This window comes from Rahnella sp. ChDrAdgB13, from assembly GCF_017655185.1.
GTDB lineage: Bacteria > Pseudomonadota > Gammaproteobacteria > Enterobacterales > Enterobacteriaceae > Rahnella > Rahnella contaminans.
The window spans coordinates 172766-230436 of sequence record NZ_JAEMGT010000001.1; the positions used below are offsets into that span (position 1 = coordinate 172766).

A 57671-nucleotide genomic window follows, 5' to 3' on the forward strand; every position below is an offset into this window, starting at 1 on the left:
AGAAGCCTTTACGGCAATAGTTCAGGAAGTTTTCAACCGTGGCTGGCGCTTTGTCAGCGAAAGTTTTAATGACGATGTCGCCGTGGTTGGTGTGGAAAGTGACCATAATTATCATCCTGCTAATGTTGATGTGTGCTCTCTGTAAGAGTCGTTACTATAGCCTTTTCTTATACCATAACTCAAAAGTTGCCGTCAGCAGCGCCTTTGTGACCACTAAAGCCCGTCCGGCGGCCTTATGCCGTTTCGGTGAAATCATTTTCGTTATATTATGGCCGTTAGTGTCGCTTAACTGCGCCAACGTCATTTTCTACGCCCAACACACGGAATAGCCTGATGCTGAAGATTTTTAATACCCTGAGTCGCCAAAAAGAGGAATTCAAGCCAATTCATGCCGGTAAAGTCGGGATGTACGTGTGTGGGATCACTGTTTACGACCTGTGTCATATCGGCCATGGCCGCACCTTTGTGTCTTTCGATGTGGTATCGCGTTACCTGCGTTACCTCGGTTATGACCTGAAATATGTGCGTAACATCACCGATATCGACGACAAAATCATTAAACGTGCCGCTGAAAATGGCGAAACTTTTATGGCATTGACCGACCGTATGATCGCCGAAATGCACGCGGATTTTGCTGCCCTGAATATTCTGCCGCCGGATTCTGAGCCGCGCGCGACCGGACACATTCATGAAATCATCGATATCGTGCAGAAGCTGATCGACCGCGATCACGCTTATGTCGCCTCCAATGGCGACGTGATGTTCTGGGTGGAAAGTGATCCGGATTACGGTGTGTTATCCCGTCAGGATTTGGATCAGTTGCAGGCTGGCGCACGCGTCGAAGTTGAAGCTAACGTGAAGCGTAATCCGATGGATTTCGTGCTGTGGAAAATGTCCAAACCGGGCGAACCGAGCTGGACCTCTCCGTGGGGCGAGGGCCGTCCGGGCTGGCACATCGAATGTTCTGCGATGAACTGCAAGCAGCTGGGCGCGCATTTTGATATTCACGGTGGCGGTTCAGACCTGATGTTCCCGCACCACGAAAACGAAATTGCGCAGTCAAGCTGCGCACACGACGGCCCGTATGTGAACACCTGGATGCACTCCGGCATGGTCATGATTGACCGCGAAAAGATGTCCAAATCACTGGATAACTTCTTTACCGTGCGCGATGTGCTGAAATATTACGATGCGGAAAGCGTGCGTTACTTCCTGATGTCCGGCCACTATCGTAGCCAGCTGAACTACAGCGAAGAGAACCTGAAACTTGCGCGTACCTCGATGGAACGTCTGTACACCTCTCTGCGTGGTACTGACGCCAGCGCAACGCCTGCTGGTGGCGACGCGTTTGTGACGCGTTTTCGTGCGGCAATGGACGACGATTTTAATACGCCGGAAGCCTATTCCGTGCTGTTCGATATGGCGCGCGACATTAACCGTCTGAAAACGGAAGATATGGCGGCGGCAAACGGTCTGGCAGCAGAACTGCGTCAGCTGGCGGGCGTGCTCGGTTTGCTGGAGCAGGATCCGGAGCAGTTCCTGAAATCCGGTGCGCAGGCAGATAATGACGATGAAGTCGCTGAAATCGAAGCGTTAATCAAACAGCGTAACGATGCCCGCGCCAGCAAAGACTGGAGCATGGCGGATAAGGCGCGCGACCGCCTGAATGAAATGGGTATCGTGCTGGAAGATGGGGCAAACGGAACCACCTGGCGCCGTAAATAATCTCCTTCAGACTCCATTTTTTTGGAGATGCAAGATCTCAACAGCCTCCTTTCTGGAGGCTTTTTTATAAGGACTGTCCTGTGACTCAAATGCTTCTGACGTATCAGCCTCCGTATGACTGGCAGTGGATGACCACGTTTCTTGGCGCACGTGCCTTGCAGGGCATCGAGCAGCAGGACGGCGAATTTTATCAGCGCACACTGGCGGTGATGCACAACGGCGTGCGGCTGAGCGGCTGGTTGCGGTTGCGTCCTTTGCCGGACCTTAACAGTGTCGAACTGGAGGTTTCGCCGTCGCTGGCTCCGGTTGCAGAAAATGTAGCGCAGCAGGTGCGGCGGTTACTGGATCTGGATGCGCAGCCATTACTGATCGCTGAAGGTTTAGGTCCGCTGGCCGAAAATGCCGTGGGACTCCGTCTGCCGGGCTGTATAAATCGTTTTGAGCTGACGGTGAGGGCGATACTGGGTCAGCTGGTCAGTGTGAAAATGGCGGCAACGCTGGCGACGCGGCTGACGGAAAAATGGGGCGAACCGCTGAGCACGCCTTTTGCGGCGCTGACGCATCTGTTTCCGTCTCCGGCGGCAATCGCGAAATTAACGGTCGATGATTTACGCGGTATCGGTGTGCAGGCCAAACGCGCGGCGTGCCTGATTAATATTGCACAATCGGTGGAAGAAGGGCGGTTGCCGCTCGATGACATTACCGATGTGCAGGAAGGTGTCAGACAGTTGCTGGCGATGCCGGGCATTGGCAGCTGGACGGCGAGTTATGTGGCGATGCGCGCGTGGTCTGCGCCGGATGTTTTTCTGGGCGGCGATTATCTGATTAAGCAGCGCTTTCCCGGAATGACGCCGGGGAAAATCGCCCGTTACGCCGAGGTCTGGAAGCCGTGGCGCACTTACGCCACGCTGCATTTATGGTTCAACAATGACTGGCAGCCTGATTTGCCCTGATTATTCCGTTCCGTTCTGAGGCGGCGACACGGATTGCGGGGCGTGGGCGGTTGCGGTTTTCTGGTCGGCTTCGTATTTGAAAACCTGCCCGCGGCCGTTACGTTTGGCGGTATAACAGGCCATATCGGCCTGCGCCATAAATTCACTGCCGCTGATGTGCGGATTACAAATTTGCGTCAGCCCTGCGCTGGCGCCGATGCGGTACATTTTCCCTTCCCACATAAAGTGGTACGCGTTGATCTTATCCACCAGTTGCTGAACCATGCCGAGCCCTTGTTCCATCGGACAATCAAACAGAATCAGCGCAAATTCATCACCACCCAGACGCGCGAGACGATCGCTGTTGCGGATATGTTCCTGCATCAGCGTGCTCAGCTGACGCAACAACTCATCGCCCGCTGCGTGGCCCGCACTGTCATTGATCGCTTTGAAACGGTCGAGATCGATAAACGCCAGCGTGTGAACCTGATGACGCGTCGCCGTCAGGTTTAGCGCTTTTTTCAGGCTCGATTCAAAACTGCCGCGGTTAGACAGGCCGGTCAGCAAATCGTGGGACGCGCTGTAGCTGAGTTTGCGCATCAGCTCGCGGGATTTACTGACGTCCTGAAGTACCAGCACGATACCGATCGGCTCATCTTTCAGCGTGCGCAGCGGCGAAACGGCCAGCTGGACATCAAACAAACCGGTGTCGTGGCCGTGCAGCACGAGGGAACGTTCCACGGAAGAGTGCAGGTTTTCGTTGATATCAAATTGCAGCAGGTTGTCGATAAGCGGCCCGTCCGGCCCTTTGCTGATCAACACGATCCGGTTTACCGGCTGCCCCTGCGCCTGCTGCTCTGACCAGCCGGTCATTTTCTCCGCCACCGGATTCATGAACGTAATATTCATATTCCGGTCGGTGGAAATCACGGCTTCATTGATCGAATTCAGGGTGATGTGCAGCAGCTCTTTTTCTTCATGCAGCGCTTCAGACAGCCGTTTGTTGGTCATTTCCGTGTGTTTGAGTTCGTTAATATCCTCAATCTGAGAAATGAAATACAGCGGGTTGTGGTGTTCATCACGCACCAGCGAAACCGCCAGCAAAGCCCAGACGAGTTCACCATTGCGGCATAAATAGCGTTTTTCCATGGTGTAGCTCTGGATTTCATCATCGAGCAACTGCTTGAACAACGTGAGATCTTTGCCTAAGTCTTCCTGATAGGTTATTTCCTGAAACGACAGCGTAGTCAGATACTCTGCTTCATAACCCAAAAGGTTGCACAGCGCCTTGTTGACCTGGAGCAGTTTTCCCTGCGGAGAAACCAGTGTCATTCCGATGGCCGAATATTCCATGGCGTTACGAAAGCGGTTTTCGCTCTGGGTAATGTGTGATTTCTCCATGCGCAAGGAATGCATGGCCATGGCCATTGCATTAGCTGGCATCAGGATCAGCAGCAGCGGCAGGAAAATTAACCCCTGCGGGATTTGCATCACTGTATGGGGCTGAACGTTGATAATCCCGCTGGTGTGCAGCAGGGCAATCATCAGCGTCATCGAAAGGAAAATAATAAAGGCTTCAATACGCGGCAGGCGGATGGCGCACCACAGCAGCGGAATGGTGATAAACGCGAAGGTGTAAGGCAGCCATTTCAGTGCGAGAAAACCGGCGATCAGCGTCAGAATCAGTGTCAGAGCCAGCTCAAAAAAACGCTGAGAAGTGAGATTTTTGCTGAAATATCCGCGCTGATAAATCAGCCCCAGCGGCGTGAGTGCCAGGATCGCCACGGCCTCAGACATAAACCAGGTTGCAAAACGGTTTTGCAATTCGCCTGGTGAATGAATGTGCAGGATGAACAGCATCATGATCACCGAACTGACCAGCGGGCAGAAAACCACGGCAATCAGCAAAAACTTCACCCAGGAACCGAGACCGGAAAGCGGATCCCGCTGTGGCAACATCCGGCGCAACAATACTGCACACAAAGACGCTTCAATCAGGTTGTTGAGCAGATAAGGAAAATAGCGCGGGAACGGCGTGCCCATGACTGCATGGGCGGCGGCAATGCCCAGAGACGCGGCGCAAAGCAACGTCAGCCACTGGCGATAAGGGTGATGAAAAAGGACCGGGATAAGCAACGCAGTGGGCAGCCATAAACCCGCCAGGCTCGACTGTCTCTGAATAACGTTCATGCACGCAAGCGCCAGCAGGCAGATAGCAATACCTAAAAGCAGGGGGGCTTTCCAGTCTGCCCTGTGAACTATGAGAGAAGGTGGTTGGCTTCTTTCCACGATGAAAACCCTTTTCTGACCGGCGGCGAATGACAAACAAATGCGGTAATAGCTGTTGTTCTATTTTTTACTCGTCGCGGCAGTGTGGGGATCGCGCGGCGGCATGTAATCAGTATCGGAAAATCAGAATGAATTATTAATATAAATTCTACATTACGGTGTAATAGATAACGAATATTCCGGCCCGAAAGCCGGAAAGTGTGCGTCAAAGCAAGAAAATAGTGGCAAGGCCCAGGAAGATAAAGAAACCGCCGGTGTCAGTCAGCGCGGTGATCATCACGCTGGAACCCACGGCAGGGTCACGGCCAAGGCGAACCATGGTCAGAGGAATAACCACGCCCATCAGCGCGGCCAGCAGGAGATTCAGCACCATCGCCAGCGTCATCACAGCGCCCATCTGCCAGTCGCTGTACAGCAGCCACGTCACCACGCCCATCAGCCCGCCCCAAACCAGGCCGTTGATCAGCGCTACACCCAACTCCCTGAACATCAGAAATCTTAGGTTACCGAGCTGAACATGGTGTAGCGCCAGCCCGCGGACAATCATCGTGATGGTTTGATTGCCGGTATTACCGCCGATCCCGGCGACAATCGGCATCAGCGCGGCAAGGGCCACAAGTTGTGAAATAGTATGTTCAAACAGGCCGATAACGCGCGAGGCGACAAACGCCGTACACAAATTGATAGCCAGCCAGGCCCAGCGGTTTCGTACGGCCTTTCTGACCGGAGAAAACACATCTTCTTCCGGGCTCAGGCCGCCCATCCGGCGCAGATTGCTGTCGGTGTCGTTATTCACGAAATCAACAATCTCTTCCACCGCCAGACGTCCCATCAGTTTGCCTTTTTTATCCACCACCGGGGCGGTAATCAGGTCATAACGTTCAAACGCGCTGGCCGCGTCTTCGGCCTTATCTTCCGGCTCAAAACTGGTGAAGTCGGTGATCATGACGTCAGAAACCGGCGTATGCGGCGGGTTCAGTAAAATTGTGGTCAGCGGGAGTTCGCCGAGCAGCGTATTTTTCCGGTCGGTAATGAATAACTTATCGGTCGCTTGCGGAATGGTTTTACGCAGACGAAGAAAGCGCTGCACGGTGCCCAGCGTGACATCCGGGCGAACGCTCAGCAGCTCGAAATCCATGATACGGCCCACGCATTCCTTGCTGAACTTCATGACTTCGCGGACTTTATCGCGCTGGCGCGGGTCGAGCGACGTCAGAACCCGGCCAATCAGGTCACGCGGAAGGTATTCGGCGAGATACACCTGATCGTCCACGTCGAGCAGCGACATGGTTTTGAGCAGGTCTTTATCGCTCATCTCTTCAATCAGGCTGTCCCAGACGGTTTCTGAAACTTCGACCAGCGCTTTACCGCGCGCCGACGGCTCAACCAGGCTCCACAACGCCAGACGTTCACGGATAGGTAATGCTTCCAGCACGTCGGCGACGTCCGCCGCATGCAGTTTTTGTACGCGCGCGCTGAGTTCGGCGGTGTTATCCATCAGCGTGGCACGCGTTGCGTCATCCACATCCAGGTCTTCGCCCAGAATGCTCTCAGCCAGATTGTCGGTATTCAGAAGGAGATCGAGGATCCTGCTGCGGCTTTCCGCCAGCTTTTGGCCGTAATTCTTAGGTTTTTCGGCAGACATTCGAGATCCTTATTCCTTGAAGTAACGGCAACTTTTCAGCGTGCCGGTACATGTTTTTTCGGGGGTCTGATCTCGTCGGGTTTCGGTTGGCGTTTCGGACTGTTTTTGGTTCTGATGATGCGTATACGCGCCGATAGCTGAGTAGACGAGACGGCCGAACAAAATAATGAAACTTATCGATAAAACGATTTTCGTCATCTTGATGTTGGATTTTCGAGACATAATTAAGATCGCTTAAGTGGTTCCTGGCTCCGGTAGCGGGAAAGAAAGAGGATAAATAATAATATTTACAATATATAACAGAACTAAACGGGCAACCAGATAATCAAAAAAAGCGCAAAAATGGCGATTTGACCTCCGGTGAAAGCCTCACTGCATAGAATTTTTCTCTTTGTTTCATGATTCTAATCCAAATAAGATTTTTCACTTCGTTCATCGCGTGATTAATTTGTTTTGGATGATTTTTAGTGAAAATCGTAAAGATTCTGTTTAATGATCTGCATCAAAGGATTTAAGATAAGTCGCATTAGAATCCAGCCATAATTTAAATATCTGCGACCAGGCTTTCGTCAGCTGTATTCTTTTCTTCCGCATTTTTTCTGTGAAATGACATTTTTACAATGATAACGGAGAGCGGAGCTGTCGCCACTGCTGCCGGATTGCCTGACGTCCGTGACATCCTAAATCACTCACCGCTGCATGAACCTCATGCGCAAACGTAGATGGACTTGATGCGTAAAAATTTCTCCTGGCATGACCTGCGCCACAAATGGTGGGGACTTCCCGTTATTTGCGCGCTGGTATTGATTCCAGTGACGTCATGGCTTTCGCCGATCATTATGCTGCCGGAAGGCCGGACGTATCTGATCTACATGCCGCTGGCAACGTGCGTTGCCTTATTGATGGTATTTGACTGGGCGGCTTTCCCGGGCATTGTCCTCACGCTTTTCCTGCGTTATTACCTGCGTGTCGGTTTTGACATGAGCGTGCTGATGACGGTGATTTATTTCACGTCACTGTTTCTCGCATGGCTGGGTTATCGCTGGCAGGCCGGGAACCGCTGGTCGGCTCCGTTGGGATTAATGACGCTGGCGAAAGTTCGTGTTGGCTGGCTGCTGATTTTTCTGACGTTCTTTTTTATGATCGTCTTGCAGATTGTCGTGGAAAGCGGGCTTTTACCCGGTTATCTGGGCATGGCGACCGCAGAGTTTGTCACCCTCAGAACGCTGGTCAATTTGCAGGCAATGATTTTAGGGATCTTGCTTAACTCTCACGTTATTTATCTGGTTATCCGCCTGATCCGTCAGCCACGTTATTTCCGCGTGTTGCGCATGATGTTGAGAAAACAGCGTGCGCCGGGCGTGAAACGTCTCGAAGTGCTGCTGTGGTTTGTTGTGCTGACCTTCATGGTGACGTTGCTGTGCATTCCGGGGCTCAGCGAGCCGTTTACCAAGATTTTGCTCAGCGACTATACGCTGACACTGCTTTTCCCGGTGCTGCTGTTCGGCGCGCTGCGTTATGGCTATTACTTCATCAGCATCGTCTGGACGGTTACGCTTACCGTCTTATTCAATAACTATCAGGGTTTTATCTCTGAACACGGGTTTACACATAATCTGGTCTTTGTTTCTGCGCTCATGCTGGTTTATACCGTGACGCTGTTACTCATGTCGGTGCTTTCTTCCCGTCAGCGTCTGCTGATGAAAAAATTCAGCGCCGCGGCGTTGCAGGATCCGGTCTTTGGCCTGCCCAACCTGCGCGCGTTTAACCGTGATCTGGCCCGTCATCCGCGCTCAATGTTGTGCTTCATCCGCGTTTCGGACATGGATGTGCTGAGCCGCAACTACGGCATGCAGTTGCGTATCCAGTTTAAACAGCAACTGGCGCTGGGGCTGAATCCTTATTTGCAGGACGGTGAGCGGGTTTACCACCTGCCGGGATATGATTTGGTTCTGCGTTTAAACTGCGAAGACGCCGATAAAAAGCTTCAGTATTTGCATGATTATCTGGAAGATTTCCGGCTGATCTGGAACGGTCTGCCGCTGCATCCGAACATCGGCTTATCCTATTGCACAGTCTATTCCCCGGTTGAGCATTTGCCGATTTTGCTCGGCGAACTCAGTGGTATTGCGGAAGTTTCCCTGACCACCGGTCAGCCAGAATCCAATAAAAGCGACCACAGTCAGGTTCAGCTGGAGATTAAAGAGAAAGTCGACATGCTGCATAAAATCCAGCGTGCCCTTGATGACGACCGCTTTGTGCTGATGGCGCAGCCGATACTGGGCGTGCGCGGCGACAGTTATCATGAGATTCTGCTGCGCCTGTTTGATGGTGAACAGGAATCACTGGTGACGCCGGATAAATTCCTGCCGGTGGTGCATGAGTTCGGTCTTTCTTATCAGATGGATATGTGGGTTCTGCGGCACACGCTGATGTTTATTCATCAGAACCGCGTGCGTCTTCCCAGCCTGCGTTTTGCCGTGAACTTTACACCATCCACGCTGTGCCGCCCGACGTTTACCCGCGATTTTAAAACGCTGATGCTGGAATTTGAGATCGAACCGTTCCAGATCGTTTTAGAAGTTACGGAATCGCATCTACTTCAAAACATGAAGTATGCGGATTATGCGATGCGTGAACTGCGCTCTTATGGCTGCCGGATTGCGATTGACGACTTCGGCACCGGTTACGCCAGTTATGGCCGCCTCAAGGCGATTCAGGCTGATATTTTGAAGATTGACGGCAGTTTTGTGCGCAACATGCTGACTGATCCGCTGGACGGATACATTGTGCAGTCAATTTGTCAGGTGGCGCGCATGAAACATCTGTCGATTGTGGCGGAATACGTGGAAACCGAAGAGCAGAAAGCGGCACTTCACGCACTGGGCGTGGATTATATGCAGGGGTATCTGGTGGGCAAGCCTCTGCCGCTGGCCTCGCTGCTGGAATTTCAAAAAAACTGATTTATCAGTACGCTGAAAAGTTAAAAGCCCTCTGAGCATAAAATGCCAGAGGGCTTTTTTATTGTCCGGATTTATTTGTCAGAAGGCTCAGCGTCTTCTTCTTCGAGCATCAGTTTCCAGCCCGTGACATCGTTCCAGTAGCTTTGTTCGCGTTCGAAATCGAGCTGAACCAGGTTATTCTGGGCCAGATATCCCGCCGGGAAACGCAGCGTCCAGTGATTATCATCGGTCGATAACCGCAGGGATTCCGGCGTGGTTGTCGACTGGCGCTGGTTGTTGAGCAACGCGCCCAGACGCAGCAGCTGAATCAGCGGAATATAATGCTTCTTCTTAAACAAATTCAGGCGCGGCAGTTCTTCGAGCTTGATGGCTTTGCGGTGAAAACGCACCAGCGTCGCCAGCAGCGTTTGCTGTTCCTGATTAAAGCCCGGCAAGTTGGTATTTTGCAGGATATAAGAAGAATGCTTGTGCATGCCGGTGTGGTTGATGCTCAGGCCGACTTCATGCAGCATGGCGCTGAATTTCAGCAGAGATTCGAGCTGCGGCTGTACCAGTTTGGTATTTTGCGCCAGCCATTGGGCATACAACTGTTCGGTCGTTTCCAGCACGCGGCGCGCCTGTTCCCGGTCGATATTGTAATGCTCGGCCAGGCTTTTCGCCGTGCGGGTGCGGATATCCTGATGACGGAACCGGCCTTCCATTTCATACAACACGCCTTCACGCAGCGCGCCGTCGGAAAGGCGTAATTCTTTCACCGCCAGCGCATCAAACACGCCGCGCAGAATCGCCAGGCCGGGAACGAATACCGACTGACGATCTTCTGATAAGCCCGGCAACTCCAGCGCACTGAAATTCTTAAAGTTCAGCACGGCTTCGGTCAGCATTTCCAGCCGTTCAGGGGTAATCAGACCGTCTTTTTCACCCATTTCGACCAGCACTTCATGGGCGGCTTTGATACTGCCTGAGGCACCCAGCGCATACTGCCAGCCTTGCAGACGATACTGCCACGCCAGTGTTTCGAGTTTCTGTGCGGCGGCGAGTTGTGCGCGTTTGAAATTGCTGCGGCTGATTTCACCGTCGGGGAAAAACATCTGCGCAAAACTGACGCAGCCCATGCGGCGGCTTTCGGCCAGTAGCGGCTCGAAATCTTCGCCGATGACCAGTTCAGTCGAACCGCCGCCAATGTCGACCACCAGCTTGCGGCCTTTTTCAGGTTGCGTGTGTTCAACGCCCATAAAAATCAGACGTGCTTCTTCCTGACCGGAAATAATTTCTATCGGATACGGGATTACTTCGGCGGCGCGCTTGAGGAATTCCTCAGCGTTCACCGCCTGACGCAGCGTATGGGTTCCAACGATAGTGACGTTATTTTCCGGAAAACCCTGCAGGCGTTCAGCAAATAAAGCCAGGCAATCCAGCCCGCGTTGAATGGCTTCTTCACTGAGCACATTTTTATTGTTGAGGCCATCGGCCAGGTGAACGCGCTGTTTCAGGCGTCCCAGCACCTGCAATGCGTCGTTAACGACGCGGGCGATCACCATATGGAAACTGTTCGATCCGAGGTCGATCGCAGCAATTTCCTGTGGCTTGGCATTCAATGGGCTGCTGCTTTTAAGGGGCATAGTTGTGTAACGCTCCAGGGGTTCAGGCTTGCTGACTTTGTTGTTCCAGATCTTTGAGATATTCGTAAATCGCCAGTTGTGCGCGCACTTTGCGACGATTTCCGCGTGGAACATACCGGTTGCTCAGTTCTTTATCAATCACTCTGGCTTTTACCGTGTCGCTGAACAGCAGTTCGAGAATGTCCAGAACGCGCTGTTTCAGGCGCGGATCGAGCAGGGCGACAGCCACTTCAATGCGGTAATCAATATTTCGGGTCATCCAGTCAGCGGAAGACAGGAAGACTTTGGTATCGCCGCCATTTTCAAAGACATAAACGCGATCGTGTTCAAGATAGCGGTCGATGATACTGGTGACCTGAATGTTTTCGCTGAAGCCGGGTAAGTTGGGCACCAGTGAACACATGCCGCGGATCAGCAGGCGGATTTTGACGCCCACATTCGACGCGACGTACAGACGATCAATCAGCCCTTTGTCCACCAGATTGTTGATCTTCAGCGTAATGCCGCCGGTTCCGCCAGCCTGCACGTTGGCGATCTCTTTGTCGATCAGGCGGTAAAGCATGTCGCGCGAGTTTTGCGGCGACACCATCAGATGTTCGAAAGAAACCGGGCGGTAAGGGTTTTCAATAAAGTTGAAGACGCGACGGACTTCGTTGGTGATACGCGCATCAGCGGTCAGCAGCGAATAGTCGGTATAAAGCCGCGCGGTTTTCTCGTTAAAGTTACCGGTCCCAATATGAGCATAGCGGACAATTTCATCGCCTTCGCGGCGCGAGATAAGAAAGAGTTTTGCGTGAATTTTCAGACCCGGCGCAGAGAAAATAACGTGTACACCGGCTTCAGTCAGACGTTTCGCCCAGTGAATGTTAGCTTCTTCATCGAAACGCGCCTGTAACTCAACAACAACCGTCACTTTCTTGCCGTTATGCGCGGCGTGGATCATCGATTCAATAATGCGTGAGTCTTTAGCCACGCGGTAAATATTGATTTTTATCGATAAAACGTTGGGATCAAACGACGCCTGGCGCAACAGTTCGAGAACGTGCTCAAACGTGTGGTACGGGTAATATAGCAACACGTCCTGTTCACGAATGGCGGCAAAGCCGTTACGAAATTTATCGAACCACAAATGACGCAGACGTGGCAGAGGGCGGTTGACCAGATTGGCTTTGCCGACGTTCGGGAAACCAATGAAATCTTTAAAGTTGTGGTAACGGCCACCGGCAATTACAGAATCGTAGTTGGAAATACCGAGCTTGCCGCGCAGCAATTCCACCATTTCATCCGGCATGTCGCGCTGATAGACAAAACGCACCGGCTCAGCGGTCAGACGCTGTTTCAGGCTCGATGACATGAGTTCCAGCAGGCTGGATTCCATTTCTGTGACCAGATCGTATTCGGCGTCGCGGGTCATTTTCATCGAATAGGCATTCAGCGCATCGTAATCGAAGAAGCCTTTGAAAATGTCGTCGAGGCAATAACGCAGAATGTTATCCAGCAGGATCATCGGCTTGCGGCGGCGCGGCGCTTCCGGTGGCAGGTTAACGAAACGCGGAACTTTATCGGACGGGATTTCCAGCAGGGCGTAGTGAATCTCTTCGCCGCGGATAATTTCTACCGCCAGATAGGTGTAATCGTCTTTGAGGAATTGCACCAGATTGGTGTCGTGATTAATGAGGATCGGCGTAATGTGCTGGCGCAGCTGATGTTTGAAATACTGACGCAACCAGGCTTGCTGGTTTTCCGACACCTGACGCTCGTTAATCAGGAAAATTTGATTACGTGCCATTTCCAGCAGTAAATCGTTGTAGAGACTGTCAAATTCCTGATCAATGCGAAGCACTTTTGCCTGAATTTTTTTCAGCAAATGACGGGACGCGCCAAGAAAACCCTGTTCCTCACTGATGAGGATCCGCCGTTTTAAATCAGCAAAGCGGACTTTATAAAACTCATCCAGATTATTGGAGTAAATCCCTAAAAAACGCATCCTTTCGATCAGGGGATTACTTTTGTCTGCCGCTTCCTGCAACACGCGCTCATTGAAGGACAGCCAGCTTAGTTCTTTCTCGATATAAAGCTTTTCCTGACCCATTTTCACTCCGTTCATTTGGCTTACAACCTGGCCCATACAGGCAAATCGCCTGAAAAACACCGCAATTTAGCTCAACGTGATCTTCATGTTACCCGTCTGTTTCAAAGCCGGGCGCAACAGGAAGCCTTTTGTGAGAGGGCCTAGTGTCTACTACCAATATTGCGAAAGATTGACAGGAAAGTCCAACACTACAGGGGATGAATTAAGGAGAGCTTATGCAGGGGGAATAAATGAGGATTAAAAGCGGGAAAAGTCTTACCGGTGAAGGCGTTGTCGCCCTCACCGGTAAGGTATTTATGCGAAATCAGACGTCGCTGGCACCAATAAGAGATTCAGGTTTGACCTGAACAGGCTTAGTTTTATATTTCGCCAGGAACTGAGGCTGGAAAATACACATGCGGATGGCGCTGCGATATTCGCCGTTCACAAAGAATTCCTGCTTCAGTTCGCCTTCAAGTTCAAATCCGAGTTTGCTGTAAATATGAATCGCCTTTTTATTTTCTTTGTCGACGATTAAATACAGCTTATAGAGGTTCAGAACGGAGAAGGCATAATCCATGGCCAGACGGACGGCATCACCGGCAAAGCCTTTACCCTGATGCTGCGGGTCGATGATTATCTGAAATTCCGCGCGGCGGTGAATATGATTAATTTCGACCAGTTCGACTAATCCGACCGGCCCGCCCTGGAATTCAATAATAAAGCGACGCTCGCTTTGGTTATGAATATGTTTGTTATAGAGATCTGTCAGTTCGACGAACGCCTCGTAAGGCTCTTCAAACCAGTAACGCATGATGCTGGCGTTATTATCAAGACGGTGAACAAACGACAGGTCATCCTTTTCCAGTGGACGTAATCTGACGCTGTTATTGCTAAACATGGGGTGTTCCTCAAAAAATCAAAAAGCCGTTTTACCTGAGGTAACCTTCGTGAATATGAGATCTGAAACAACCGTGTTTCAGATGAAGGTCGGCGCACAAACGACGTTTAAACGTGCGCCGGGATGGGCATTATATCGGGTGAAATGTAAACAAGTGTCAAATGACAGAAAATAAAAAACCGGCACGGGGCCGGTTTATAGTGAAATCATCGCGCTTAAGCAGATTAATCCGCCGCGTAACCCTGTTCAGGCAGTGGATTATTATCCAGTAGCGCCTTTCCATTTTGCAAGGACAAACGTCCTTCAACAAACCAGCTGACCACCAGCGGATAAATGCTGTGTTCCTGCGTTTGCACACGCGCCACCAGCTCTTCTTCAGTGTCTTCGGTAAACACCGGGACTTTCGCCTGCAATATGACAGGGCCACCATCGAGCTGCTCAGTGACAAAATGCACCGATGTGCCGTGCTCGGTATCCTGATTTTCAATCGCCTGGCGGTGAGTATGAAGACCCGGATATTTCGGCAACAGGGAAGGGTGGATGTTGATCATCCGTCCGGCAAAGCGCTGAACGAATTCTGCGGTGAGGATACGCATATACCCGGCGAGTACCACCAGATCAGGCCGGAATGTGTCGATGGCATCGGCCAGTGCGACATCAAACGCGGCGCGATCTTCGTAGGCTTTGACATCCAGCGCATGCGCAGGAATGTGGGCAGAACGGGCTCTTTCAAGCCCGTAAGCGGCGGATTTGTTGCTGAAAACAGCGCAGATTTCTGCGTTGATCCTTCCCTGCTGGCAGGCATCGATCAGGGCCTGTAAATTGCTTCCCTCGCCTGATACCAGAACCACAATCCTTTTCATTTCTATACCTGTCTTCAGTGAGTTGAATTACTGGATGACAACACGTTCAGCGGAGTCAGAGGCTTTAATGTAGCCAATTTTCCACGCTTTTTCGCCATTATCGTTCAGTAAAGCAATCGCCTGTTCAGCCAGCTCAGCCGGAAGTGCAACCAGCATGCCAACGCCACAGTTGAAGGTACGGTACATTTCGTGACGGCTGACGTTGCCGGCGGTTTGCAGCCATGTAAAGACATCCGGCCACTGCCAGCTTGATTCATCAATGATGACCTGAGTATTTTCAGGAAGAACGCGCGGAATATTTTCCCAGAAGCCGCCGCCGGTCAGGTGGACGATACCGTGCACCTCGACGTTTTCGATCAGATTCAGGATCGATTTCACGTAAATTTTGGTCGGTGCCAGCAGATGGTCGGCCAGCGATTTGCCTGCCAGAACGGTGGTTTCCGGATTGGTTTTGCTGACTTCCAGAATTTTGCGCACCAGCGAGTAGCCGTTGGAGTGCGGGCCACTCGCGGCCAGGCCGATCAGCACGTCGCCGTCAGCCACTTTGCTGCCGTCGATAATTTCTGATTTTTCCACCACGCCGACGCAGAAGCCCGCGACGTCGTAATCTTCGCCGTGGTACATCCCCGGCATTTCAGCGGTTTCGCCGCCAACTAACGCACAGCCGGACTGTTTACAGCCTTCTGCAATACCGGTGATCACGCTGGCGGCAGTGTCGACATCCAGTTTGCCGGTGGCGTAGTAATCGAGGAAGAACAGCGGTTCAGCGCCCTGAACGATCAAATCGTTGACGCACATCGCGACCAGGTCGATACCGATGGTATCGTGGCGTTTTAAATCCATCGCCAGACGCAGCTTGGTGCCAACGCCGTCGGTACCCGAAACCAGCACGGGTTCACGATATTTTTGCGGCAGCGCGCAGAGAGCACCAAAACCGCCCAATCCACCCATAACTTCCGGGCGACGGGTCTGTTTTACTACACCTTTAATGCGGTCTACCAATGCGTTACCGGCATCGATATCTACGCCTGCGTCTTTATAGCTGAGAGAGGTTTTGTCGGTCACTGCGAAGTCCCCACGGCGGTTTGGGTTGGTGGTTGAAAAATAATGCGCGGCAATTCTAACAGTGGAAGCAAACGTTTGCGAGCGCCTTATTGACTGTGTCTATCTATACTGATTTTAGAAGCCAATTAGAGAGCTTATCCAAAGTCACTCTGATTGCAGCAAGGCGGCAAACGCACGAATCCCGATGAGCTGACATGAGTCAGTGATTCGGGTGAGAAAGTGCAGCCAACACCGCAGCAGTTAGACTGACGAAGGATATGTTGATCCGGATCAGGCAATTGGCAGTGGCGTTCAAAAAAAATGGCGTTATAATCTCGCGATTTTTTTTTGCAGCCCAACCACCTTAGGAGAATAAACAATGAAGATCGTCGAGGTGAAACACCCGCTGGTGAAACACAAGCTGGGCCTGATGCGTGAAAATGACATCAGCACGAAACGTTTTCGCGAACTGGCTTCTGAGGTGGGTAGTCTTCTGACGTATGAAGCGACTGCCGATTTAGAAACTGAAAAAGTGACTATCGAAGGCTGGTGTGGTCCGGTTGAAATCGACCAGATCAAGGGCAAGAAAATTACCGTTGTGCCAATTCTGCGTGCCGGTCTGGGCATGATGGAAGGCGTACTGGAACACGTCCCGAGCGCGCGTATCAGCGTGGTGGGTGTGTACCGTGATGAAGAAACCCTGAAGCCTGTGCCGTATTTCCAGAAGCTGGTTTCTAACATCGAAGAACGTCTGGCGCTGGTGGTTGACCCGATGCTGGCAACCGGCGGTTCCATGATCGCAACCATCGACCTGCTGAAAAAAGCGGGCTGCCAGAGCATTAAAGTTCTGGTGCTGGTGGCGGCACCGGAAGGGATCGCCGCTCTCGAAGCTGCGCACCCGGACGTCGAGCTCTACACGGCCTCGGTGGATCAGGGACTCAACGAAAAGGGCTACATCATGCCGGGGCTCGGCGATGCGGGCGACAAGATATTTGGTACGAAGTAAGCGTTAAGCCGACTCATGAGTCGGCTTTTTTTTGGTTTTTAAAACACATAACACAACACCACACTTTAAGAGGATCACATCCATGACCCGTCGTGTCATCGGGGTAAGTGAGCGTCCGCCTTTACTGCAGACAATCCCCCTGAGTTTCCAGCATCTGTTTGCCATGTTTGGTGCCACCGTTCTGGTTCCCATTCTGTTCAAAATTAACCCGGCAACGGTGCTGCTGTTCAATGGCATAGGGACTTTGCTGTATTTATTTGTCTGTAAAGGGAAAATACCGGCGTATCTGGGTTCAAGCTTCGCGTTCATTTCACCGGTGCTGTTGCTGTTGCCGATGGGGTATGAAGTGGCGCTGGGCGGATTTATTGCCTGCGGTTTACTGTTCTGCCTGGTGGCGCTGATTGTTAAGAGAGCCGGGATTGGCTGGATTAACGTGATGTTCCCGCCCGCAGCGATGGGCGCAATCGTTGCCGTCATCGGGCTGGAGCTGGCCGGTGTGGCTGCCAATATGGCCGGTTTGCTGCCGGCTGACGGCGTACCGGTGGATTCCAAAACGATCATCATCTCTCTGGTGACGCTGTCGGTGACGATCCTTGGTTCCGTGCTCTTTCGCGGTTTCCTGGCGATTATCCCGATCCTCATCGGCGTGCTGGTAGGTTATGCGCTGTCCTTCTTTATGGGCGTTGTGGATGTTTCTGCGATTGAAAACGCGCACTGGTTTGCTCTGCCAACTTTCTATACACCGCGTTTCGAATGGGTAGCGATCCTGACCATTTTGCCTGCGGCGCTGGTGGTTATTGCCGAGCATGTCGGGCATTTAGTCGTGACGGCGAACATCGTGAAAAAAGATTTGCTGCGTGATCCGGGCCTGCACCGTTCGATGCTGGCTAACGGCCTTTCTACCGTGTTGTCCGGTTTCTTCGGTTCTACTCCCAATACCACATACGGCGAAAATATCGGCGTGATGGCGATCACCAAGGTTTACAGCACCTGGGTGATTGGTGGTGCGGCGATTCTGGCGATCCTGCTTTCCTGCATCGGGAAACTGGCGGCGGCAATTCAGGCCGTTCCGGTTCCGGTAATGGGCGGCGTTTCCTTGCTGTTGTATGGCGTGATTGGCGCATCCGGTATCCGCGTACTGATTGAATCTAAAGTCGATTACAACAAGGCACAGAACCTGATCCTGACTGCGGTGATCCTCATCATCGGCGTCAGCGGCGCGAAGATCCACATCGGTGCGGCGGAGCTGAAAGGCATGGCGCTGGCCACGATCGTGGGTATCTTCCTGAGTCTGTTGTTCAAAGTGATCGAGATTTTCCGCGGCGAAGAACAGATCATTGATATCGATGACGAGAGGGAAAATCCGCCAGTCTGAGGGGGATCATTTCTGACCGGTTTGCCAGCGCGCAACCGGTCAGGTGCTCGGATCGCAAGCGGTTGCACCGGGCACAGTTCATTTCACCGCGGATCCTTGCTAGAATTCGGCAGTTCCTTTTATTGACGTGACAACATCTGCGGTCTTCATACCGCTTTGGTTGAGGTGCTTCTGAATACGCCGGCACAGCTTTCCCTGCCACTTTATCTGCCCGATGATGAGACTTTTGCCAGTTTTCATCCGGGGGAAAACTCTTCTCTGCTTTCTGCGATTCAGACCGCATTGCATCAGGAACACGGCACGTATATCTATTTTTGGTCCCGCGAAGGCGGTGGCCGCAGCCATCTTTTACACGCAGCCTGCGCCGAATTATCGCAACGCGGTGAAGCCGTGGGTTATGTGCCTTTAGACAAGCGCGCTTATTTCGTCCCTGAAGTGCTGGACGGCATGGAGCATCTGGCGCTGGTTTGTATTGATAACATCGAAGGGATTGCCGGAGATGATGAATGGGAAGCGGCCGTTTTCCATCTTTATAACCGCATTCTCGAAACCGGTCGCACGCGCCTGTTTATTACCGGCGATCGTCCTCCGCGTCAGCTGAATCTCAGCCTGCCGGATCTCGCTTCCCGTCTCGACTGGGGGCAAATCTACAAACTCCAGCCGCTTTCCGATGATGAAAAACTTCAGGCATTACAGTTGCGCGCCAAGCTGCGCGGTTTTGAATTGCCGGAAGACGTGGGGCGTTTCCTGTTAAAACGCCTGGATCGCGAAATGCGGACATTGTTCATGACGTTGGATCAGCTCGATCGCGCGTCCATCACGGCGCAGCGGAAACTCACGATCCCGTTTGTGAAAGAAATTCTGGGGCTGTAAATCAGGGTTGTAAATCGGAGAAGTTCCGGGTTCGTGTGGCGAACCCGAATTTGACGCGGGGAATTACAAAATCTCTTTCACCTGTTCCGGTGGCCGGCCTAAACGCGCTTTGCCGTTGGCGATCACAATCGGACGTTCAATCAGTTTCGGGTTTTCCACCATCGCCTGCAAAAGCTGAGCTTCACTCAGGTTTTTATCGGCCAGATTCAATGTTTTATAAATTTCCTCGCCTTTACGGATTAATTCCCGCGCAGAGCTGAATCCCAGCTTTTTCAGCAAACCTTGCAACGTTTTGACAGACGGAGGTGTGTCCAGATACAGGATCACTTCCGGTGTAATACCTTCATCTTCCAGCAGTTTCAACGTTTCGCGGCTCTTTGAGCAGCGCGGATTGTGATAAATCGCAACTTCATCTGACATAACTTTCTCCCTGATAGATTCAGACATCAGCCTTTCTGATACTGGCGGAAACGCCCCTGTAACTGGCGGAGCTGATCAATACGTGCGTCGTAGCGGGCCTGCTCGAGGCTGCCTAATTTCTGCAATGCACTGGCATTACTCAGCATTTCAATCGCCTGATCCAGGCGCCCGACCAGCGCCATACTTTCAGCGCGCGCGGCCAGTTCCTGCGCACGCAAGCCTTGCGCGGCAGCAGCCTGAGACAATAAATCCCAGCCGTTCGGGTCGCCCGGATAATTGAACGTATAACGGTTAAGGATTTTCATGGCGTTGGCCGGTTTCGCACCTTCCAGATAGGCGTTTGCCAGGTTCAGCTGCAAAACAGGGTTGGAACTGGTCGCCGCACCGGCCTGCTCCAGACGGGCGATCGCCTGTGGAGCGCGTTTGCTGTCGATGTCATTATCGGTGGACAAATCGAGCAACCATTCGTTGCCCGGATAGGTCGTCAGCAGCGGCTCAAGAATGGCGCGCGCCTGATCGAATTTTTTCGCTTTATAGAACAGCAATGCGTGGCCATATTTCGCCGCCAGCTGCTCGCGGACATTGCCGTTACTCAGCTTTTGCAGATAGTCATCGGAAAGCGGATAGCTTTCTGAGCCGTACATCCCGAGAATACGCACCTTCGCCATCACGTAGTCCTGTGACGACTGGACAAACAGGTGCGGCATCTGGTTGGCGCGGTTACGGATATCGGCCAGACGGCTGTCCGGCAACGGGTGCGTCAGCAACATTTCCGGCGGACGCGTCGAATAACTGGCCTGATCGGCAAGCTTTTGCAGGAATGCAGGCATGGCCTGCGGATCAAAGCCGGAACGCTGCAACACCTGGATCCCGATGCGGTCGGCTTCCTGTTCGTTGGCCTGCGTGAAGCTGATCATCCCCTGCGCGGTTCCGGCCAGCGTGCCGGTCAGCGCCGCCATGCCCATTTGCGGGCTGGCCATTGCCAGAAGAATCGAACCGAGTGCGCCAACCCACGTCAGCGGCGCGTTACGCTGCTGATCTTCCATCGCACGCGCCAGATGGCGTTGCGTGACGTGAGAAATTTCGTGCGCCATCACCGAAGCCAGCTGGCTTTCGTTATCGGTATACCGGAACAGCGAGGAGTGAAGCACCACGTTGCCGCCGAAGAAGGCAAAGGCGTTCAGCTCATCGTTATTGACGATAAAGAAATGGAAAGGCGTGCGGACGGAATACGCGTGGGCGACCAGACGTTGGCCGAGCGCATTAATGTATTGATTCAGCAGCGGATCGTTAATCAGCGGCGTACTGGCGCGCATCTGACGGACGTAAAAATCGCCCATCTGCAGTTCCTGATTAATACTGAGCGTCCCGCCTGCGGTGGTGCCGATGTCGGGAAGCTGATCGCTCGACACGGGCGCTGACGGTGAACGGGTATTTTGGGATGAAGAACCAACGGGCGTCGACCAGAATGAACTGTCGTCGGCTCCTGCGGGGAGGACTGTGCCAGTGAACAGGCTGCCCAGGCACAGGGCGATCACCGTTTTTTTCAACCGCATTACCATAAACATTTGCTTCCCAATAAGTTAACCGCGATGCCGATAAGCATTAAGAGCCTTTCATCCATGAACTGTTGGTCACACCATTATTTTGTGACGCTTTTCTTTGCGCCGGTCTCTATAGTAGCTATCCTCGTGAGAGTTTAAAACACTCCGCAGCTACAGTTGTGTGACAACGAGATTTGAAGATAGTTACTTGTGTCTGAGCGCGCAGGGAACGAACAGCGCAAACCCGTCAGACCCGGAATTTACAGGAGTGTTCTCACGATGTTGGACATGTTATTGCAATGGTATCGCCGCCGCTTTACTGACCCGCAGGCCATCGCGCTGCTGGCTATTCTGGTGGCGGGTTTTTGTATTCTTTATTTTCTCAACGGCATTCTGGCACCGCTTTTAGTGGCGATTGTGCTGGCGTATTTACTGGAATGGCCGACGGTACGGCTGCAACACGTCGGGCTGTCGCGCACGCTGGCGGTCAGCGTGGTGCTGATTATATTTGCCGGGATTTTACTGCTCGGCATGTTTGTGGTGGCGCCGGTGACGTGGCAGCAGGGCGTCAATTTGCTGGCCGATTTGCCAAGTATGCTTAACCGTTTCTATGATTTTGCCGCCACATTGCCTAAACGTTATCCGGCGCTGGTGGATGCGGGCATCATCGATATGATGGCCGAAAACCTGCGCAGCAAGCTGTCAGGGCTAGGCGAATCCGTAGTGAAATATTCACTGGCGTCGCTGGTCGGTTTACTGACGCTGGCGATCTACCTGATTCTGGTGCCGATGATGGTGTTCTTTTTGCTCAAGGATAAAGAGCAGATGCTGAACGCTGTGCGCCGTATTTTGCCCCGCGACCGCGGTCTGGCAGGGCAAGTGTGGGCAGAGATGAATCAGCAAATCACCAATTATATCCGCGGAAAAGTGCTGGAAATGATCATCGTGGGTGTGGCGACCTATCTGGTGTTTGTGGTTATGGATTTGCGTTATTCGCTCTTACTTGCTGTGCTGGTGGGCGTATCGGTTCTGATCCCCTACATCGGCGCGATGCTGGTAACCATTCCGGTGGTCATTGTGGCGATGTTCCAGTGGGGTCTTGGCGCGGATTTCTGGACGTTGATTGTGGCGTATCTGGTGGTTCAGGGATTAGACGGCAACGTTATCGTGCCGCTGTTGTTCTCGGAAGCTGTAAATCTGCATCCGCTGGTGATTATTCTTTCGGTGGTGGTATTCGGCGGACTGTGGGGATTCTGGGGTGTGTTCTTTGCGATACCGCTGGCCACACTGGTCAAGGCCGTGGTTCACGTCTGGCCGGATGAATCCCTGAACGAAACCGTCTGAAAGGGCGTTACATGTTGGTTTAGCAGCAATAAAAAAAGCGCGTCTGCGCTTTTTTATTTTCCACTACCGTAAGCCAACTTTGTGATGGTGCGAAGGTTACCGGTTGGCTCAATTGCCGTTGAGGTAAGCCATCACAATGTCGTGGTGGTTGGTAGTTTTGAAGTCGTCGAAGACTTTCTCAACGTTGCCATTCCCGTCGAGCAGGAAGCTGATGCGATGGATGCCGTCGTAGGTTTTCCCCATAAAGGATTTTTCACCCCAGACGCCAAACTGTTCGCAAACCTGATGATCTTCATCGGACAGCAATGTGAAGTTCAGCAGTTCTTTTTCTGCGAAGCGTGACAGTTTTTCTGGCTTATCAGTGCTGATCCCCAGCACTTCAACGCCTGCGCTTTTCAACTGATCCATGTTGTCGCGAAGACCACAAGCCTGCACGGTGCAGCCCGGCGTCATCGCTTTAGGGTAGAAATAGACCAGGACTTTCTGTCCCTGGAAGTCGGCCAGATTAATTTGTTCACCATCTTGATCGGGCAAACTAAATTGCGGCGCAGGGTCACCGGCTTTCAGTGGGCTCATTGTCTTTCTCCGTATCTCTTAGCTGTTACTGCAGTTTATCTTCATTCTCAGAATAACTAACGACGTTAATACTGCCTTGCGCTTTCAGTTCTGTACATAGCTGATGGAACGCTTGCTCAATAATTGCCGGGTCGGTATTGGCGGCACTGTGCGCGGTCATCTGAATAGATAACTGCGCAGGCGTGGTCGCATCGGCCGGACGTGTTTTTGACGCAAGTTCGGCGATATTCATCTGATGTGTATCGAATAAATCAGTAAAACGCTCAATCAGATGAGGGGAGTCTTTAACATCCACTTTTACCCAAACCGTCGCAGGCATCGGCGGGCGTTCATGTGCGCTGGTACGCTTCATCACGATCAATAATTCCAGTTCAGCGCCTTTCTGCGGCAGGGTGGATTCAATCAGCGTGATGGCATTCCAGCTGCCGGAAAGCAGCATAATAAACGTAAATTCATCGCCGAGCATCGCCAGACGGCTGTCTTCGATATTACAGCCGCAACTGCTGACCTGACGGGTGATGGTGTTCACGATACCCGGACGATCGGCACCTAATGCGGTAATAACCAGATAATGTTGTTGTGGCTGCGGCAAATTGTGTCTTCCTGTCGTGCTTGGGAGTATTCCCAAGGTAAACATAAAAAAAACCGCCGGACAAGCGCTTACCGCTCGTTGTTTGCTTGCTTTGCAGTGGTGTCAAAAGTACCATGAGTGACCTGTTTGTGGAGGGGAAGGTCAATGTTTACGGGAAGTATTGTTGCACTGGTTACGCCGATGGACACCAAAGGTGCTGTCGATCGCGCGAGTCTGAAAAAACTGATTGATTATCATGTGTCCAGTGGTACTGCGGCGATCGTTTCCGTTGGCACGACCGGTGAGTCGGCAACGTTAAGCCATGAAGAGCACGGTGACGTGGTTCTTCAGACGCTGGAACTGGCCGATGGGCGCATTCCTGTTATCGCCGGGACCGGGGCAAATGCCACCGCTGAAGCGATTTCTCTTACACAACGCTTTGAAAATAGTGGCGTTATTGGCTGCCTGACAGTCACTCCCTATTACAACCGCCCGACGCAGGAAGGCCTGTATCAGCATTTCAAAGCGATTGCTGAAAACACGTCTCTGCCGCAAATTCTCTATAACGTGCCTTCACGTACCGGCTGCGATATGTTGCCGCCGACCATCGCGCGTTTAGCAAAATTGAAGAATATTGTTGCTGTTAAAGAGGCAACAGGGAACTTAAGTCGTGTTAGTCAGATCCAAGTGCTGGTTGATGATGAAGATTTCATTCTGCTGAGCGGCGATGACGCCAGCGGTCTGGACTTTATGCAACTCGGCGGCAAGGGCGTCATTTCCGTCACTGCCAACGTAGCTGCCCGTGAAATGGCTCAACTGTGTGAGCTGGCGGCCTCCGGTAACTTTGCCGAAGCGCGTCGCCTGAATCAGCGCCTGATGCCGTTGCATCAGCATTTGTTTGTAGAAGCAAACCCAATCCCGGTGAAATGGGCCTGTAAGGCACTGGGTTTGATGGCAACCGATACTCTGCGTCTGCCTATGACGCCGTTAACAGATGCTGCCCGTCCGGTCGTGGAAGAAGCATTAAAAAGCGCCGGTTTGCTGTAACTCTTAGGAAGATTTGATGGCCTCTTTATTTGACAAGAATAGTTTCCAGATGACCCATTTGCAGAAGTCTGCCGTAGCAAAAGTGGTCGGGGTTTCCCTGATTATGTTGCTGGCCGCTTGTTCAAGCGATCAACGTTATAAGCGCCAGGTAAGCGGCGATGAAGCTTATCTGGATGCCCCTGCGCTGCATGATCTGAAAGCGCCAGCGGGCATGATTTTACCGGTTCAGAACGGTACGTATGAAATTCAGGCCGGTTCAATGCAGGGCGCTGTCGGCAAACAACTCGACATTCGTCCGCCGTCCCAGCCGCTGGCCTTACTGAACGGTTCTCAGACCCAGTTCTCTGGCGACAGCAGCACCGTACTGTTGGAAAACACGCCGCAAAACCGCGACCTGTGGAACAGCGTAGTGAAAGCCGTTGAGCAAAATAATTACAAAATTGCTAACCGCGATGATGCTAACCAGACTCTGACCACTGATTTCGTTAACTGGAATCGTGCCGATGAAGACTTCCAGTATCAGGGCCGTTATCAGATCAGCGTGAAACAGCAGAGCTACCAGTTAGCGCTGACCGTGAAAACGCTTGAGCTGAAACAGCAGGATAAGGCGGTCACAACCACAGCTGAAATCCAGCGTTACAACAGCCAGATGATGAACACCATCACGGCGAATCTGGATAAAGTGCAGCAGGATACTCAGGCACGCCTCGACAACCGTCGTGTGGGTGAGATTGATGTCCAGAGCGGCGCGGATGATACCGGTTTACCGGTGCTGATCGTTCGTTCAACGTACGGCGTAGTGTGGGATCGCCTGCCGAATGCCCTGGCGAAAGCTGGCATGAAAGTCACCGACAGCAGCCGTCCGCAGGGCACCTTGTCCGTGACCTACAAACCACTAAACGACGACGCGTGGCAGACACTGGGTGCGAAAGATCCGGGCCTCACTTCCGGTGATTACAAACTTCAGGTCGGCGACCTCGATAACCGTAGTAGCTTGCAGTTCCTTGATCCGAAAGGACATGCTCTCAGCCAGTCGCAAAACGACGCGATGGTGGCGGTCATGCAGGCCGCGTTTAGCCAGAGCAGCGCAAAATAATACCAAGGGGCTCCGGCCCCTTTTTACATCTGTTTTTTCCACTGGAGTAAGTAAAGATGCAAAAGTTAGCTGAGTTGTATCGCGGCAAGGCGAAAACCGTCTACACCACCGAAAACCCGGACCTGCTGGTACTGGAGTTCCGTAACGATACGTCAGCACTGGATGGTCAGCGTATTGAGCAGTTCGACCGTAAAGGGTTGGTTAACAACAAATTTAACCATTTCATCATGGCTAAGCTGGAAGAAGCGGGTATCCCAACGCAAATGGAACGCCTGTTGTCTGACACCGAAGTGCTGGTGAAAAAACTGGATATGGTCCCGGTTGAATGCGTTATCCGTAACCGTGCTGCGGGTTCGCTGGTAAAACGTCTGGGCATTGAAGAAGGTCTGGAACTGAACCCGCCGTTGTTCGATCTGTTCCTGAAAAACGACGCGATGCACGACCCGATGGTCAATGAGTCCTACTGCAAGACCTTTGGCTGGGTAAACGAGGAAAACCTCGCGCGCATGAAAGAGCTGAGCTACAAAGCGAACGACGTTCTGAGCAAACTGTTTGACGATGCAGGTCTGATCCTGGTCGACTTCAAACTGGAGTTCGGTCTGTTCAACGGTGAAGTTGTACTGGGTGATGAATTCTCCCCGGACGGCAGCCGCCTGTGGGATAAAGAAACCCTGAACAAAATGGATAAAGACCGTTACCGCCAGAGCCTCGGTGGCCTGATCGAAGCGTACGAAGAAGTTGCGCATCGCATCGGTGTAAAACTGGACTAAGCGACCGCTATTTTTTTAGCGGGGCTGCGCAATCGTTTACGCGGTGCAGCCCGGTGTTCAACGGGTGATGAAAATCATCACCCGCTCTTTTCTTTACGTTTTATTTTCCCTTTTCCGCACTGTTTTATTTCATTTAAATATTCCTCGCCTAAAATTACGTCCCTTCGCAGATGGTATTAATCGTGTGCGCTGGCTAGTCTTTAAAAAAACAGTCTGGAGGTGGGGTATGCGTTGGCAAGGGCGTCGCGAAAGCGACAATGTAGAAGACAGACGCGGAGAAGGAGCTAACGGCGGGCCGGGAATGGGCGGTGGCGGAATGCGCCTGCCTATCCGTGGCAAAAGCGGCATTGTGATTATTATCGTCGTACTGGTGGCCGGTTATTACGGCATCGACCTGACGCCGCTGATTGACGGCGGTCAGTCCGGCGACATACAGCGTCAGACGCAATCGCAATCCATCAGCCCGAAAGATGACGAGCAGGCGAAATTCACGTCCGTGATCCTCGCGTCAACAGAAGACACCTGGAAAGAAATATTTCAGAAAGAGGGGATGACCTACCGCGAGCCAAAACTGGTGATGTACCGCGGCGCAACCCGAACCGGGTGTGGCACCGGTCAGTCGGTCATGGGGCCTTTTTATTGCCCGGCGGACAGCACGGTTTACATCGATCTTTCTTTCTATCAGGATTTGCAGAATAAGCTCGGCGCGGGCGGCGATTTTGCGCAGGGTTATGTGGTCGCGCACGAAGTCGGTCACCATGTGCAAAACCTTCTGGGCACCGAGCGTAAAGTTCGTCAGATGCAGCAGGGCGCTTCGCAAACTGTGGTGAATCAGCTTTCCGTAAAAATGGAACTTCAGGCCGACTGTTACGCCGGTGTCTGGGGCCACGCGATGCAGCAGCAAAACGTGCTTGAAGAAGGCGATTTAAAAGAAGCGCTGGATGCCGCGCAGGCGATCGGCGATGACCGTTTGCAACAGCAAAGCCAGGGGCGCGTCGTGCCGGACAGCTTTACGCACGGCACGTCTCAACAACGCTACACCTGGTTTAAACGCGGGTTCGACACCGGGAATCCTGACCAGTGCAACACCTTCGCCAGCCGCTGATTAAGTGAGAATAAGCTCTGGTCTGCCAGTAAAAACTGTTCAATAATCAATGTCCGACTTTGAGAGGCTCACTGAGCCTCTCTTTCATCTGCATGTTGAACCGCTGGGAACGTCATGGCTTTTCTCGATCCAACCCTTTTAATTCTGCTCGTTTTTGCCGGTCTCGGAATTATCAGTCACAACAGTGCCGTCACTATCGCAATGTTTTTTCTCCTGACGGTGCGCATTACACCGCTCAATAATTTCTTTCCGTGGATTGAAAAATACGGCCTTACTATCGGCATTATTATTTTAACCATCGGGGTGATGGCACCGATTGCCAGCGGCAAAATCAGCGCCAGTACCGTGGTTCACTCTTTCTTCCACTGGAAATCCATTCTGGCGATCCTGGTGGGCGTGCTGGTGTCATGGCTGGGCGGACGCGGTTTGACGCTGATGGGCAGTCAGCCGCATCTGGTGGCGGGTCTGCTGGTCGGGACGGTGCTGGGCGTGGCGATGTTTAAAGGCGTTCCGGTCGGGCCGCTGATTGCGGCAGGTCTGCTGTCGATGCTGGTGGGAAAAACCTGAGCGGTAACCCATGGATATTGCGCTAAAAAATACCCTGCAACAGCAGATGCTTGAACAGGGCGTTCGCCGTCTGCTGGTTTTCAGCGGCGAGGCCGCGTGGTGTGCCGCACAGGCCGAGCAGTTCGCGCAAGGGCAACCTGGCGACTGGGTGTGGGTCAGCGAAAATTCCCCGGCAGGCGCGCAGTCTGTGACTTTTTCTGCGGTACACACGTTGCTGGGACAGGAAAAACTGCACGGCATATTCGACGCGCGAACCGGGCTGAATGCCGACGCGCTGGCGGTGTTTTCCGGCATTCTGAAAGCGGGAAGCTGGCTTATTTTACTGGTGCCGGAATGGGATGAGTGGCCGCAGCGTCCTGATGCCGACAGTCTGCGCTGGAGCGAACAGCCGCAGGCGATCCCGGCTCCGCGTTTTATCCAACGTTTTCAAACCTTACTGCGTCGCCATCCGGAAATTTCCGTGTGTCGCCAGAATGCGCCTTTAGCCATTCCACCTTTATCGCCCGCCGTTGCGTGGACACCGCCCGACGGCCAGCCAACGCCTCAGCAGCATCTGATTTTACAACAGCTGCTGAGCGCGGACTCCGGCGTCTGGGTGCTGACGGCACCGCGCGGTCGCGGCAAATCAACGCTGGCCGGTATGCTCGCCAGCCGCTGGCCGGGCATCTGCCGGATTACCGCGCCGGGTAAAGCGTCCGCAAATCAAATCCTCAGTCATCTTCCGGAATCGGCCTGTTTTATCGCACCGGATGCCTTGCTTGCATTATGTGACGCCGGGCCGGTGACGGACGCCGACTGGCTGATAATCGATGAAGCGGCGGCGATCCCCGCACCGATGCTGTCGGCGCTGATCGCGTCGTTTCCCCGCGTTTTACTTTCCACCACGGTTCAGGGCTATGAAGGCACAGGCCGCGGTTTTCTGCTGAAATTCTGCGCCTCGCTGCCGCACTGGCATGATTTACGTCTGACCGAACCGGTCCGCTGGTCCGCAGGCGACCTGCTGGAGCCGTCCATCAGCGAGTTATTGCTGTTTTCGGAAGAAATTCCCGCCGGAGATGCCACGACAGCAACGTCCGAAATATTCTCCATCGATGCCGGCGACTGGCTGCGTGAACCTGCGCTTTTGCAGCAGTTTTACGGTTTACTGACCAGCGCACACTACCGCACCTCGCCGCTGGATTTACGCCGCCTGCTCGATGCACCTGGCATGATTTTCAGTGCCGCCCGGCAGAAAAGCACGCTGACCGGTGCGCTGTGGCTGGTGAAAGAGGGTGGGCTGAGTGCGGAACTGGCGCATGAAGTCTGGGCCGGAAGGCGGCGTCCGCGCGGGAACCTGGTCGCACAATCTCTTGCTGCGCACGCCGGTTTCCCGCAGGCGGCGGTTTTGCGTTCGCGCCGCATCAGCCGTATTGCTGTTCATCCGGCGTTCCGGCGTCAGGGAATTGCCAGCGAGTTGCTGATGCAGCAAAAACACAGCGCGCAGCAACAGAGGCTGGATTTTATGTCGGTCAGTTTCGGGTATACCGATGAACTCGCCGCGTTGTGGCAGCAGGCCGGTTTTCGTCTGGTCCGCGTGAGTTCGCAGAAAGAGGCCAGCAGCGGATGTTACGCCGCGATGGCGCTGTTACCGTTAAGCGATGCCGGAAAGGCGCTGACGGATGCCGCAGAGTCGCAGCTCAACCGTGACTGGCGCTGGCTGGCACCGCAGATTGACCGCCAGCTGCCGCTCCCGTTAACGGGCGGTTTATCATTAGATGAAGCCGACTGGCGCGAACTGGCCGGATTTGCGTTTGCGCACCGGCCGCTGGAAAGCAGTTTACCGGCGCTGAACCGCCTCTTACTGCAACTTTCCCTGCCGCTGGTCGCCCTGCGCGCTTACCTGCAACAGGGGAAAAGTGTCGCCGGCATTGTGCAGATGCTGCGGCTGAATGGCCGGAAAGACCTGCTGGTCCGCTGGCGTCAGGAAACGGCGCAGGCGCTGAAAGCCACGGATGCGACGGCGTGTGAAATTTGGCGTCGGCGGGCAATTTCCCTGCACACTGGCGATTAAATCAACGGTTTTATTGCAAAAAATGGAAAGACTCGTTCAATAAAACCCGATTTCACTGACCGGCGGGCGGCGTATAGTAAGGCCATTAACCTACAACGGGAGAAATTCATGAGCTCAGAACAGATTATTGTCCAGCAACCGGAAGAAAGAGCTAACCAGCTGATTTTACTGTTTCATGGCGTGGGCGATAACCCGATTTCCATGGGTGAGATCGGCAAGTTTTTTGCGCTTTCTTTTCCACAGGCGCAGGTTATCAGCGTCGGCAGCCCGGACATCTGTGATTTTGGCCGTGGCTTCCAGTGGTTCTCCGTGCAGGGCGTGACGGAGCAAAACCGTCAGCCGCGTGTCGACGCGGCGATGCCCGCATTCGTCGAAATTGTCCGCGACTGGCAGCAGAAAACCGGCGTGCCGCCGGAACATACCACGCTGATTGGTTTTTCTCAGGGGACCATCATGGCGCTGGAATCCACCAAAGTGGAAGAACATCTGGCTTCGCGCATTGTGGCTTTCAGCGGACGTTTCTCCGTCCTGCCGGAAAAACCGATTTCTGCCGGTACGGTGGTGCATTTTATTCACGGTGAACAGGATCCGGTGATTAACCCGTTCCAGTCAAAAAGTGCCGCTGAGCGCCTCAAATCATTAGGCTGCGATTGCACCCTGAATCTTCAGCCGGGCATGGGCCACGGGCTGGATTCACACATGATCAATACCGCGATTGCGCATTTGAAAAACTACGAACCGAAGTCTCATCAGCACTGATTTTTACCCGTAAAAAAGCCCCCGCCTGTTGATCAGTTGGGGGCTTTTTTATTGAAATCACAGAGGTTTATTTGCGGTTATGACGCAGGAAGTCATCCATGAAGTTGGTCAGTTTCTCTGCCGCTGGCAGTGAAAGCGCGTTGTAGATTGAGGCGCGGATCCCGCCAATGGCGCGATGCCCCGCCAGACCTGAGAAACCGGCTTCATGGCTTTCTGCCAGGAATTTTTGCTCCAGCGTTTCATCCGGGAGTTTAAACGCCACGTTCATTTGTGAACGGTCTTCCTTGCTGCTCCAGCCTTTGTAAAAACCGTCGCTGTTATCAAGCATCGCATACAGCAATTCGGCTTTATGGCGGTTGGTTTGGGCCATATTTTCCAGACCGCCTACGTCATTGAGCAGCCAGCGGGTGACCAGCAGAACCACGTAAATCGCAAAAACTGGTGGCGTATTCAGGTTGGAATGGGATTCAACCTGACGACGGTAGTTGAGGAATGTCGGCAGTTCGTCGGAGGAGGCTTTCACCACGGTGTCATGCACCAGCACAATCGTCACACCGGCCGGGCCGATGTTTTTCTGGGCATGGGCGTAAATCACCGAGAATTTATTAGCATCGCACGGTTTAGACAGGAAATCAGAGGACATATCGCAGACGCGAGGCACATCATCGCGGCCCACAACGCGCTGGAATTGCAGCCCTTCCACGGTTTCGTTCGAAACGTAATGCAGATACGGCGCGTCCGGTGAAAAATCCAGCTCGCCATCAGATGGCAGACGGTTAAAACCACAGGACTCACCGCTCCACAGCACTTTTACCGGGCCTTCGCGACGCGCTTCGGTCACAACCTTGCTGCTCCAGTAACCGGTATCCAGATATTCAGCCGCATGTTTCTGGCCGCGAAGTAACGTCATCGGCACCATGGAAAACTGCTGCGTGGCGCCGCCTTGCAGAAACAGAATATGGAAATCCTGAGACAAGCCGAGCAGGGTACGGATGTTATTTTCCGTTTCTTCGACGACGGCAGCGAACCAGTCTGAGCGGTGGCTGATCCCGAGGATCGACAGGCCAACCTCCGGCACTTCTTTGATGGCGGCCTCGACCTGCGCCAGAACCGTTTCCGGCAATGCGCCGGGACCACCAGAGAAATTCAGGGCGTTACGTGAAATCATGTTTATTCTTGTCCTGTTAGCGCATCAGCGGAAGTGTCGGCGTGCGCAAAGGCACGGGATAACAGCAACTCGCGGCATGCTGTTTTAACTTTATTCATATGGATTTGTTTGTGCGGGAACATGACTTCCAGATCCATGGCGTGAACCACCATTGCCGGATCAATTTCAAAGACCAGCAACGAGCCGTCGGGCGCTTCGCTGCAATCAATCCCGACATAATCGAGTTGGGTTGTGTCATAAATGGCCTTCAGCGCGACGTGGTGGCGCGCGGCGAATTCGTGGAAATTCGTCAGGAAAGCCGCTTCTTCTTCACGTTTTTTGTGATCTTCATACATCGCCGCGTTGACGTAATGCACCATCCAGTGCGACGAAATAGCCATATGGCAGGCGTAAGGTTTACCGTCGATCAGCGATATACGGTATTTACGGAACTGGCCGTCCGCGTTGCTGTAATCGATGAATTTCGACAGGAAATAATCTTCAACGCCAACGCGCGCAAGGTAATCCGCCAGTTCGTCCTGCCGGGTGATTTTCTCCAGACCGTGGCCACCGTGCGAACCTGCGGGGCGCAGGATAACCGGGAAATCACTGCCCGGTAACGCATCGCTCAGCGTCATTTGCCCGCTTGCGACCGCAGTAAGCAGGGCGTGCGTCACCGGATACGCCTGCGCGATGGTGAGCCCCGGTTTGTTTTGTAAAACGCGGCTGGCGATGTGGCGTTCTGAATGAGGAATGTACTCGGGAGCGTTGATCACCGGCACCGGCCACTGGCGGGTCAAGGTTTCCAGTTGTTGCAACAGGAACAGATTTTCGGTGGTCGCGCTGATGCCAATCATCAGCAGGTCATGTTCAGGAATGGGCGCTTCAAACGGTGCTTCCGGCGTGATGTAGTAATAAATCAGGTCGATGTCGCTGTTTTCCAGGAGACAGTCGAGGGGCACGTTGGCGGACAGCGTACCGGGCACCATCAGCATCAGTAAACGCAGTTTTGCCGGTTTTTGCACAGCGCTGAGGGTATAAACCTGCTGCATCGCCAGCGCCTGATTCTGGATAGTCAGGCCAAGATCGGTGCGTTGCAGGCACAGCATCACCGTGGAAAGGTTCATCCACAAAATGGCATCATCAGGATTTTGCTGCGCACGTGTGACCAGTTCCTGCGCGATCGCGGTGCACTCGTCACCGGCTATGCTCATGCGTAAAAATGGAGCAAGCCCCAGAAATTGCGTGGCGTCGGCTGTCGCCTGCTCTGGTGTCGGGGTTGTTAAAGTTGGCAAAGGACTCGTCTCTCCGTACGTCAGTTTCACGTCACATGATACTGGCCGGAGAGAGAGTCAATCGGCGGAGAATCGCTACATAATCCGCCGACTAATATTGATTAGGTTTTGTAGCCGTGCTGACCGGTGTTACTTTTTCTTTGGCCAGTCATCGTCTTTATCCCACTCGGCATTGTTGTCGCGATGCGGTGGAAGTTCAGGTTTATCTTTCAGGTATTTCTTCACGTCCACACGACGTAACTCTTTCATCCCGCTGATAAACATGCCGATCAGAATGATCAGAACGATCCACCAGTAATCTTTAATCCACTCCATGGCGTGCTCCTTAATTTATGTAGGGTTTAGGGCGATAAAACGCGGAAAAATTGTCGCTATCTCACTGATGACCCAGTCAGAACCGGCGATATCCTGGCCCTGCCACGCGCTGATTAGCACCTCCGGCGTCAGCTGTGATTCGCACTGCTGTGCCAGAGGACGATAACTCAGGTGCCAGGGTTCAACGGCAACGCCGCCACGATCCTGTGCAAAAGGCCGGTAAAAGCCAAATGCTTCCATGTGCGCCGACATCCAGAGGTTCAGCGGATGAAAATAGCCGTTTTCCTCGTATTCCCACGGCTCCAGTTGCAGCGTCCGGCCTTCCGGCAGCAGAGACGGATCGTAAACATCCAGATCGCTGCCCCAGTGGTGGCGGCTTGCGCCCGGTAGTGCCGACCAGCGCAGGATCAGTTCACAACGTTCAGCGGCAGACAACGTGCTGATGTCCACCGGCTGGCTGTTCTTATCTAATACTGGTCGCTCGCCGCGAAATTTGCCATTCCAGATGGCCTGCTGGCGACTGAAATCACGAAAAGTACTGGCTGGCTGCAAATTAAACCCGGCCTGCGCCGCTGCTTTTTGCATTTCTGCAAAGGCACCGGCGGCGACTTTTTGTAACCGGTGCGGGCCTTCGCCCAATGTGACCAGATGCGCGTCTGAGCGGCCGGTCAGCATTTCGTGGCTGATCATGCGACTAACTGTTCCATGATGCGCTGATACATACGGCTGAGAACCTGCAAATCGGCGGCATGTACGCATTCGTTGATTTTGTGGATGGTGGCATTCACCGGCCCCAGTTCAACCACCTGAGCGCCCATCAGCGCGATGAAACGCCCGTCGGAGGTTCCGCCGGTGGTTTGCAGTTCTGGCGTGATTTCGCTGTAGTGGCGAACGGCATTCACGACGGCGTCAACCAGTTCACCGCGGGACGTCAGGAACGGCTGGCCGGACACCACCCAGTTCAGTGTGTACTGAAGATTGTGGCGATCCAGCAGTTCAGCGACGCGCTGCTTAATGATGGCATCGGTCAGTTCCGTGCTGAAACGGAAGTTAAACTGCACATACAGCTCGCCGGGGATCACGTTATTGCTGCCGGTACCGGCATTGATATTGGCGATTTGCATGCTGGTCGGCGGGAAGAATTCGTTGCCGTTATCCCAGACCGTAGCGACCAGTTCGTTGAGCGCAGGCATGGCGCGGTGCACCGGATTATCGGCCAGATGCGGATAGGCAACATGCCCCTGAACGCCATGCACGTGCAGGTTAGCGGTCATCGAGCCGCGACGGCCATTTTTCACAATATCGCCCACGCGCGTGGTGCTGGACGGCTCGCCGACCAGGCAAAAATCCAGGCGCTCTTTGCGTTCCATCAGGGCGTTAACCACTTTGACGGTGCCGTTCACGGCGCTGGCTTCTTCATCGGAAGTAATCAGAAACGCCAGACGGCCTTTGTGATTCGGGTTTGCTGTCACAAAGCGTTCTGCCGCGACCACCATCGCCGCCAGCGAACCTTTCATATCGGCGGCGCCACGGCCATACAGCATGCCATCGCGCAGGGTTGGCTCGAACGGGCCGGTTACCCACAGATTGTGATCGCCGGTCGGTACGACGTCAGTGTGCCCGGCAAATGCCAGGGTTTTGCCTTCACCGCGTGTCGCCCAAAAATTGAGGGTATCGCCAAAATTCATCGGCTCAACGTGAAAACCAATGGCCTGCAGGCGGGCAATCATAATTTCCTGGCAGCCTGCATCGTCCGGGCTGAGGGAAGGGCGGCGGATTAACTGCTGGGCTAAATCGAGAACCGGACAACTCATGTTACTTCACCTGTGCGAGAAATTGCTGATAGCTTTCTGGTTTGAATCCCAGCAGAGACTGGCCATCGGGCGCCAGCAAGAAAGGGCGTTTGATCACCGCCGGATGTTCAAGCATCACGGCTTTGGCGCTGGCTTCGTTATCACAGGCCGTGCGCGTGGCTTCGTCCAGTTTGCGCCAGGTGGTGCCGCGCGTGTTGAGCATCGCTTCCCAACCCTGTTTGCCGATGAGGTTTTGCAGCAGCGCCTCGTCCAGGCCTTCAACCCGATAATCGTGGAACTGGCATTCAACGCCATTTTCTTCCAGCCAGCGGCGGGCTTTTTTGACGGTATCGCAATTTTTAATGCCGTAAAGAATAAAAGTGGTTTGAGCAGACGTCGTTGCCATAAAAAAACATAACCTGTGAGTAATAAAGGAACTTTTGACCAGCGCAAAAAGCGGGACACGAATAATCACATAATGAGGCAAAACGCGGGCAGGATCCAGACGGGGCGGGATTGTGATCACGATTAAACAATTGTCATTGAATTTTTGCGTGTACAAAAAATAGACGTATAATGATGCCGTCCAATCAAGGGGAGAAAAATGTTAGAGCAAGAATTAGGTAACTGGAAAGACTTTATCGACCGTATGTTGAAAGCGTAATTGCCCACAGTACCAGCGACAAAGCAAAGAGAAGATTTATTCACCGTGTCAGCGCGTCATAATAAAAACGTTTGTTCAGGAAGACCATTACGTCCATTTAGCGACGATTTACACCAGCCAATAAATCATTAATAAAAAAGGCGTTAATTCACATTAACGCCTTTTTTGTGCCTGCTATTTGTGTTCGCGAGGCACGGTTGCGACGATATCCGAGATGACCGGTTCACCGGTTTTCCCCGGGAAGCGGCGGCGGACCAGCACAAAGAACAGCGGAACGAAGAAGATTGCCAGAACGGTGGCAGAAATCATCCCGCCGATAACCCCGGTGCCGACTGCGTGCTGGCTCGCGGAACCCGCACCGGTGCTGGTCGCCATCGGCAAGACCCCGAAGATAAACGCCAGCGACGTCATCAGAATAGGTCGCAGACGCATCCTTGAGGCTTCGAGCGTGGCTTCCACCAGCGCTTTGCCTTTGTGGTTCAGGTCATTGGCAAATTCGACGATCAGAATGGCGTTTTTGGCCGACAAACCGATGATGGTTAACATCCCGACCTGGAAGTAAACATCGTTTTCCAGCCCGCGCAGCCACGTTGCAATCACCGCCCCGATCACGCCTAACGGTACCACAAGCATGACCGAGAACGGAATCGACCAGCTTTCATAAAGCGCCGCCAGACACAGGAATACGACCAGCAGGGAGATGGCGTACAGCGCCGGAGCCTGCGCACCGGAGAGGCGTTCCTGATAAGAAAGCCCCGTCCATTCAAGACCGAATCCGGCGGGGAGTTTCGCTACCAGTTTCTCCATCTCGTCCATCGCCGTACCGCTGCTGACGCCCGTTGCAGCTTCACCGACAATTTCTACCGCAGAATAACCGTTGTAACGTTCCAGACGCGGTGAACCGGTTTGCCAGTGCGACGTGGTGAATGCGGAGAACGGCACCATCGTTCCGCTGGAATTGCGCACGTACCATTTATTGACGTCGTCCGGCAGCATACGGAACGGCGCGGCAGCCTGAACATAAACTTTCTTCACACGCCCGCGGTCAACGAAGTCATTCACGTACGTGGAACCCCAGGCGGTACTCAGCGTGCTGTTGATATCCGCAACGGAAACCCCCAGCGCCTGCGCTTTTACCTGATCGATGTCGATCTGCAACTGCGGGCTGTCATCGAGACCGTTATGACGAACGCGGCTCAGCGTGCTGTCTTTGCTGGTCATTTCCAGAAGCTGATCGCGCGCGGCCATCAGTGCATCATGACCATTCCCGGCGTGATCCTGCAATTCCATATCGAAACCGGCAGATGTCCCCAGTCCGTTGATGGCCGGTGGTCCGCTGGCGATAACGCGCGCCTCGCGGATGTGCCGGAATTCTTTGGTCGCGCGGTCAATAATGTCGAAGACAGAGTTATGACCGGAGGTGCGTTTGTCCCAGTCCGTCAGGCTGATAAACAGACGGGCAACGTTCTGACCGTTACCGCCCGGGCCTGCGCCCAGCGTGGAGAACACGGAAACCACATCATTCTTTTCTTCCGTCAGGAAATAGTGCTCGATTTTCTCGACCACTTTTTGTGTCTGTTGCAGCGTAGAACCCGGCGGCAGCTGAACCTGAACGGTCAGTACGCCCTGATCTTCCTGCGGCAGGAATGACGTCGGCAGTTTCACAAACAGGAACGCCAGAATGCCGAGGATCAGCAGATAACCCAGCATATAACGCACGCTGTGACGGAGAATGCTGCCAACGCCCCGTTCATAACGGTGCGCATTCTTATCGAACGTGCGGTTAAACCAGCCGAAGAAACCTGTTTTTCCGTGATGATGACCCTTGGCAATCGGCTTAAGAATGGTCGAACACAGCGCCGGTGTGAGGGTCAGCGCGACAAAGACAGAAAGCACCATCGCGGCAACAATAGTGATGGAGAACTGACGGTAGATCGCACCGGTTGTACCGCCGAAAAACGCCATCGGGATAAATACGGCCGACAGCACCATGGTGATACCGACCAGCGCACTCTGAATTTGCCCCATCGATTTTCGGGTTGCGTCTCTGGGGCTTAGCCCTTCCTCGCTCATCACGCGCTCGACGTTTTCCACCACCACGATGGCGTCATCGACCAGCAGCCCGATGGCGAGCACCATCGCGAACATTGTCAGGGTGTTGATGGTGTAACCGAACTGATGCAGCACCACGAACGTCCCCAGCAAAACCACCGGGACGGCAATGGTCGGGATCAACGTTGCGCGGATATTTTGCAGGAACAGATACATTACGAGGAACACCAGCACGATCGCTTCGAACAGCGTTTTCACCACGTCGGTGATCGCCGCTTTGACGAATGGCGTAGTTTCATAGGCGATGCGGGTCTCGAGCCCGTGGGGGAAGTATTTTTCCAGTTCCGTCAGACGTGCGCGAACCAGTTTGTCGGTTTGCAGTTCGTTGGCGCCGGACGCCAGCTGCACGCCCATACCAGATGCGGCCTGGCCATTATAACGGCTGAGAATGCTGTAGTCTTCGGCACCCAGACCGACGGTTGAGACATCGCCGAGTTTGACCTGTGAGCCGTCCTGATTCACTTTCAGGGTGATATCGCGAAACTGTTGCGGCGTTTGCAACTGCGACTGCGCGTTAACCGTTGCGTTGAGCGCCTGCAAATCAACCGACGGTGCGCCGCCGAGCTGCCCGACTGCCACCTGACTGTTCTGGTTTTCAATTGCCGTCACCACATCGCTGGTGGTCATCTGGTAGTTAGTCAGTTTGTTCGGATCGAGCCAGATACGCATCGCATATTGCGTGCCGTAAGCGGTAATGCTGCCGACACCGTCGATACGGCTTAGTGGATCCTGAATATTGGAGGCCACATAGTCGGCGATATCCTGCTTATCCATACTGCCGTCGGTGGACACGAATGCGACGGTCATCAGGTTGGTATCACCGGTTTTCGAGACGGTGACCCCCTGCGTTTGCACCGCCTGCGGCAATCGTTTCATCGCCTGTTGCAGCTGATTTTGTACCTGTTGCAAGGCTTCATTCGGGTCGGTTCCGGCCACAAAACTCAAGGTAATCTGTGACTTGCCGTTGCTGCTGCTCTGAGAAGACATGTACATCAGGTTGTCTAACCCGGTCATGTTCTGCTCGATGATTTGTGTCACCGTGTTTTCTAACGTCTGAGCTGATGCGCCCGGATAAGTCGCGGTTATACGCACATTTGGCGGAGCCAGATCGGGGTACTGTTCAACGGGCAAAGAATAGATAGCCAGTGCGCCGGACAAGGAAATGATGATCGCTAAAACCCAGGCAAAGATCGGGCGATCGATAAAAAAGTTAGCCATGCGTCAAGAACCTCGTTGTCACTCTGGCGTGAGTGACTAACATCAGCAAACAAACAGAGCGTCAGTAATCTGACAAAAAAATCCCCTGAAAAGGTTTTCTCAGAGGCAGTACCGTCCGGAAAGGACTGAGCGAGTGTTAGAGTGTCGTTTTACGTCAATGCACTTTACCTTCTCATTCCCGATAAAACGTGGAGAAATAAAGGAGATAATGTAAAAAAGCCTCCCCGCACACAGGGTTATGTCTCACACGTATTCGCTGAAACAGTCTACGCTTTGGCTATCTTCTTTTTATGACAATACGCAGGGGTCGTCCAGATGAGTTTGAATTTGAATTCGGTGTTTGCGCGCCGTCTCTATCTTTGCTGGTTGCTGGATAACGAACAAAAACCGAATGTGCCCAAACTGATGGAGATTACCGGCTGGCCGCGCCGTACTTTGCAGGATGTGCTGAAAGCGTTACCGGGAATGGGCATCGAGCTGGAATTTGTGCAGCAGGGCGTGCGCAACAACGACGGCTACTATCAGATTTCCGGCTGGGGACCGCTGGATCCCCAATGGATTGGCCGACATCGCGAGCAACTTCTCGACGCAATTGAGCACGGCTGACGCTGGCAGGGGCGTACTATTGCGGCTATGATATCGGGCTTCTCTCACCACTTCTGAGCGGAGGCACGCTAAATGTCATCTCATGGCAGGTCATCTAAAATCGAAAACGTCCGGACCGAGTTACTCTCTGATAACTGGTATGTTCTTCGAAAATTCACCTACGACTTAATCAAACGCAACGGTGAACGTCAGCCGCAATCCCGTGAAGTGTATGACCGGGGAAACGGTGCGACCATTCTGCTTTATAACCGGCCAAAGAAAACCGTTCTGCTGATCAATCAGTTTCGTATGCCGACGTATGTCAACGGCAACCCGACCGGCATGTTGCTGGAAACCTGCGCAGGGTTGCTGGACGATGATTCGCCGGAAGACTGCATCCGTAAAGAAGCGATTGAAGAAACCGGTTTTGCCGTCGGGCACGTCGAGAAACTCTTCGAATGCTACATGTCGCCGGGCAGCGTGACGGAAATCGTTCACTTTTTTGCCGCAGAATATGATGAATCGCAGCGGGCGAATGCTGGCGGTGGCGTGGAAGATGAAGATATTGACGTGCTGGAAGTGCCGTTCACCGAAGCGCTGGCGATGATCAAAGATGGCCGCATCAAAGACGGTAAAACGATTATGTTGCTTCAATACGCGCAGTTGCAGGGCTGGCTGGCGTAAAAGTTTTAATCCCGAAAAGTCATTGTTATCTTAAAAGTCAAAGGCACCCGCAGGTGCCTTTGTTGTTTTTTAGTGTTCCAGACTGATGGCGGTGCTCCCTGCGTGGCCTTTCAGCGCTGACCACGGCAAGACTGACCATTCCGGGCTTTCGCACGAACGTTGTACGCGGGCGAACGTCGGATCAAAATACAGGCCTTTCGGTGTGAAATACCACGCCGGGAACTGCCAGACGGACGGATCCGAATAATCGCAGTCATCGTCGCTATCGTCGGTCGGCTTCTTCATCTGTTCCGGATGCGCCGCAGTAAGCTGTTTCACCAGCCACGGTGCCCATTTTTTGTCGCGGTACGCGGCGAAGGTATCGAAATCCACGTCATTTTTGCCCGATGAGGCGCGATCTTCCGCATTGAGATAATGGAACGGCGCGCCGTCACCGACCCATACGATGTCTTCCAGCGTGAGTGTATCCGCCGTTTGGGCGTTCATATTGACCGGCGCTTCGCCGAAATCAGGATGCGCACCGCCGCAATCATAGGACGTGAACAGACTGACGCTGACGACTTCCGGGCTCATGAATTCCGGCGTAACGGTCTGCTGATATTCGCCCTGACCAAACCGGCTGGCGCCGAGCATACACGCATGCCATCCGCTGACTTCCTGCCATAAACGGGTGCGCAGTTTCTGGTTCATCGCCTGCAAACTGGCGTCCGGATAACCGGACACAATCTCGAAAAGCGTGATTTTCGACTGAGGCTCAACCCACCATTGCAGCTGATAACCCATGAAATTCTCGCTTTTACCGGCCTTCAGCTGCAATTCGGATAACCGCAGATACTCGTAAGGATCGGTATGAATCAGCGAACCCAGATAGCTGTCGTCGGTAGCCGCCGCAGGAAACTGCGCAGGTTTTAGCGTCACCGGCAGCGTTTTGCCCTGCGGATTGGTCCAGTTACCTTGCCAGCCACCGTTTTCATCTTTGGTCAGGGTAAATTCAGGACGCGGCGTATCGTCAAAATCGTCCAGCCCTTCCTGAAGTTTGAGATCCTGCCCGTCCAGCGCGCCGTTGAGTGGCAAATCCAGATGGTACTTCTGATAAAAGTAACGGCCCGTCACTTCGTCAGGTTTATTCATGTCCAGCTCAACCACTATGCTGGTTTTTCCCAGTGTGCCGTTGTACACCACCGGCGGCTCTTCCGCCCATGCGGACAGAGAGAACAACGTTATCAGCCAAATCCATAACTTCATCTGAATCTCCCGGAGAAATGAACATCATCCTTTCGCCATTTTTTTTCGTTATTGGCGGAGTCAGTGTACTGAAAGTTTCGTTACGTCACCATTACGTGATTTCGTAAGTGGTGAAAAATAAATGCCTGCAAAAAAATAAATCCGGCAAAGTATCTCTTTCTTATTTCGAATAAAAAATGCTGCATTGTTGGCAGAGTCTTGGCGGCGGTTACGCTATTATCAAAAAAGATAATTTCGAACAGAGCAGAAACTCATAATGAGCAGATGGATTACCGCCCCTTTATGCCTGCTGGCCGGAATGCTGGCTTTCAGCGCGCAGGCCGAGCCGACGCAGGCAATTTATAACGACTGGCAGGTCAGCTGCGACAATCTCAATCACTGCGTCGCCCGAAATTCTCAGGACGGGCAGGAGCTGGTAATGAAAATTACCCGCGAAGCCGGACCCGAAGGTAAATCGACTGTCAGCATTGATTACCAGCGCAACAGCGATGAACAGTCTGCTGAAGCGCCAATCGCCAGCCGTTTCCAGATGAATGGCAAAACGCTGAGCTTTAATCATCGCGAATGGGATGTCAGCAAAAAACACCTTTCTACCGGTAACCGTCTGGTGGTGAATGATTTTATTGCCGCTATCCGTGAAGGCAGCAGCATTCAGCTGGCCGGTAAAGCCGATACCGCGCAGCCGGTCAGGCCGGTTATTTCACTCAAAGGGCTGAAGGCCGCTTTGCTGGCAATCGATGCACAGCAGGGGCGCGTTGGCACGAAAACTGCCTGGGCGAACCGCGGAACGAAGCCGGTGAATACGGTGCCGCCGATCCCGGCAACGCCGGTTCTGCCGCGTTTCAGCGAACCTCATGCGCTTTCTGAAACTGAGATTTCGGCGATTACGCAGAATGCCGCGACTACCATTGAGAACAACGATTGCAGCCTCGACCCGTCGGAGCGCGAAGTACATATCTTTGCACTCAGCAACGAGAAAGCGCTGATGACGGTGAACTGCGATATGGGCGCGTATAACCTTTACGCGCTGGGATTCCTGGTTTCGCGTCAGTCACCGTATAAAATGGACGATCTGGCGCTGAGCATGCCGTTCAAACTGGGCGAAGACGATCAGTCTCCGGAACTGATCAATGCTGATTTTGATCCGAAAACCGGATTGCTGACGACCTACGATAAAGGCCGTGGCGTCGGAGATTGCGGCGTCTCTTCCCGCTGGATATTCGACGGCAAAACGTTCCGCCTGGCCGCGTTTGCGTCAGAGCCAAGCTGTGATGGCTACAGCAGCGGCGGCGACTGGCCGGTATTGTGGGTTACACAGGCTCCGTAACTCAGCCTTTGTCCTAAAGCAGACATAAAAAATGCCCTGTCAGCGTGAAGCTTGCAGGGCATTTTTTCGAAGCCGGATTGGGTCAGAAAATTATACTGACGCCTTCACCACGACTTTATTGCTGGCGAACTCAACGTTCTGGTCAGCAACGATTTTGCAGCGTTTACGGGTTTCGACTTTGCCGTTGACCTTAACCTGGCCTTCAGCGATCACCGCTTTAGCGGTACCGCCACTGTCACACCAGCCCATAAATTTGAGCAGGTCGCACAGTTCAACGTGCGGATGTTTTTCGAGAAAAAAAGTTTCCATGTATTCCTGACTTTATGTGTAGTGCTAATTGTTTAAGACTTATTTGCGCTGATGTCGTGATATTCCTCGCAAGCCTGCAAGGTATTCTGGATCAGCGTCGCGACCGTCATCGGGCCAACACCGCCCGGCACCGGTGTGATAAAGGAAGCTCGCTCAGCGGCGCCATCATATTCCACATCGCCGACAACTTTACCACTTTCCAGACGGTTTATACCGACATCAATGACAATCGCGCCCGGTTTAATCCATTCGCCCGGAATAAAACCCGGTTTGCCGACGGCAACCACCACCAGATCGGCGTTTTCGACGTGATGACGCAGATTTTTAGTGAAGCGGTGCGTGACCGTCGTGGTGCAGCCCGCCAGCAGTAACTCCATGCTCATCGGACGGCCAACAATATTGGATGCGCCGATCACCACGGCGTTCAGCCCGAATGTATCAACGCCATAACGTTCGAGCAGGGTCACGATACCGCGCGGCGTACAAGGGCGCAGCGTTGGAGCGCGCTGGCACAGACGCCCCACGTTGTACGGATGGAACCCGTCGACGTCTTTGTCAGGATGAATCCGCTCGAGCACCTTGATGTTATCAATGCCCGCAGGCAGCGGAAGCTGAACCAGAATACCGTCGATTTCGTTGTCGTTATTGAGCTGATCGATAAGGCCGAGCAGTTCGCCTTCGGTGGTCGTCGCCGGTAAATCGTAAGAGCGGGAAATAAACCCGACTTCTTCGCAAGAACGGCGCTTGCTGGCGACATAAATCTGCGATGCCGGGTTTTCACCGACCAGTACGACAGCCAGCCCGGGAGCACGTTTCCCTTCCGCCAGTCGTTGTTGAACACGCGCCGCAACTTCGTTTCTGACTTGCTGCGCAATCGTTTTACCGTCAATAATCTTTGCTGCCATCAGGGAATAAATCCATCAATTAAAAAATGCAGGGGGATGCGTCTATTTTGTCAGAAGCGGCGTGCGCTGTCAGGCGCTGAATGCGAATAACTTGTTATCGGCGGGTGAGAATTTAACCTGAGACAGTGGCGAAAAAAGTGTCTATTTTAGATGTGACTCTATTTAAATCATGAGGAAAGGAATAAATGACACGTAAAGTGGGAATCATCGGTGCCGGGCACGTGGGCGCTGACGTCGCGTTTTCACTGGTCACACAGGGTTTGTGCGACATCATTGTGCTGCTGGATGAAAATGAAAAGAAAGCCGTCAGCCAGTCGCTTGAACTGCGCGATATGGCTTCACTGACTGCTTCGCGCGTTCAGGTCATCGCTAATGATTACAGCGAATTGCATGACGCCGACGTGCTGGTCATCGCCGTCGGCCCTAAAACGCTGTTACGCGAAGACCGTCTGGAAGAGCTGGCCGAAACCCGTGCGGCAGTCCGTGAAGTCATTCCCCGTGTCATCGCCAGCGGTTTTGGCGGCGTTATTATCAACATCACCAACCCGTGCGACGTGATAACCCAGATTATTCAGCAAACCAGCGGCTTGCCGGATTCGCAGGTATTTGGCACCGGCACGTCTCTGGATACCGCACGGATGAAACGCGTAGTCGGCGAGTTTTTTGGCTTTGATCCGAAAAGCGTCACGGGCTACGTGATGGGCGAACACGGTGAGTCGCAGTTTGTCGCCTGGAGCACTGTCACGCTCGGTGGACGTCCGGTCGCCGAACTGGCGGGCGATCGCGAGGTTGACTGGGCAAAAATGGACGACGCCGTTCGCGGCGGCGGCTGGGAAATCCTGCAAGGGAAGGGCTGGACCAGCTTCGGTATTGCGACCGCGACAGCCCGTCTGGTGGATGCCGTGCTGTCCAATGCGCAGAGCGTGTACCCGGTTTCCGCGTGGGATGACGAACTTAGCGTGTATATCGGGCAACCGGCGGTGATCGGTAAAAACGGTATCGTACAAACTTTGCAGCCGGAACTGACCGCCTACGAAGGCGTGGCATACCACGCCTCCGCGCGCGTTATCACCGCTGCATTGAAATCTGAGCACGAAAAATAACCACCGCTGATGACATCGTCTTATCAGGCATACCGGGAATAACTGCTAATTGTTCAGGCATTAAGCAGAGAGTTCGAAAGCCATTGACTCAACCCGGTCTGCCCGTATAATCCGAACCCGCAACGCTCCCAATTTGGGACAAGCAATGCGCCCTTAGCTCAGTTGGATAGAGCAACGGCCTTCTAAGCCGTAGGTCACAGGTTCGAGCCCTGTAGGGCGTACCACCCTTACTTATTTTAACGTCTTCCAAAGTCCACTAATCCCTCTAGTACCAAGGCTTTCAGCCATATTCCATTATCCCAACGTCTATTGCCATCCATTGAAATAAACATGCAAATGGGGGTATATATGGGGGTATCCTCAGGTTCAATGTAGTGAGATACCCCCAATTGAAACTCAACGCCCGTCAGGTCGATACTTCCAAGCCCAAAGACAAACCTTACAAGCTCAGTGATGGTGGTGGCCTTTACCTTCTGGTCAACACCAATGGATCACGTTACTGGCGCCTCAAATATCGGATAAACGGAAAAGAGAAATTGCTTTCCATTGGCGTTTATCCAGACGTTCCGCTCGCTGCTGCGAGAGCAAAACGTGATGAGGCAAAACGAACCTTAGCTGCTGGTGGCGATCCGGGGCAGGAAAAACAGGCGGAGAAGCAGTCGAGAAAGGTTAGCGTTGAAAACACCTTTGAAGCCCTAGCCAGAGAATGGCACGCCTATAAGAAGCCGAACTGGTCTAAAGGGTACTCTGAAGACCTTATGGAATCCTTCGAGAACGATATTTTTCCGTATGTCGGAAAACGGCCAATAGCTGAAATAAAGCCTCTTGAAATCCTCGAGGCACTGCGCAAATTAGAAAAGCGTGGTGTGTTAGACAAAATGCGTAAGATCCGTCAGGCATGCAGTCAGACGTTCCGATATGCCATCGTGACGGGCAGAGCAGAAAATAATCCAGCAGGTGATCTTGCAGGTGCATTGGCTGTTCAGAAACATCAGCACTACCCCCACCTATTATCCTCAGAGCTTCCTGAGTTTCTCCGATCGCTGAATCAATATTCCGGTAGCCAAATTACATTAAGAGCAACAAAGCTGCTTTTACTGACCGGAGTCCGCACTATTGAGTTACGTGCTGCCGAATGGGCTGAGTTCGATCTCCAGAACGATATCTGGGAAGTACCCGCATCCAGAATGAAGATGAAGCGGCCGCATCTGGTTCCACTTTCCAAGCAGGTAAAAGAACTCCTGCTCGAAATTCAAGACATCACCGGTCGGTTTAAATTAGTTTTCCCCGGGCGGAATGACAGCCTGAAGCCAATGAGTGAGGCGAGTATCAATCAGGTCATTAAGCGTGTTGGTTATCGTGGTAAAGCAACTGGTCACGGCTTCCGTCACACCATGAGTACCATATTGCACGAGCAGGGTTATAACACCGCCTGGATCGAGCTACAGCTCGCTCACGTCGATAAGAACAGCATCAGGGGTACTTACAACCATGCGCAGTACCTTGAGGGGCGTAGAGAGATGCTGCAATGGTATGCCGACTACATGGACTCGCTGGAACGTTCGTAGGGCAGCGAGCCAGAGGAATGGATTCACTAACACGGAACTCTCTCATGTGAGAGAAAAATAGGTAGGTTCAGTCGGTTCAGTCGGTTCAATATTTTAGTGTGTTGATTTATATGTTATTTATTTGAAATATTGAACCTACCCTGAACCGACTTTAGGCCGTTTGAACCGACCTTGTTGTGTGAATGCTCAAACGACCATGTTGAATGCAAAATGGGAGCTGATAGCTGGACGAGTATACAGTAGTGATTTATATTAGACATCACGAGAATAAGGCTATACCTAGGTTGATCACCGAAAACCAGTACGCCTCTACTGGCTGGCATAGCCTCGATATTTAGAGGGCTAGAGGTGTCGCAAAGTGACAAAAAAATTACCTTTACTTTCTGTAGTGAGTGAATTTGAAGATCGAATCGCAGATGAAAAGTTCGAAATTATAGAAAAGCTTATTAATGACTCTTTCAATGATACTCAAAGTGGAGATTATTTTGATACGGCTGATCTCCTGAAAATAAACATTAATGATTTACTTAATCCTGAAAAGGAAAAGTCAGATCTTGAAATGAAAGCTATTTCTTGTGGTAAAGATTTAGCCATTGCTTTTAATGTTCCTGAAAAAAACTTTTACCCCATAATGCTGATGTTTATTTTTTCCTTGATTAACGGAAGAAAGTATGAGGCTAGGGCTATATTCAATGCGATATTAACAACATCTATTCAGGTGATGACGCTTGAAAAAGGACCTGAAAGGATAGGGGTTTTAGGTGGCAGGCCAGAGCATGAAAGAAAAGGTGAGGCCATATCCCTTGCTATGCAACTCTTGGAGCAAAATCCAAAGGCTTCAAAAAACAGCGTGGCTAACTTCGTGAAAGCCAAAATGGACGAGAAACATACGGATGCGCCAAAATTGCCGACTATCAAAGTATGGATTAAGGATTTGGCACAACGGAGTGAGCATTTATAGTGAATATATACCGGTTAATATACAAAATATAGATACTAACCGGTATATATTAATTCTCCCAAACTCAGACATGATCAAAAATCACCTTCAGTAATTGATGTCCACTAATGGATACATTGTTTGATAGAGGTATACATGTCTAATTCCTTAATTCGCCTAGTCGAAGTACAGCGACGAACTGGTTACAGCAAAGCTTGGATTTATCGTCTTATATCCCATGGGAAATTCCCCACCTCCGTAAAAATCGGCACTCGCTCAATTGCCTTCGTTGAAAGCGAAATTGACGAATGGATCAACCAGCGCATTGCAGAATCCCGCAAGGATGTCGCCTGATAAGAACACTGGGTGTTCATTACTTGCGAGAGTTTGCGGCTCGGTTCTTTCATCATTTCGATGCCGTCGCGACAGCTACTAAAAGCTTAAACGGAGAATAATCAATGAAACTGAAAAATGTACCCCTCCATGGGGTAGGCCAAACTCACCCTAAATTCCCCCTCAGCGGTATTACTGTTAACGGTTTGCCTTATGAACTGGTGGATGCCTGGAACGAATTTACAACAAAGCGTAGCTTTGCAGTTCAAATCTCAACTGAGCTGCGCCGCCAGTTTTTTACCAATGATGCGGAGTTCGGCAAGGCAATGCGTAAGGCAGGTTATGTGCCAGTTCGCACCCGCCAACTGACCGGGAAAGATGCTCGCTTCTGGCTATATCGTGTGACGGGAAATGACAAGGGGGTTGTCGCAGTAGAACCCGCAGCGCAAAAGGCTTCCCACGTATTTGTGCAGGTATCCATTAAACCGCGCAAGGCATTCAAACGCCTCGCAGTAGATGGTAAATGGCTGCATGTTTATGACGACCACGTGCGCTTCCTGACTAAAAAACGTGTCCGTGTAGATGGCAAGCAGGTTACTGGCTTCACCGCTAAAGGTTTGCGCGTAGAGGTGGTGGCCTGATGGATCAATTTTATGGGGTTGTCGCATCAGAGGTCTTGCATACCAAGGGCTACAGCGATTTTGTGCAGAAGACAGACCCGACATTATCGGGCCTGTTGCGACTAGCTTTAAGCGAGTTGCAAACCGTGCGCAATTCTTTCGGAGTTATACAAACCAGCTCCGGACGATTAGCGTACCGACCTAGTTTTGATTATCGCGAAACGCGAGAATTGACTAACTTGATGATTTTGTTTAATTCCGGTGAATCGCCGGAATCGTTTAAACCGGAAAACTATTCCGGTTCACCTGAACATTACCATTACTCAGGTTTGACCAAACATAAACACTGCTTAGGTTCGGCAATTATCCAGATTGGATGTAACTATCAAAATCATCAAGTTACAGACAAAGAAAAGGGCCGGACTGCGAATCCGACCCTTTGGGATGGTTGCTTTTCCAATCATGAGGAAAATCATGAATATCCAGCTTTGGAGGATGCCAAAAGCTGTCGCGCTAACAGACCCTCTTTAAGAGGGGGAGTTCTGAATTTGCAGGTGACCAAAAGTCACTCACAAAAACACATCGGAAAATCCAACTACGAAACTTTCGTAGTTCACAGCTCTATTCACAGTAACTCTGTTTTGCCTTTAGCCGCATTCTTTACCTGCCGACGTCGGTCAATTTCTGCCGCTAAAGCTGCAATAATGAACTGCGATGTACTTTCATCACGTTTTTTAAATAACTCAATATCCTCGACAACTTTGTGCGGGACTCTCGCATGTAATTTTTGTGACTTGGAATTAATGTTCGTGGTGGACATTGCCGAATCCTCCCTGTTTCATCGCCGTACGGCTTGCACGGAAAGTATGGCTGTGGGCGATAGTGTTCAGCCTTCAGGTGCTTCTTTGGCTTTCTTCCTCTGCCTGCGTTTGATCTCGCCTTGCATGGCCGTGACGATGAATTGTCCTGTAGTCTCGCCATCTTCCTTCACTGAATCCATTGCATTCACTACTTCATGCGGTGCTCGGGCTTGTACCTTCTGCGATTTAGAGTTGATTGCATTACTTGCCATTACTAGTTCTCCACTGTTTTTGTGGATTACAGTATACAGGGAAATAAATGGAATAAAACTATTGACGGGGAGTACAGTTAAATCTAAAGTGGATTACACATTGATGTGTTTAATGTCAAAAATAGCGAAGCTCGACAGTGTTACCAGCACTAGCCGAGCCTCTATCCACAACGTAACTAAGGCTTACACTATGGAATACTCACATAGTACCCAAACTCGCCCTGAGAAAAAATACCTCTGGCGCTTTCTTGCCCTAAATCGCTCAGATATGCGTGCAAAACCTTGCCGCATTTCGGTTGAAGCACCAACTGAGCACGATGCTCGCCGGGTTCTTGCACCGTTCTACATCCTCTCTCTGTCCGCTCGCCTGTCTGCACAGGGGGTGTGCAATGCATAACTTCATGTATCACACCAAAGATAACGCGCTTCTGCGTGCTCAGCGTCTGGCAGATCTGCTTCACTGTGCAGATCACCTGGCAATCAGCGGTGCTGAAGACAGCCAGCGATTCATTTCCATTCTGGTCGATATTGCGTCTGACTATGCACAGGCTTTGGTGAATGAGCTGGATGCAGGTGAAATGTCGGCGGTTAAAACCGGGCCGGAGGTGCGCAATGCTTAAAAAATATCGCGTGGAATTTAGCGCAGTTGATGCCGCTGGTGGCGCACTCAAACTGTCATGGTGTGGCGAGGCTGATAACCTTGATAAGGCGGCTTCCTTTGTCTTGTTGGGGGCAGAAGAACGCCGGATCAGTGAAGTTCAGATCACCAGCATCATGCAGATCCCTGACGAGTGCAGCATTTATCCTGCTTCGTACGAAGAAACCCAGCGTGCAATCGCCGACCTGATGGGAAGCCGTGGGGCGTCAACGCCGAACACCACTGAGAATCGCTCCCGGGACAGACTGCTTCGTGTTAAATCGGGTTTGCTTCACTTACTTACCGAAGTGATCCCGCAAATCGAAAATGAGCAACAACGGCATCAGGCTTATTGGTGGACCGAAGCCGTTCACGACATTGTACGTTTTGAAGAATGCGACGCGTTAAATGAACAGGGGGTGTGCAATGACTAATAAAACTGAACTGGCTCCAGTGAACGCCAAAGACTTACAGGTTATCGAGTATCGCGGGCAGCGTGTGGTGACTACTGAGCAATTGGCGTCCGGGTATGGTACTGACGTTAACAATATCAATGTCAATTTTCATCGTAACCAAGATCGTTTTATTGAAGGGAAGCATTACTTTGACATTGAGGGCGATGAACTTCGTGAAATGAAGAACTGGGTATCTTTAAGTAATACAGTTGGCAAACGAGCCCGTAGCCTGCGCCTCTGGACAGAACGCGGTGCGGCCAACCATTCGAAAATGCTGGAAACCGATCAGGCGTGGGACTACTTCAACGATTTGAGTGAATTCTACTTCACGAAGCGTGACATGCTGCCAGCGCCGACCGACCTTAGCCGTCTTGAGATCCTTCAGATGGCAATCGACTCAGAGCAGGGGCGCTTGGCTGAAAAGCAACGAGCCGATCATGCCGAACGGACCAAAGGCCAGATCAGCCGCAAGCGCGAAGCTCAGGCACTGGGAAAACTGGGTGCCGTAACCCGCAAATGCAATGTCCTTTCGGAACGTCTCGGTGAAAGCACCAAACACGCGACAGTGACCGCAGTTCTCAATGCCACCGGCACTGACTATAAGTGGGCTCCGCTGCGTAAGTGGTGCCGCGCCAATAATATGGAAGCTAAATTGGTCGCCGATGATCGTTGGGGAAGTGTCAAATCATGGCCCGCTGAAGCGTGGCTGGCGGAGTACGGCGTCAATCTGCATAAGCTGTTCGGAGGTAAGGCATGAGCCATATCGAGAATATTTTAACCCGCAGCGATATGCATAAAGAAGAAACCGCATCGCTGAAGCACATCCGTATGCACTCAGAGGCGGCTTATGAAGGCTTGATTTCTGGCTTGGGTGCCATTGGCAATATCGCATTTTGGGCTTGTGACAATAAGAACTATAGCGATGATATGGCGCGTTCTGACTTATGCGCTCTCGGTGAAATGCTGATGTATGTTCCCGGCATTACGGCTGCACTGAAATTTAATGCAGAAGAGGCCGATTTTAATATCAAGGAACGTGAGCAAAAGAATAAACGCTAACGCCAAATATTAATTAGTCCCTCTCAATAAATTTAATACCGACTCTGGTCGGGGGATCCCCTCGGCCTGAATTCGGGAGGAGCATTATATGACTCACCAACTTGAATTAAATCGTAAGCATATTGCCGGGGCATTTGTTGAGTACTGCAAGCGCCGCAGCGGTGGACACCCTGTGTGCACGGTGAAAGTAAAACGCAAGCAGGTCATCCTCGGCGAACTGAGCACCGACGCCGTGTGCCGTTGCCTTAAAGACTGTTTCGAGGCGCAGTGCCACAAAGAATACGGGCAGGCCAGCAGCATTGAACTCCTGACTTCTACTTATTCCAGCATGACAAATAAGGACAACAGCAAGCTGACAGAGGAAGGAATTGAGTTCATGGCGGACATTATGAGCAATGCCGTCGAAATAGCGCTGAAGGATCCAAAGAATAATTCTCTCGGACTGGAGATGTATTAATGACAGCCAGCTTAATTATCCGCGATGTAATACGTTCAGCGTCCGGCCGCTGGAGAGAGATTTACGAGTCATTGGGCATTGATGTACCGCGAACAGCGGGTGTTCATGGTCCGTGTCCGGCCTGTGGCGGCAAAGACCGGTTCCGGTTTGATGACCAGGAAGGACGGGGAACGCATTTCTGTAATCAGTGCGGTGCCGGGGATGGTCTGGATCTGATCACAAAGGCGAAGACCTGTTCTGCATCTGAAGCGGCGGTGTTGGTGGCTGATGTACTTTCTCTGCCTATGAAGACCATGCCCGTTGTCACTAAAACGGTGACGCCTGATGTCACTGCAAAAGTGACAAAACTGCTTAAAGACTGTTCGCCCGGCGACTCAGCTTACTTTGCCAAAAAGGGGCTTCCAAGCCCCTTCGATGCCCTTTTGGATGATGGCTCAATGGTGATCACGCTTCGCGATATGTACGGTGCGGTTGCCGGTGCACAGGTCATCAAGCCGTCTGGCGAAAAGAGACTGCTGGCGGGCACAAGAAAGAAAGGGTCTTTTGTCGCACCCTCACCACTTCCTGAACAGGTGGAAACGGTGGTGATCGCGGAAGGTTACGCCACCAGCGTTACGACCGGATTGCTGATGCCTGATGCGATGATTGTCGCCGCGATTGACGCCGGTAATCTTCTTCCGGTCGCGCAGTTGTTCCGTGAAAAATACCCTGAGGCGCGGATCATTATTGCCGGTGACAACGACTGGCACGCACCTGATGAAGTCGATGAGCAGGGTAATCCCAAAGTGAACACCGGCAAGATCGCTGCTGAAAAGTCCGCCAGTACTATTGATGGGTGGGTGACTTTGCCGCCGGGCGACGTTAAATCCGACTGGGACGATCACCGCCAGCAATATGGAGTTGAAGCAACTAAAGCGCAGTTTACCAGTGGTCTGTATCAGCCAAATGGGGGAACAGTGAAAGCATCACTTACCGTGATTGAGGGTGGCAAACGACCCGCGAAGAATGACCTCAAGCCCTATGTTGACGGGCGTCGCGGCGGGTTGTACTGGATTGAGCCGAAGCTGGATAAGGACAGTGGCGAAGTTAACGAGAAGGAAGCGTGGCTTTCCTCTTATACGGAAGTCGTTGGTGTTGGAGAGGATGATTCTGAGCGTTACCTCATCCTTGCCTGGACGCCGGAAGGCAGTGACAGACAGCGAACCGAAGCCATTCCTTTGCGTGATATTGGCGAGCGTGAAGGGTGGGCAAAACTCAAAGCTGGCGGAATGCTGATCACTTCGAAAAGCACACTGAAGGCCATTCTTGCCGATCACTTGCAGCGTAGCGGTAAGCGTGAAATGTGGGCAATTGCCAGCGCCAGTGGGTGGCAGTGCGGCGCTTATATCATGCCGGACGGTGAGGTATTGGGTAACCCGGAGAAACCGGTGCTGTTCAATGGGCGTTCTGCCGCAGCGCGGGGATATACGGTCAAAGGAACTGTAGGTAGCTGGCGCAGTAGCGTTGCCAAACTCGCACAGGGGAATCCTTCCATGATGTTGGGTATTGCCTGTGCACTGGCGGCCCCGCTGATTGGTATCGCTGGCGCTGATGGATTCGGTGTCCACCTGTTCGGCGGTTCATCCGCGGGTAAAACCACGACCGGTAACGCGGCCAGCACTGTTTATGGTGAACCTGATGCGCTCAAGCTGACGTGGTACTCGACGGCGCTGGGGCTGGTTAACGAGGCGGCGGCACACAATGATGGTTTTATGCCGCTGGATGAAATCGGTCAGGGGAGTAACCGTCGTGCGGTGGCCGATGCTGCTTATGCATTGTTTAACGGTGTCGGGAAAATTCAGGGAGCCAAAGAAGGTGGCAATCGTGATGTTAAGCGCTGGCGGGCGATGGCCTTCAGTACGGGTGAAATTGATATGGAAAGCTACATCCGCGCTGACGGCGGCAAGATAAATGCGGGTCAGCTGGTGCGCCTGCTGAACGTGCCGATCACCAAAGCAACCGAGTATCACGGTTATGCCGATGGTAAGACCCATGCTGATGCTATGCGTGACGCGTGTAAGCAGAACTATGGTGCCGTCGGGCGTGAATGGATTAACTATCTTGCGAGCCAGAAAAAGGCCGCTGTCGATTCCGTTCGTACTGCTGAGCGCCGTTGGCTGGGGCTGCTGCCCGATGAGGCCAGCGAGCAGGTTCGCCGTGTTGCCTCTCGCTTTGCCGTTTTGGAAGGCGCATTGCTGCTTTCCCAGAAACTTACCGGATGGAGCGAACAGGAAAGTCGTGATGCCCTGCAGCACAGCTTCAATGCCTGGGTAAATGAGTTTGGTATGGGCAACCGCGAGTCCAAGGCGTGGGTTGAACAGGCCGAGTCATTTCTTCAGCGCTTTGGCTACAGCCGCTATTTGCCTCACCCACATACTGATCCGCGTGATTTGCCGATCCGTGACCTTGCCGGGTACCGGGAGGAAAGGGAGGGCGTTGAAACCCTGGTGTTCCATACCTTTCCCTCGGTGTTTCGGGACGAGATCGCCGCCGGTGCTAACCCCGTTGCTTTTGCTCAGGTGCTGGCTGATGCGGGAATGTTGGATAAGCCGGCCAAAGGGACAACCAAAAAGACGCTCAGAATTGACGGTAAGCAGCCCCGTTTCGTGGTTCTGATGATGCCAGATGATACAGAGGAGTAACTCTGATGACAGCACATATTGCAGCACATGGCCGACTGGTGGCCGATATCCAGACCAAGACAACCAGCGGCGGATCCTCTATGGCACTCGGGCGGATGGCGGTTTCTCTGCCGTGCCGTGATGCGGAAGACGGGCAGTTAACTTTCTGGCTGGCGGTTACAGCCTTCGGAAAGCAGGCTGACTTTCTGGCGAAACATAGCAAGGGTGACCTTATCAGTGTCTCTGGAACGATGAACATCAGCCAGTGGACGGGCGGTGATGGTCAGTTGAACACCGGGTATCAGGTATTGGCTGATTCGGTTATCAGCGCCAGAACGGTACGCAGCGGCGGCAAACGTCCGTAATGAATATGGCGGCCAGAGTGCCGCCTTTAACCATCTGAATACAGGGTGTTCAAATGACTCAAGAACAGAAAGACGAAGTCCTGCGCCTCAAACGTCAGGGAAAGGGCTATAAAACGATTTCCAAACTCACCGGTATCAATATCAATACGGTTAAAACGACCTGTCGCCGCTCAGGGCTGTTTCGGGATAATCCTGAACACAGGGTGCTCTTTACTATCCCGGAACAAAAATACAGTACTGCCGTTGCGATCCCCAAGCCATTACCGCCTCAGCGTTCTGTCACCGGCGACAAACAAACCGACGCTTATCTGTGGGTACTGGAAGTTATTAAGACTGGTGAACCCGCCCATATTGCAGCAGCGGAGGATGCGTTGAAAAAACTGACCATAACGCCTAAGCAGGCCCAGGCTAATTATACGCATTATCTCCAGAGTAAAGGCGCTGGCTGGACGTCAGTATTTTCCACAATGTGGATGGATAACCCACAGCATTATATTGATAACGCCAAAAGTCAGTATCAGAGAGCCGCTGAGGTGCGCGGCGTATTCGGAAGCTGCGAAGACCTCCTTTCGAAACTTACTGAACCGGAGCAACGGCTGGAAGATGCCATTGGCTGGATTTACGAGTCGGGATGTTTTGGCTGGACCGATGATGAACGTAAGTGCGGCAGAGTCGAAGGCCAGCGGGTTTTTGACATGTGGGACATGCGGCGTGACGAGGCATTCAAGACGATGGATAAAATATTACCTCAGCCCCACACCTTGTCCGATGTCGTCAGGGAGTTTAATTACTGGGACTGGTTATATCAGATGCGCAGTACGGCACGTAAAGAGGTTGATCCGGATGGTTACGACGACGGTGAAGGGCCGATATCTGACAGGGAAACGTGGCTGGATAAAAAACTGGAGACCATTCGTCCACGTGACCAAAAAGAGGCGTTGGAAGTTTTGAAGTGGTATCTGCAAAGCGACAGGCATCAGGACAGTGTGGGGGCCGACAGCGATGAGGTTTATCTCAACCTGATAGGCATACATGAAGTGGCGTAATTACTGGTTGTTTTGGTATTTCAAAATACGCAATGAAATCGAATCATGTTGCGTTTTATGCAATAATAAATACATCAAAAACAGCCTCCCGGTGGTCGACTGATGAAACTCGAAAATGCACTGAAGCAGTTCAACCCTAAAACGCAGGCGTTTACCAATGTTCCGCCAGCGACAGCCTCAGACTCTCTGACGGGGCCAGATCTCGCCGCCAGTCTTGGAATGGCAGAGGCGGAGGCAGAATTCGGGATGGGCGCTTTCCTCGGCAAAAATGGCATCAGCGAAGAAGACGGGAAACGCACAATTGCACGCCTCGCATTATTTGCGATAAAGAACGCCGGTAAGCACGTTGGTAAAGCAGCTGGCCGCCGGATGGCGCATTGCATGGTGATCCTCGCGAAGATGGCCTATGCCGAGTATTGCAAGTCGGCGGGGAGTGCCAGCACCTGCACTGATTGTGCTGGCGCCGGGTTCAAGTTGGTCGAACGCGAAGTTGTGAAATATGCTGGTTACGTTGGCGCTGATGGTGAGATGAAGATTCCGGAGGTAACTGAAACCCAGACCGTGAGAGAGCTGTGTCAACCGTGCAACGGGAAGGGGAC

General features: G+C 52.5%; 56 protein-coding genes, 1 tRNA gene and 1 pseudogene (2 of these 58 running past the window's edge). 34 read left to right on the forward strand and 24 right to left on the reverse strand.

From position 1 onward, the window contains the following. A protein-coding gene (ppiB, locus tag J8X26_RS00815; RefSeq protein ID WP_152327925.1) for a peptidylprolyl isomerase B crosses the window boundary here: on the reverse strand, positions 1-106 show its start. The gene continues 389 nt to the left of window position 1, outside the view; 106 of the gene's 495 nt are visible here — the first part of the coding sequence; the start codon lies at positions 104-106; the stop codon falls past the left edge of the window. Positions 107-333: 227 nt separating this feature from the next. Here ppiB and cysS point away from each other — a divergent pair, with 227 nt between their 5' ends. Next, a complete protein-coding gene (gene cysS, locus J8X26_RS00820) occupies positions 334-1725 on the forward strand; it encodes a cysteine--tRNA ligase (protein ID WP_208949914.1) in 1392 nt (463 codons plus the stop codon). An 89-nt stretch (positions 1726-1814) separates the two neighbouring features. Then, a complete protein-coding gene (gene alkA, locus J8X26_RS00825; protein WP_244370251.1) occupies positions 1815-2678 on the forward strand; it encodes a DNA-3-methyladenine glycosylase 2 in 864 nt (287 codons plus the stop codon). Here alkA and J8X26_RS00830 read toward each other — a convergent pair whose 3' ends face one another. Continuing rightward, positions 2679-4946, reverse strand: a complete 2268-nt coding sequence (locus tag J8X26_RS00830; RefSeq protein WP_208949916.1) for a PAS domain S-box protein — start codon at positions 4944-4946, stop codon at positions 2679-2681. Between the two features lie 205 nt (positions 4947-5151). Further along, entirely contained in the window at positions 5152-6591 is a 1440-nt protein-coding gene (mgtE, locus tag J8X26_RS00835) for a magnesium transporter (RefSeq protein WP_208949917.1), read from the reverse strand. 731 nt (positions 6592-7322) lie between these two features. Here mgtE and J8X26_RS00840 point away from each other — a divergent pair. Beyond that, positions 7323-9554, forward strand: coding sequence for an EAL domain-containing protein (locus J8X26_RS00840; RefSeq protein WP_235937366.1), 2232 nt, complete (start codon positions 7323-7325; stop codon positions 9552-9554). A 71-nt stretch (positions 9555-9625) separates the two neighbouring features. Here the strand turns inward: J8X26_RS00840 and ppx are convergent, their stop codons facing one another. The 5 genes from ppx to purM form a co-directional block, all read right to left on the reverse strand. Continuing rightward, positions 9626-11176, reverse strand: coding sequence for an exopolyphosphatase (gene ppx / locus J8X26_RS00845; RefSeq protein WP_208949918.1), 1551 nt, complete (start codon positions 11174-11176; stop codon positions 9626-9628). Between the two features lie 22 nt (positions 11177-11198). Then, positions 11199-13268: a polyphosphate kinase 1 gene (gene ppk1, locus J8X26_RS00850; RefSeq protein WP_152327933.1), complete on the reverse strand. Its 2070-nt coding sequence runs from the start codon at positions 13266-13268 to the stop codon at positions 11199-11201. Positions 13269-13572: 304 nt separating this feature from the next. After that, a complete protein-coding gene (speG, locus tag J8X26_RS00855) occupies positions 13573-14148 on the reverse strand; it encodes a spermidine N1-acetyltransferase (protein WP_208949919.1) in 576 nt (191 codons plus the stop codon). Between the two features lie 224 nt (positions 14149-14372). After that, the gene (purN, locus tag J8X26_RS00860; protein ID WP_208949920.1) at positions 14373-15011 is read right to left on the reverse strand and encodes a phosphoribosylglycinamide formyltransferase; all 639 of its coding nucleotides are present in this window, start codon (positions 15009-15011) and stop codon (positions 14373-14375) included. A gap of 27 nt (positions 15012-15038) precedes the next feature. Further along, positions 15039-16076: a phosphoribosylformylglycinamidine cyclo-ligase gene (purM, locus tag J8X26_RS00865; protein WP_165059354.1), complete on the reverse strand. Its 1038-nt coding sequence runs from the start codon at positions 16074-16076 to the stop codon at positions 15039-15041. Between the two features lie 358 nt (positions 16077-16434). On the opposite strand from purM, the gene upp reads away from it, so the two are divergent. From upp to hda, 3 genes are all read left to right on the forward strand, one after another. Next, positions 16435-17061 (forward strand): uracil phosphoribosyltransferase, encoded by a 627-nt coding sequence (upp, locus tag J8X26_RS00870; protein ID WP_104922995.1) that lies wholly within the window; start codon positions 16435-16437, stop codon positions 17059-17061. An 82-nt stretch (positions 17062-17143) separates the two neighbouring features. Beyond that, positions 17144-18436, forward strand: coding sequence for a uracil permease (gene uraA / locus J8X26_RS00875; RefSeq protein ID WP_208949921.1), 1293 nt, complete (start codon positions 17144-17146; stop codon positions 18434-18436). A 165-nt stretch (positions 18437-18601) separates the two neighbouring features. After that, on the forward strand, positions 18602-19309 hold the full coding sequence (gene hda / locus J8X26_RS00880) for a DnaA inactivator Hda (RefSeq protein WP_152328029.1): 708 nt from the start codon (positions 18602-18604) through the stop codon (positions 19307-19309). 63 nt (positions 19310-19372) lie between these two features. On the opposite strand, the gene arsC is transcribed toward hda, so the two are convergent. Both arsC and J8X26_RS00890 read right to left on the reverse strand, forming a co-directional pair. Beyond that, positions 19373-19729 carry an arsenate reductase (glutaredoxin) gene (arsC, locus tag J8X26_RS00885; RefSeq protein ID WP_152327938.1) on the reverse strand — a complete coding sequence of 119 codons (357 nt, stop codon included), beginning with the start codon at positions 19727-19729 and terminating at the stop codon, positions 19373-19375. A gap of 26 nt (positions 19730-19755) precedes the next feature. Further along, positions 19756-21132, reverse strand: a pseudogene (locus tag J8X26_RS00890) (M48 family metalloprotease); the annotation flags it as partial. A gap of 420 nt (positions 21133-21552) precedes the next feature. On the opposite strand from J8X26_RS00890, the gene J8X26_RS00895 reads away from it, so the two are divergent. Next, positions 21553-22617, forward strand: coding sequence for an AI-2E family transporter (locus J8X26_RS00895; RefSeq protein ID WP_152327940.1), 1065 nt, complete (start codon positions 21553-21555; stop codon positions 22615-22617). Between the two features lie 108 nt (positions 22618-22725). Here J8X26_RS00895 and bcp read toward each other — a convergent pair whose 3' ends face one another. Further along, the gene (gene bcp, locus J8X26_RS00900) at positions 22726-23193 is read right to left on the reverse strand and encodes a thioredoxin-dependent thiol peroxidase (protein ID WP_165059358.1); all 468 of its coding nucleotides are present in this window, start codon (positions 23191-23193) and stop codon (positions 22726-22728) included. A gap of 25 nt (positions 23194-23218) precedes the next feature. After that, positions 23219-23785, reverse strand: coding sequence for a glycine cleavage system transcriptional repressor (locus tag J8X26_RS00905; RefSeq protein WP_152327942.1), 567 nt, complete (start codon positions 23783-23785; stop codon positions 23219-23221). A 144-nt stretch (positions 23786-23929) separates the two neighbouring features. Here J8X26_RS00905 and dapA point away from each other — a divergent pair, with 144 nt between their 5' ends. The 7 genes from dapA to ypfH all read left to right on the forward strand — a co-directional run bounded on the left by dapA (position 23930) and on the right by ypfH (position 31158). Then, entirely contained in the window at positions 23930-24811 is an 882-nt protein-coding gene (dapA, locus tag J8X26_RS00910; RefSeq protein ID WP_165059360.1) for a 4-hydroxy-tetrahydrodipicolinate synthase, read from the forward strand. Between the two features lie 16 nt (positions 24812-24827). Continuing rightward, positions 24828-25907: an outer membrane protein assembly factor BamC gene (gene bamC, locus J8X26_RS00915; RefSeq protein WP_152327944.1), complete on the forward strand. Its 1080-nt coding sequence runs from the start codon at positions 24828-24830 to the stop codon at positions 25905-25907. 56 nt (positions 25908-25963) lie between these two features. Further along, positions 25964-26677, forward strand: coding sequence for a phosphoribosylaminoimidazolesuccinocarboxamide synthase (gene purC / locus J8X26_RS00920; RefSeq protein ID WP_047608889.1), 714 nt, complete (start codon positions 25964-25966; stop codon positions 26675-26677). 226 nt (positions 26678-26903) lie between these two features. After that, complete coding sequence (locus tag J8X26_RS00925) at positions 26904-27782, forward strand: neutral zinc metallopeptidase (protein ID WP_165059364.1); 879 nt, start codon at positions 26904-26906, stop codon at positions 27780-27782. 114 nt (positions 27783-27896) lie between these two features. Beyond that, positions 27897-28349, forward strand: a complete 453-nt coding sequence (locus tag J8X26_RS00930; protein ID WP_101075569.1) for a DUF441 domain-containing protein — start codon at positions 27897-27899, stop codon at positions 28347-28349. Between the two features lie 10 nt (positions 28350-28359). After that, a complete protein-coding gene (locus tag J8X26_RS00935; protein WP_208949922.1) occupies positions 28360-30399 on the forward strand; it encodes a tRNA(Met) cytidine acetyltransferase TmcA in 2040 nt (679 codons plus the stop codon). Positions 30400-30507: 108 nt separating this feature from the next. Next, positions 30508-31158: an esterase gene (gene ypfH / locus J8X26_RS00940; RefSeq protein WP_152327947.1), complete on the forward strand. Its 651-nt coding sequence runs from the start codon at positions 30508-30510 to the stop codon at positions 31156-31158. A gap of 67 nt (positions 31159-31225) precedes the next feature. Here ypfH and J8X26_RS00945 read toward each other — a convergent pair whose 3' ends face one another. The 6 genes from J8X26_RS00945 to J8X26_RS00970 form a co-directional block, all read right to left on the reverse strand. After that, complete coding sequence (locus J8X26_RS00945) at positions 31226-32326, reverse strand: phosphoserine transaminase (protein ID WP_208949923.1); 1101 nt, start codon at positions 32324-32326, stop codon at positions 31226-31228. Between the two features lie 2 nt (positions 32327-32328). Beyond that, positions 32329-33600 (reverse strand): RimK family alpha-L-glutamate ligase, encoded by a 1272-nt coding sequence (locus J8X26_RS00950; RefSeq protein ID WP_152327949.1) that lies wholly within the window; start codon positions 33598-33600, stop codon positions 32329-32331. 129 nt (positions 33601-33729) lie between these two features. After that, positions 33730-33915, reverse strand: coding sequence for a YpfN family protein (locus J8X26_RS00955; RefSeq protein ID WP_152327950.1), 186 nt, complete (start codon positions 33913-33915; stop codon positions 33730-33732). Between the two features lie 15 nt (positions 33916-33930). Beyond that, on the reverse strand, positions 33931-34605 hold the full coding sequence (locus J8X26_RS00960; protein WP_208949924.1) for a M15 family metallopeptidase: 675 nt from the start codon (positions 34603-34605) through the stop codon (positions 33931-33933). Continuing rightward, positions 34602-35729 carry a succinyl-diaminopimelate desuccinylase gene (gene dapE / locus J8X26_RS00965; protein WP_208949925.1) on the reverse strand — a complete coding sequence of 376 codons (1128 nt, stop codon included), beginning with the start codon at positions 35727-35729 and terminating at the stop codon, positions 34602-34604. Before dapE ends, J8X26_RS00960 begins: the two co-directional genes overlap by 4 nt. 1 nt (position 35730) lies before the next feature. Further along, complete coding sequence (locus tag J8X26_RS00970; protein ID WP_152327953.1) at positions 35731-36114, reverse strand: ArsC family reductase; 384 nt, start codon at positions 36112-36114, stop codon at positions 35731-35733. Positions 36115-36312: 198 nt separating this feature from the next. On the opposite strand from J8X26_RS00970, the gene ypfM reads away from it, so the two are divergent. Next, positions 36313-36372, forward strand: coding sequence for a protein YpfM (gene ypfM, locus J8X26_RS28030; RefSeq protein ID WP_152328030.1), 60 nt, complete (start codon positions 36313-36315; stop codon positions 36370-36372). 174 nt (positions 36373-36546) lie between these two features. On the opposite strand, the gene acrD is transcribed toward ypfM, so the two are convergent. Beyond that, a complete protein-coding gene (gene acrD, locus J8X26_RS00980) occupies positions 36547-39702 on the reverse strand; it encodes a multidrug efflux RND transporter permease AcrD (RefSeq protein ID WP_208949926.1) in 3156 nt (1051 codons plus the stop codon). 315 nt (positions 39703-40017) lie between these two features. Between acrD and J8X26_RS00985 the strand changes: the two genes are divergently transcribed. Beyond that, positions 40018-40308: a helix-turn-helix domain-containing protein gene (locus tag J8X26_RS00985; RefSeq protein WP_152327955.1), complete on the forward strand. Its 291-nt coding sequence runs from the start codon at positions 40018-40020 to the stop codon at positions 40306-40308. A gap of 72 nt (positions 40309-40380) precedes the next feature. Beyond that, the gene (gene nudK / locus J8X26_RS00990) at positions 40381-40971 is read left to right on the forward strand and encodes a GDP-mannose pyrophosphatase NudK (protein WP_152327956.1); all 591 of its coding nucleotides are present in this window, start codon (positions 40381-40383) and stop codon (positions 40969-40971) included. A gap of 69 nt (positions 40972-41040) precedes the next feature. Here the strand turns inward: nudK and J8X26_RS00995 are convergent, their stop codons facing one another. Further along, the gene (locus J8X26_RS00995) at positions 41041-42216 is read right to left on the reverse strand and encodes a hypothetical protein (protein WP_208949927.1); all 1176 of its coding nucleotides are present in this window, start codon (positions 42214-42216) and stop codon (positions 41041-41043) included. 256 nt (positions 42217-42472) lie between these two features. Between J8X26_RS00995 and J8X26_RS01000 the strand changes: the two genes are divergently transcribed. Then, positions 42473-43543: a DUF1176 domain-containing protein gene (locus J8X26_RS01000; RefSeq protein WP_208949928.1), complete on the forward strand. Its 1071-nt coding sequence runs from the start codon at positions 42473-42475 to the stop codon at positions 43541-43543. Between the two features lie 90 nt (positions 43544-43633). Here J8X26_RS01000 and ybcJ read toward each other — a convergent pair whose 3' ends face one another. Then, positions 43634-43852 (reverse strand): ribosome-associated protein YbcJ, encoded by a 219-nt coding sequence (gene ybcJ / locus J8X26_RS01005; protein ID WP_152327959.1) that lies wholly within the window; start codon positions 43850-43852, stop codon positions 43634-43636. 32 nt (positions 43853-43884) lie between these two features. After that, positions 43885-44757: a bifunctional methylenetetrahydrofolate dehydrogenase/methenyltetrahydrofolate cyclohydrolase FolD gene (gene folD, locus J8X26_RS01010; protein WP_152327960.1), complete on the reverse strand. Its 873-nt coding sequence runs from the start codon at positions 44755-44757 to the stop codon at positions 43885-43887. Positions 44758-44942: 185 nt separating this feature from the next. On the opposite strand from folD, the gene J8X26_RS01015 reads away from it, so the two are divergent. The 6 genes from J8X26_RS01015 (at position 44943) to J8X26_RS01040 (ending at position 49342) form a co-directional block, all read left to right on the forward strand. Continuing rightward, positions 44943-45860 (forward strand): L-lactate dehydrogenase, encoded by a 918-nt coding sequence (locus J8X26_RS01015; RefSeq protein WP_208949929.1) that lies wholly within the window; start codon positions 44943-44945, stop codon positions 45858-45860. Between the two features lie 147 nt (positions 45861-46007). Further along, positions 46008-46084: transfer RNA gene (locus J8X26_RS01020), tRNA-Arg, on the forward strand. A 165-nt stretch (positions 46085-46249) separates the two neighbouring features. Then, a complete protein-coding gene (locus tag J8X26_RS01025) occupies positions 46250-47428 on the forward strand; it encodes an integrase arm-type DNA-binding domain-containing protein (RefSeq protein ID WP_208949930.1) in 1179 nt (392 codons plus the stop codon). A gap of 358 nt (positions 47429-47786) precedes the next feature. Beyond that, a complete protein-coding gene (locus J8X26_RS01030; RefSeq protein ID WP_208949931.1) occupies positions 47787-48389 on the forward strand; it encodes a hypothetical protein in 603 nt (200 codons plus the stop codon). A gap of 135 nt (positions 48390-48524) precedes the next feature. Beyond that, positions 48525-48722, forward strand: a complete 198-nt coding sequence (locus tag J8X26_RS01035; protein ID WP_208949932.1) for an AlpA family transcriptional regulator — start codon at positions 48525-48527, stop codon at positions 48720-48722. 104 nt (positions 48723-48826) lie between these two features. Next, a complete protein-coding gene (locus tag J8X26_RS01040; RefSeq protein ID WP_208949933.1) occupies positions 48827-49342 on the forward strand; it encodes a hypothetical protein in 516 nt (171 codons plus the stop codon). Positions 49343-49946: 604 nt separating this feature from the next. Here J8X26_RS01040 and J8X26_RS27565 read toward each other — a convergent pair. Further along, positions 49947-50141: a YlcI/YnfO family protein gene (locus J8X26_RS27565; protein ID WP_244370237.1), complete on the reverse strand. Its 195-nt coding sequence runs from the start codon at positions 50139-50141 to the stop codon at positions 49947-49949. A 66-nt stretch (positions 50142-50207) separates the two neighbouring features. After that, positions 50208-50393 (reverse strand): YlcI/YnfO family protein, encoded by a 186-nt coding sequence (locus tag J8X26_RS27570; RefSeq protein WP_244370239.1) that lies wholly within the window; start codon positions 50391-50393, stop codon positions 50208-50210. 190 nt (positions 50394-50583) lie between these two features. Here J8X26_RS27570 and J8X26_RS27860 point away from each other — a divergent pair, with 190 nt between their 5' ends. From J8X26_RS27860 to J8X26_RS01090, 10 genes are all read left to right on the forward strand, one after another. Further along, positions 50584-50790, forward strand: coding sequence for a host cell division inhibitor Icd-like protein (locus J8X26_RS27860; RefSeq protein WP_280118817.1), 207 nt, complete (start codon positions 50584-50586; stop codon positions 50788-50790). Continuing rightward, on the forward strand, positions 50783-51013 hold the full coding sequence (locus J8X26_RS01050; RefSeq protein ID WP_208949935.1) for a hypothetical protein: 231 nt from the start codon (positions 50783-50785) through the stop codon (positions 51011-51013). Before J8X26_RS27860 ends, J8X26_RS01050 begins: the two co-directional genes overlap by 8 nt. After that, positions 51006-51464 carry a hypothetical protein gene (locus J8X26_RS27580; RefSeq protein WP_244370241.1) on the forward strand — a complete coding sequence of 153 codons (459 nt, stop codon included), beginning with the start codon at positions 51006-51008 and terminating at the stop codon, positions 51462-51464. The genes J8X26_RS01050 and J8X26_RS27580 overlap by 8 nt, the downstream gene beginning before the upstream one ends. Then, a complete protein-coding gene (locus J8X26_RS01060) occupies positions 51457-52242 on the forward strand; it encodes an ORF6N domain-containing protein (RefSeq protein ID WP_208949936.1) in 786 nt (261 codons plus the stop codon). The genes J8X26_RS27580 and J8X26_RS01060 overlap by 8 nt, the downstream gene beginning before the upstream one ends. After that, positions 52239-52544 (forward strand): hypothetical protein, encoded by a 306-nt coding sequence (locus J8X26_RS01065; RefSeq protein ID WP_208949937.1) that lies wholly within the window; start codon positions 52239-52241, stop codon positions 52542-52544. Before J8X26_RS01060 ends, J8X26_RS01065 begins: the two co-directional genes overlap by 4 nt. 88 nt (positions 52545-52632) lie before the next feature. Then, on the forward strand, positions 52633-53001 hold the full coding sequence (locus J8X26_RS01070) for a hypothetical protein (protein WP_208949938.1): 369 nt from the start codon (positions 52633-52635) through the stop codon (positions 52999-53001). Further along, complete coding sequence (locus tag J8X26_RS01075; protein WP_208949939.1) at positions 53001-55682, forward strand: TOPRIM and DUF927 domain-containing protein; 2682 nt, start codon at positions 53001-53003, stop codon at positions 55680-55682. The genes J8X26_RS01070 and J8X26_RS01075 overlap by 1 nt, the downstream gene beginning before the upstream one ends. Before the next feature lie 5 nt (positions 55683-55687). Next, complete coding sequence (locus J8X26_RS01080) at positions 55688-56026, forward strand: single-stranded DNA-binding protein (protein ID WP_208949940.1); 339 nt, start codon at positions 55688-55690, stop codon at positions 56024-56026. A 53-nt stretch (positions 56027-56079) separates the two neighbouring features. Further along, positions 56080-57072: a hypothetical protein gene (locus tag J8X26_RS01085; RefSeq protein WP_208949941.1), complete on the forward strand. Its 993-nt coding sequence runs from the start codon at positions 56080-56082 to the stop codon at positions 57070-57072. A 102-nt stretch (positions 57073-57174) separates the two neighbouring features. Continuing rightward, on the forward strand, positions 57175-57671 hold part of the coding region annotated (locus J8X26_RS01090; protein WP_208949942.1) for an antitermination protein (this coding region is incomplete at its 3' end). 235 nt of the annotated region lie beyond the right edge of the window; 497 of 732 annotated nt are visible.

What these genes read in the sequence shown, in the direction of transcription:
- cysS (WP_208949914.1), top strand. Translation starts at nt 334, where the DNA reads ATGCTGAAGATTTTTAATACCCTGAGTCGCCAAAAAGAGGAATTCAAG.
- alkA (WP_244370251.1), top strand. Translation starts at nt 1,815, where the DNA reads ATGCTTCTGACGTATCAGCCTCCGTATGACTGGCAGTGGATGACCACG.
- mgtE (WP_208949917.1), bottom strand. Translation starts at nt 6,591, where the DNA reads ATGTCTGCCGAAAAACCTAAGAATTACGGCCAAAAGCTGGCGGAAAGC.
- J8X26_RS00840 (WP_235937366.1), top strand. Translation starts at nt 7,323, where the DNA reads ATGCGTAAAAATTTCTCCTGGCATGACCTGCGCCACAAATGGTGGGGA.
- ppx (WP_208949918.1), bottom strand. Translation starts at nt 11,176, where the DNA reads ATGCCCCTTAAAAGCAGCAGCCCATTGAATGCCAAGCCACAGGAAATT.
- ppk1 (WP_152327933.1), bottom strand. Translation starts at nt 13,268, where the DNA reads ATGGGTCAGGAAAAGCTTTATATCGAGAAAGAACTAAGCTGGCTGTCC.
- speG (WP_208949919.1), bottom strand. Translation starts at nt 14,148, where the DNA reads ATGTTTAGCAATAACAGCGTCAGATTACGTCCACTGGAAAAGGATGAC.
- purN (WP_208949920.1), bottom strand. Translation starts at nt 15,011, where the DNA reads ATGAAAAGGATTGTGGTTCTGGTATCAGGCGAGGGAAGCAATTTACAG.
- upp (WP_104922995.1), top strand. Translation starts at nt 16,435, where the DNA reads ATGAAGATCGTCGAGGTGAAACACCCGCTGGTGAAACACAAGCTGGGC.
- uraA (WP_208949921.1), top strand. Translation starts at nt 17,144, where the DNA reads ATGACCCGTCGTGTCATCGGGGTAAGTGAGCGTCCGCCTTTACTGCAG.
- arsC (WP_152327938.1), bottom strand. Translation starts at nt 19,729, where the DNA reads ATGTCAGATGAAGTTGCGATTTATCACAATCCGCGCTGCTCAAAGAGC.
- J8X26_RS00895 (WP_152327940.1), top strand. Translation starts at nt 21,553, where the DNA reads ATGTTGGACATGTTATTGCAATGGTATCGCCGCCGCTTTACTGACCCG.
- bcp (WP_165059358.1), bottom strand. Translation starts at nt 23,193, where the DNA reads ATGAGCCCACTGAAAGCCGGTGACCCTGCGCCGCAATTTAGTTTGCCC.
- dapA (WP_165059360.1), top strand. Translation starts at nt 23,930, where the DNA reads ATGTTTACGGGAAGTATTGTTGCACTGGTTACGCCGATGGACACCAAA.
- bamC (WP_152327944.1), top strand. Translation starts at nt 24,828, where the DNA reads ATGGCCTCTTTATTTGACAAGAATAGTTTCCAGATGACCCATTTGCAG.
- purC (WP_047608889.1), top strand. Translation starts at nt 25,964, where the DNA reads ATGCAAAAGTTAGCTGAGTTGTATCGCGGCAAGGCGAAAACCGTCTAC.
- J8X26_RS00925 (WP_165059364.1), top strand. Translation starts at nt 26,904, where the DNA reads ATGCGTTGGCAAGGGCGTCGCGAAAGCGACAATGTAGAAGACAGACGC.
- J8X26_RS00930 (WP_101075569.1), top strand. Translation starts at nt 27,897, where the DNA reads ATGGCTTTTCTCGATCCAACCCTTTTAATTCTGCTCGTTTTTGCCGGT.
- J8X26_RS00935 (WP_208949922.1), top strand. Translation starts at nt 28,360, where the DNA reads ATGGATATTGCGCTAAAAAATACCCTGCAACAGCAGATGCTTGAACAG.
- ypfH (WP_152327947.1), top strand. Translation starts at nt 30,508, where the DNA reads ATGAGCTCAGAACAGATTATTGTCCAGCAACCGGAAGAAAGAGCTAAC.
- J8X26_RS00945 (WP_208949923.1), bottom strand. Translation starts at nt 32,326, where the DNA reads ATGATTTCACGTAACGCCCTGAATTTCTCTGGTGGTCCCGGCGCATTG.
- J8X26_RS00955 (WP_152327950.1), bottom strand. Translation starts at nt 33,915, where the DNA reads ATGGAGTGGATTAAAGATTACTGGTGGATCGTTCTGATCATTCTGATC.
- J8X26_RS00960 (WP_208949924.1), bottom strand. Translation starts at nt 34,605, where the DNA reads ATGATCAGCCACGAAATGCTGACCGGCCGCTCAGACGCGCATCTGGTC.
- dapE (WP_208949925.1), bottom strand. Translation starts at nt 35,729, where the DNA reads ATGAGTTGTCCGGTTCTCGATTTAGCCCAGCAGTTAATCCGCCGCCCT.
- J8X26_RS00970 (WP_152327953.1), bottom strand. Translation starts at nt 36,114, where the DNA reads ATGGCAACGACGTCTGCTCAAACCACTTTTATTCTTTACGGCATTAAA.
- acrD (WP_208949926.1), bottom strand. Translation starts at nt 39,702, where the DNA reads ATGGCTAACTTTTTTATCGATCGCCCGATCTTTGCCTGGGTTTTAGCG.
- J8X26_RS00985 (WP_152327955.1), top strand. Translation starts at nt 40,018, where the DNA reads ATGAGTTTGAATTTGAATTCGGTGTTTGCGCGCCGTCTCTATCTTTGC.
- nudK (WP_152327956.1), top strand. Translation starts at nt 40,381, where the DNA reads ATGTCATCTCATGGCAGGTCATCTAAAATCGAAAACGTCCGGACCGAG.
- J8X26_RS00995 (WP_208949927.1), bottom strand. Translation starts at nt 42,216, where the DNA reads ATGAAGTTATGGATTTGGCTGATAACGTTGTTCTCTCTGTCCGCATGG.
- J8X26_RS01000 (WP_208949928.1), top strand. Translation starts at nt 42,473, where the DNA reads ATGAGCAGATGGATTACCGCCCCTTTATGCCTGCTGGCCGGAATGCTG.
- ybcJ (WP_152327959.1), bottom strand. Translation starts at nt 43,852, where the DNA reads ATGGAAACTTTTTTTCTCGAAAAACATCCGCACGTTGAACTGTGCGAC.
- folD (WP_152327960.1), bottom strand. Translation starts at nt 44,757, where the DNA reads ATGGCAGCAAAGATTATTGACGGTAAAACGATTGCGCAGCAAGTCAGA.
- J8X26_RS01015 (WP_208949929.1), top strand. Translation starts at nt 44,943, where the DNA reads ATGACACGTAAAGTGGGAATCATCGGTGCCGGGCACGTGGGCGCTGAC.
- J8X26_RS01035 (WP_208949932.1), top strand. Translation starts at nt 48,525, where the DNA reads ATGTCTAATTCCTTAATTCGCCTAGTCGAAGTACAGCGACGAACTGGT.
- J8X26_RS01040 (WP_208949933.1), top strand. Translation starts at nt 48,827, where the DNA reads ATGAAACTGAAAAATGTACCCCTCCATGGGGTAGGCCAAACTCACCCT.
- J8X26_RS27565 (WP_244370237.1), bottom strand. Translation starts at nt 50,141, where the DNA reads ATGTCCACCACGAACATTAATTCCAAGTCACAAAAATTACATGCGAGA.
- J8X26_RS27570 (WP_244370239.1), bottom strand. Translation starts at nt 50,393, where the DNA reads ATGGCAAGTAATGCAATCAACTCTAAATCGCAGAAGGTACAAGCCCGA.
- J8X26_RS27860 (WP_280118817.1), top strand. Translation starts at nt 50,584, where the DNA reads ATGGAATACTCACATAGTACCCAAACTCGCCCTGAGAAAAAATACCTC.
- J8X26_RS01050 (WP_208949935.1), top strand. Translation starts at nt 50,783, where the DNA reads ATGCATAACTTCATGTATCACACCAAAGATAACGCGCTTCTGCGTGCT.
- J8X26_RS27580 (WP_244370241.1), top strand. Translation starts at nt 51,006, where the DNA reads ATGCTTAAAAAATATCGCGTGGAATTTAGCGCAGTTGATGCCGCTGGT.
- J8X26_RS01060 (WP_208949936.1), top strand. Translation starts at nt 51,457, where the DNA reads ATGACTAATAAAACTGAACTGGCTCCAGTGAACGCCAAAGACTTACAG.
- J8X26_RS01065 (WP_208949937.1), top strand. Translation starts at nt 52,239, where the DNA reads ATGAGCCATATCGAGAATATTTTAACCCGCAGCGATATGCATAAAGAA.
- J8X26_RS01070 (WP_208949938.1), top strand. Translation starts at nt 52,633, where the DNA reads ATGACTCACCAACTTGAATTAAATCGTAAGCATATTGCCGGGGCATTT.
- J8X26_RS01075 (WP_208949939.1), top strand. Translation starts at nt 53,001, where the DNA reads ATGACAGCCAGCTTAATTATCCGCGATGTAATACGTTCAGCGTCCGGC.
- J8X26_RS01080 (WP_208949940.1), top strand. Translation starts at nt 55,688, where the DNA reads ATGACAGCACATATTGCAGCACATGGCCGACTGGTGGCCGATATCCAG.
- J8X26_RS01085 (WP_208949941.1), top strand. Translation starts at nt 56,080, where the DNA reads ATGACTCAAGAACAGAAAGACGAAGTCCTGCGCCTCAAACGTCAGGGA.